This window comes from Ruegeria sp. P8 (assembly GCF_056534665.1).
In genome coordinates this window covers 1-57671 of record NZ_JBQERC010000018.1, presented here as the reverse complement: position 1 = coordinate 57671, position 57671 = coordinate 1, and the positions used below count along the sequence as shown (strand labels likewise).

The following is a 57671-nucleotide window of genomic DNA, read 5'->3' as shown; positions in this document are numbered from 1 at the left end:
GATGATCCGATTTCGCAAGCGTTTCAGCCGTCTCCGCGGCTTACCCGTCGGAACGCGCGTTTCAGCATATCCAACTCCGCGCGCAAAAGGTCCACTTCAGCCCTGAGATCATCGGCGGCGGGCTCTCCTGCTATTATGGAGAAACTCCCAATTTTATCGACACTGCCTGCGTCGACTATGACGAAGCTGTGCACGCCTTCGGACAGGGCTGTGACGGGTACTGGAACATACAGATTCCATCCGTTGTCTGTAGGTGAAAGCTCAACACCCTCCAGAGCTTTGCCCAGATATCGAACCTCCAAATCTGGCTGCCGTTCGGCCTCAACATGGCCGTGCCAAATACCGTTTTCGAACTGAATGAAAGTCAGGGATGGTTGTGTCATCTTTGATCGTCTCACAAGTCCGCGCGATGGAAGCGGCAAAACGTAAGGTCTCGCACACTCATACGGTTCATCTGCGGTTTCTCAAAAATAAGATCCAGCCAGATCTTTTCGATCCGACGGTCATTCAGAGGCAGGTGAGCCAGGTCGAAATCAACTGCGTTCACGGTGTCAGAAGGGTCTAGCTGCCGCAAAACCTGCTCCATGTTGGGCCCGTGCTGAACATTGAGACGTGCAAACACGCCAGACGGTTTCTCGCAGTCAATCAGGGTTTCCAACCGGATCAGATGCTCGCGTGTCAGGTCGCGGGCGACCTCACGCGGCAAATCGATTGATACCGACAGGAACGACCCCTCGAAGCCAAAGACCTCGACCTCCAGACTGAACGGGGCCAGATCACTTGCCCCCCGGTTGCGGATTTGCCGCACAGCGATTTCGGTCAATGGGCAGTCGTGAAATAAGCTGACCTGATCGTCCATTACCGTTTTACGGGGAACAGAGGCCATGCCGGATTGCAACAACGGCGCGCGCCACAGGTCGGGTCGCCAGCTCCAGTCGGTGCCGACAGGCCGGTGAAACTGAGTTGATCCCATTTTCGGGCGGAGCAAGCGCGCATCCGCCAGTTGGATAAGGCGATCCAGTTGCCCACGCAGACTGCGCGCCTGATCGCGTTTCACCCGCAACTCGGCCTGCGCTGAATCTGGCGCCTGCTGCACGGCCCGGCGCCAGCGGCCGAGCGTCCGGCGATGAATATAGCGATCCAGAATCCTGCGCATGGTCTCTTCGTCCGATAATGTCCTTCTTTAGTCAAAGAAATGAGTAGGAATAAACCCGCAATCACAAAAACACTACTTGAGCGCTACGTTTTCCGGTTGGTGGCTAAGCGTAAAAAAGATAGGTGCCGGATTAGGAGCCTGACCCCGTCAATTCTTGCAATACGTCGGGTCAATGCTTACCGTCTGTTTCCTAAAAATGGGTTACCCCTGAACAGCCAAACATCAGTTCAGCTATCGATAAGGCCAGGCTATGGAGCCCACATTATTTTCTTTTATTTGGAAGCATTCAAAAAAACAGCAACTTGTCCTGCTGCTGTTAACGGTCCTGTCTTTCCCGTTTCTGTATGCGTCGCTGGAGCTGCCTAAACAAATAATCAACGATGCCATCGGTGCGCCAGGCGATACGGTGACAATCTGGGGCATCACAGTGTCTCAGGTTCAGTACCTGATGATATTATGCTTTGCATTTCTGGCTACTGTAATTGCCAGCGGGTTGATGAAGATGCGCATCAATACGATGAAAGGCATCTTGTCCGAACGCATGCTGCGCCGTCTTCGCTATACCCTGATTCAACGCACGATGCGGTTCCCGAGATCCTATTTTGCTACCACCAGCCAAGGAGAGCTGGTCTCGATGATCACATCCGAGGCCGAGCCGATGGGCGGCCTTATGGGGGATGCGATCGCGCAACCGGTGTTTCAGTTTGGTCAGATGATGACAATCGTCACCTTTCTGTTCATGCAAAGCATCTGGTTCGGTCTGGCAAGCATCGCGCTGATCCCGCTTCAGGCCTGGTTAATTCCCAAGCTACAACGTCAGATCAACTTGCTGAACAAGGATCGTATTCAGGAGGTTCGGCGTCTGAGCTCGGAAATCGGGGAAAGTGCGGCGGGCATCAGTGACCTGCGCACGAATGGCGGTTGGCGGTATCGTCTGGCGCAGTTCAGTCACAGGCTGGGGACCTTGTTCGAGATCCGGTTCAAGATCTACAACAAGAAATTCTTTATGAAGTTCCTGAACAATTTGATCACTCAGATGACGCCATTCCTGTTTTATTCGGTGGGCGGATACCTGGCGATCACGGGCGAGGTGACAGTAGGTGCACTGGTTGCCGCGTTGGGCGCGTACAAAGACCTAAGCGGCCCCTGGAAAGACCTTCTGACCTACTACAACCAGGTACAGGACATGTCCCTGCGGTGGGAGGTGGTCACCGAAAGATTTGCCCCAGACAACATGATCCCCGAAGAGCTGTTCATCGGCGAGCCGGAAACCATCCCACATCTGACCGGTGATATCGAATTGCGCAATGTGACCGTTCGCGATGGCGACGGCAAAACCATTCTGGAAGACATTGATCTGACCATCCCACGGGGCGCGCGTGTGGCGATTCAATCCGCCCATGCGTCGGAACGTAGTGCGTTGGGCCAGTTGCTGACCCGCGAGGTTCTGCCTGTTCAGGGGGATGTGGTCATAGCTGGCCACAAGCTGGACGATTTGCACCAATCAGTTATCGCGGCCCGGATCGGGTATGCCTATTCACGCCCCTATCTGTTTGACGGAACTCTGGGCGATAACCTCATGATGCCGTTGCGCACCCACCCGCAACACGAGGCAGATGCCATAAGAACCCCGTCCCGTCGTCAGATCGAGTCTGTTCGGGCGGGTAACCCACCGGATTCGCTGGCAGATGAGTGGATCGATCCGGGGCTTGCCGGTCTGGACGATATCGATGGAATACGTGACTGGTGGTTCCAGCTGGTGGAAGCCATGGGGATTGACGAGTTCATGTTCCGGCGCACTCTGCGCTCCCAGTTTGATCCAGAAATACACCCTGTACTGGCACAGGAAATAGTCAGGCTGAGAGAAACCATCGCAGAACGGCTGAAAGAAAAAGGATTGGATCGGTATGTCTATAGGTTCGATCCAAACCAGTTTAACCCGGCCGTCCCGCTTGGGGGCAACCTGTTGTTCGCGGCACCGTCGCGAGACATATCTCCAGACATTCTGGCCGGAGACGCGCGGTTCGTGCAATTGCTCAGCGCCCATGATCTGGCAGATGACGCGATCAGCATATCGAATGCTGTCATGGATACTCTTGGCAAGACATTTGGGCGGGACGGGGCTGACCATCCTCTGTTTCTGCGGCTTGGCATGTCAAAGGACATGTATCATCGGCTGCTCGACATCCAGGACCGGCGCAAAGCCAAAGGGAATGCCGCGCTGAGCGATCAGGAGCGCGCCTTGCTACTGACAGTGCCTTTCCTTCTGACCGCGGAACAGATTGGCCCGGATTTCCCAGAGGAATACAAGGAAAAAATTCTTGCTATCCGCAAGACCCAAGCCGAACGGTTGCGTGGTGCAATGGACGGTTTGTTCATGTCTGTGGCGCCTGACATCTATGTGCCGCGCTTGACCGTGATGGAGAACGCGATCTATGGCCGGATATCGTTGATGGCGGGTGCCCATGCCGAAGATATCGAAGACATCGTTGCAGAGGCCATGAACGAAGCCGGTCTGCGCCGTCGGGCAGCGGCCATTATTTATGACCTTCCGTCCGGGCTGGGCGGCAACAACCTTCCAACCGTGTTTCAGGAGCGTGCCGCTTTTTCGCGCGCAGGCATCAAACGCCCCGACATCCTGATCCTGGACAAAGCACTAGCCAGCCACGACTCGGAAAGCCGGTTGCGCACGCGCCTGAAACTACGGGAACTGCTGCCCGATTCCATCATGATATTCATGGAGGATCATTTTGCACATCCCGAAGCCTATGACTTGTTTGTGGAAATCAAGGATGGACGGATCGACGGCGTCTCGCGAAGCAGACCAGCGCATGAGGACAGCACGTCGGACGATCTGAGCCGGAAACTCGAGATCCTGTCAGCAACGCAGTTGTTTTCCGGCCTGGATGGCAGAAACCAGCGGCTGCTGGCGTTTTCGGCGCAATGGTACGAGGCCAGCGCCGGGCAAGTCATTTTTTCCCGCGGTCAGGCGCCGGATGCGGCCTATTTGTGCATTTCAGGACAGGCCAAACTGGATTGGTCCAACGAGGATGGAACGAAACGTACAATCTCGATCATAGAACCCGGTCGGCTTATCGGAGACCTATCCATCATTACAGGGGAACCAAGGCAGCTGGATCTGGTCGCGACGGAAGATAGCAGCTTCTTGCGTATCGGCGCGGAAGAGCTGCGTGCCGTTGTTGAAAGTGACGCTTCGGTCGCTTTGCAGTTGCTGCAGACAGTTGCAGGGTATCTGACGACGCTCTCGAACAGAATCAGCGTGGCCCAGAACGCCGAAGACATGTTTCCACCCGTGACAGATGAAACGGTGCAGGAAGGTATTGGTAAGGATGCCTAGTGCGTATTCAGCTCATGCGCGTTTGATCGAAACAGCCCGCGCCAAACCCGAACTCTGGCGTCTATTGCTGGGGCTGGCATTGATCGCCGTGTTGGTCAGCGTTTTGAACCTGGTGTTTTTTACCGTGGTCGCGGGGTTGGGCTCAGCGAAGTGGGCTCAGGAACTTTTGCAAGGCAGCACACCTTTGGCGCTGCTTTTGTTGCTGGCCAGTTTCGGGTTTATCATTCTTGGCGTGGCAGTGGCCGCACGTCAGCTGCAGCACCGATCCTTAGGATCAATTTTCGGCCAGCGGGGTCTGGTTGCGGCCCAATTTCTGAAAGTGCTGAAAGCCCTGCTCATCTTGGGCGCTGTCGGTGTCTTGCTACCGCCCTACGGTTTGGGGGGATCTCTGTCAAAGAATCTGCCATTTTTAACATGGCTCTTGTTGCTTCCGGTCTCGGTATTGGTTGTCCTGATTCAGACCAGCGCCGAAGAAGTTCTGTTTCGAGGGTACATTCAGCAAGCCCTTGCCGCCAGGTTTCAATCGCCCGTCATTTGGATGGGGGTTCCGTCTGTTGTGTTTGCTGCTGGCCATTACACACCGGAACTGGCAGGAGAAAACGCAATTCTGTTTGTGCTGTGGGCCTTAATGTTTGGGATGCTTGCATCCGATCTCACAGCGCGATCAGGGACATTGGGGCCAGCTATCGCCTTGCATTTCTTCAATAACATCATCGCACTATTGTTCGTTTCCTTGCCGGACAACCTGAGCGGGCTGGCGCTTTTCTCGCTTCCGTTCGATGCATCTGACGCCGAACAGCTTCGTCCCTGGCTGGTGGTGGATTTGGCTGTGATGTTCGTATGCTGGCTGGCGGCGCGGCTTGCGATCAGGCGTTGATTGCATTTCTTCCCGTGGCGTCTTATTTGACGTCAACACCGCACAAGCCAAGGTTCCGACATGAACTGGATCACAAACTACGTCCGCCCCCGGATCAACTCGATCTTCTCTCGCCGCGAAGTGCCCGAAAACCTCTGGCAGAAATGTGACGAGTGCGGAACGATGCTGTTTCATCGTGAACTAGCGGAAAATCAGAACGTCTGTACCCAATGTGACCATCACATGGCGATTACCCCACGCGAGCGGTTTAATCACCTGTTCGACGGCGGAATTTTCACTGAGGTTGCAGTGCCAGCGCCAAAAGAAGATCCCTTGCATTTCCGCGACCAGAAGAAATACCCCGAGCGTATGCGAGCGGCGCAGAAAAAGACCGGCGAAAAAGAGGCGATGCTGGTTGCCAAAGGCGAAATCGGGCGCACACCTATCGTTGCGGCAGCGCAGGATTTCTCCTTCATGGGCGGATCAATGGGCATGTATGTGGGCAACGCAATCATCGCGGCCGCTCAAGAAGCGGTTAAGCTAAAGCGCCCACTGATCCTGTTCTCGGCAGCGGGTGGAGCGCGGATGCAGGAAGGTATACTCAGCCTGATGCAAATGCCGCGCACAACCGTGGCCGTCGAAATGCTGAAAGAAGCAAATCTGCCCTATATCGTTGTGCTGACCCATCCTACCACCGGTGGTGTGACGGCGTCATATGCGATGTTGGGTGATGTCCACATCTCGGAACCGAACGCGCTGATCTGCTTTGCCGGTCCCCGAGTTATCGAGCAGACGATTCGCGAAAAGCTGCCCGACGGCTTCCAGAGGGCCGAGTACCTGCTGGATCACGGGATGCTGGACCGTGTCACCAAACGTACCGAGATGCGTGACGAACTGATCACCATCACCCGGATGCTGATGAACCAACCGCCGGCGATCAAAGGTGACCTGCCAGCACCGACACCGGATGAAACGGCCAAGGTCGCGCAGGCCGAAGAGACCGGGAAAAAATGAACACCAAGACATCTGACGCCATCCTCGACCGGATGATGGCGCTACACCCCAAGATCATTGATTTGACCTTGGATCGCGTCTGGCGATTGCTGGCCGCCTTGGACAATCCGCAGCTCAAGCTGCCACCGGTTATCCATATTGCCGGGACCAATGGCAAAGGCTCGACCCAGGCCATGATCCGGGCGGGCTTGGAAGGGGCAGGGCGTTCCGTTCATGCCTACACCTCGCCCCATCTGGCGCGATTTCACGAACGTATCCGGTTGGCGGGCGAACTGATTTCAGAACCCGACCTGACTGCGGTTCTGGATGAGTGCTACGCGGCGAATGGCGGCGAAAACATCACGTATTTCGAGATCACAACCTGCGCTGCCTTGCTGGCCTTCTCTCGCTGCAAAGCAGATTACACTCTGCTTGAAGTCGGTCTCGGCGGACGGCTGGACGCAACAAATGTGATTGATGAACCGGCGGTGACAGTCATTACGCCTGTTTCAATCGATCATGAACAGTATCTGGGCGACACTTTGGGAAAGATTGCCGCCGAAAAGGCGGGAATTATCAAACCCGGTGTGCCATGCATCGTCGGCCCGCAGGAAGACGAGGCACTGGAGGTGATCGAGTACACAGCCGCCCGGTTGGGCGCACCGCTGCTTATACATGGCCAGCATTGGCACGTTCATGAAGAAAACGGGTGCTTGATCTATCAGGACGAAACCGGGTTGCGTGATCTGCCGCTCCCCAACCTGCTGGGTGCACATCAGTTCCAAAATGCCGGTGCCGCTTTGGCGGTTCTGCGTCATCTTTCAATGGGTGACACTGCCTACGAGGCTGCCGTGTCCAATGCCGATTGGCCCGCGCGTATGCAACGTCTCAAAACCGGTCCGCTGACCGAGCAAGCCCCCCAGGTCGAACTGTGGCTGGATGGAGGGCATAACGCGGCCGCAGGTATCGCGCTGGCCGATGTGCTGGCGAAAATGCCGCAACGTCCCACGCACTTAATCTGCGGTATGCTCAACACGAAAGACGTGACTGGGTATCTCGCGCCACTGTCCAGACAGGTTGCAAGTCTGACTGCCGTCTCCATACCGGGCGAGGCGGCCACGCTCAGCGCCGACGAAACCGCCGCCGCCGCCGCCAAAGTTGGCTTGCCCTCTTCGGTCGCTGCAAGCGTTTCGGATGCGTTGAAGGCAATCACGGATCAAGACCCACAGGCGCGTGTCCTTATCTGCGGCTCCCTTTATCTTGCCGGAAACGTCCTGCGCGAAAACGGTTAAGCTTCATCTTTTCGCAAATACTCCGGGGGAGGCGCGCGCAGCGCGACGGGGGCAGAGCCCCCTACTTCCCCCAGTTCTGGTCCTGCATTTCCCGCAGGCGCGACGCTGTACGCTCAAACTCAAAGGTGCCTTCACCTTCGACATACAACATCTCGGGCTCTGCCGCAGCCGAGCAGATCAACCGAACTTTTGCCTCGTAGAGCGCATCAATCAGGATGACAAAGCGCTTGGCTTCGTTGAAGTTATTTCTCGACAGACGGGGGATATCCTCAAGCACCAGCACTTTAATTGCTTCTGCGATAGCCAGATAGTCTGCCGGTCCCAGCATCCGGCCGCACAGGTCATAGAACGAAGCCCGTGCAACACCATTGCGAAATGCGGGCAGTTCGACAGCGCGGCCTTTGACCTGCAATATCAACGGATCGGCAGGACCGCCTGCAAGATCTTTCCAGACATCCCGTATTTTCTGCCGTGCTTCGGGCCCGATGGGTGTAAAATAGACCGGAGCACCCTCTAGTCTGTTCTGACGGTAATCCGTGGGCGATACCAGTTCCCATACCTGCAACTGGTCTTTGATATGGGCAATAAAAGGCAGGAACAATTGCCGGTTCAACCCATCCTTATACAGCGCGTCCGGATGCCTGTTCGACGTGGTCACGACAACAACGCCACCTTCATGCAGCAGGTCAAACAAACGGCCGACGATCATCGCATCCGTAATGTCAGTGATCTGCATCTCGTCGAAGGCCAGCAGGCGGACGGATTTCACCACCTCCTTTGCCACGGGTGCCAGAGCATCTTCGACGTTCTCTTTCCGGGCCTTGTGCATTCCGGCATGGATTTCCTGCATGAAGGCATGAAAGTGAACGCGCCGTGCGGGGACTTCACCCAGCGTGTCGACGAACATGTCCATCAGCATCGATTTACCACGTCCGACGCCACCCCACAGGTATAGGCCTTTAGGCGGAGGCGGAGCCTTGCGGAAAAACCCTCGTTTAACCGGCTCGGCCAGTGCCGCACGGATGCGCTCAAACTGGGGCAACACGGCTTCTTGAGCGTCGTCACGCGTCAGAGTTCCATCCTCGACGCGGGCTTCGTAGTGCGAAATCAGATCCGTCATGACCCAGAGCCTTACCCATGACCCAGCCCGTTGAAAAGAAGCCTTTTCCCTGACGTATCAAATTTGCTTATCCGTGACCTCAAATCTGTTGAATTGACGCAACCCGTAAATCCAGTACGGTCCGTCGGACCAAGCTACCCGAGGTCTCTATGCCGCAATCCACCCGCATGTTGAACCCGATCCTGATCGTTGGATGCATCATCATCACGGTCAGCTTTGCCGTGCGCGCGTCTTTCGGCGTGTTTCAGATTCCGATCGCCAGTGAATTTGGCTGGCTGCGCACGGATTTCTCATTGGCGATTGCAATCCAGAATCTGGCTTGGGGCATCGGTCAACCGATCTTTGCAGCTATCGCTGAGAAAGTAGGGGACCGAAAGGCCATTATCCTTGGCGCTTTGACCTACGCTGCCGGTATGGTGCTTTCAGCCTGGTCCGTCACACCTCTTGAACACCAAGTCTATGCGTGGCTGGTGGGGTTTGGCATTGCCGGAACCGGGTTCGGCGTGGTTTTGGCTGTGGTCGGTCGCGCGTCCTCTGATGAAAACCGGTCCATGTCGCTGGCCATCGTTACCGCCGCGGGCAGCTTTGGGCAGGTTCTGGGCGCGCCGACGGCTGAGTGGTTGCTGTCATTCCTGCCCTGGCAACAAGTCTTCGTCGTGTTTGCCGCTGCGATTCTTGCGCTTGTATTGACCTTGCCTTTCATGCGGGCGCCTCAACCAGCTTCAAAGGCAGAGTTGCAAGAAAGCATGGGAGAAATTCTGGGGAAGGCGTTCCGAGATCCTTCTTACGCTTTAATATTTATTGGGTTTTTTAGCTGCGGTTACCAACTTGGATTTATCACGGCCCACTTCCCCGCATTCGTGACCGAGATGTGCGGACCGATCCAAGCCGGCAGCGTGCTGCATTCCATCGGCATCACATCCACGTCCGCACTTGGCGCGGTATCGATTTCACTGATTGGTTTGGCCAATATCGCCGGGACTCTTTTGGCAGGTTGGGCGGGTAATCATTTTCCCAAGAAATATCTGCTGGCCTCGGTTTATGCCGGTCGAACGCTTGCTGCGGCGTTGTTCATCATTTTCCCGATAACGCCGCTGTCCGTCATTACATTCTCGCTGGTGATGGGGTCGCTTTGGTTGGCCACCGTTCCGCTCACGTCGGGTCTTGTCGCGCACCTCTATGGTTTGCGTTACATGGGAACACTCTATGGCATAATCTTCTTCAGCCATCAGGTTGGCAGCTTCCTGGGCGTCTGGCTGGGGGGGCGTATGTATGACCAGTATGGTGACTATGCCCTGGTCTGGTGGATCGGTGTGGCAATAGGGGCCTTCAGCGCCATCGTTCATCTACCTATCCGAGAGAACCGTCTGGCAGTCCCCGCCTGACGTGACGTTTCGCGCTCGACCTACGTGCGCGTGCCAGCGGTAACGCCGTGTGGGGTGTTAATCTAGCCGACTCGATCCGGAAACAATCCTGCAAGGCCTTCGGCCGAGGCGGCACAGACGCCGCGTTCGGTGATAAGCCCCGTCACCAGCCGGTTGGGTGTGACATCAAAGGCAGGATTGCCACCTTTCGTCCCGTTCGGGGTGACGCGAACATCGGCAATATCCCCCTGTCCATCCACGCCCATGACATGGGTCACTTCTTTTTTATCGCGTTCTTCGATTGGGATTTCCGACACTCCATCCCGAACCGTCCAGTCAATCGTGGGCGAGGGCAGGGCGACATAAAACGGAACCCCGTTGTCCCGCGCCGCCAAGGCCTTCAGGTAGGTGCCGATTTTATTGCAGACGTCGCCTTGTGCCGTGGTCCGGTCTGTACCGGTGATGACGGCGTCAACCAAACCATGTTGCATCAGGTGACCGCCTGCATTGTCCACGATGTAACGATGGGGAATGCCGTGTTCGCCAAGTTCCCAGGATGTCAGCGCCCCCTGATTTCGTGGTCGGGTCTCATCCACCCAGACATGAAGCGGAATGCCCGCGTCATGCGCGTGATACATCGGGCTTGTCGCCGTTCCCCAATCCACCGTTGCCAGCCAACCGGCATTGCAATGCGTCAATAGCCGGACCGGTTCACCTGCGGGCTTGATGGCTGCAATTTCTTTGATCAGTTGCAGCCCATGGCGACCTATCGAGGCATTGATCTCAACATCTTCGTCAGCAACCTCCTGTGCCATTGCCCAGGCCCGTTCGGCACGGTCACTTGGGGCAAGTGGCATCAGCGCGCCGCGGCATCTGTCCAAGGCCCATCGCAGGTTGATTGCCGTTGGCCGGGTCGCGTGCAATACGTCATATGCGGCATCGAACGAAGCGTCAGAGCTGTCACGGGACATCTGTTCCGCAATTCCAAACGCGGCTGTTGCACCAATCAGTGGCGCACCCCTGACCCACATGTCGCGGATCGCTGTCGCAAATTCATCCAGCGTTTTCAGGGTAACCACCCGAAAGTCATGGGGCAGCCATCGCTGGTCGATAATCCGAACCCCACCTGCCGATTTGTCCCACCAAATCGACCGGTAATGAGCACCCTGTACTTTCATAATTCGGTCTCCGTTTGCGAATAGCCTGATCAGAAGTCTTTCGCAGCCTGCGTTCTTTCTGCGGGCTTGTAAACGGGCGTTTCTGGTTGCAGGCTCGCATTTTAGCTTGCCGATGATTGCACTTATCCTCGGGTCGCCGCGCGAAGTTCCCGCTCTAAGGCGTCCAGAAACCTTGAACGATCGGCTTTGTTGAATGGTCGGCCGCCGCCTCCGGCCCCAAGCGGATTGGCGGCCCGAAGGTCAGCCATCAGATCACGCATTGCCAATTGCTGGCCTATGTTGGCTGCCGTAAAGGCCTCGCCGTTCGGGCGCAAAACTCGGGCACCCGCTTCGACGCATTTCGCAGCTAGAGGGATATCGGAGGTAACAACTACATCCCCTGCGCCGCAGCGTTCTGCTATCCATTTGTCGGCTTCGTCAGCGCCTTCCGAGACCACGACGACCTGAGCCAACGGGTTTGCTGACGGTCGAAGACCGCCATTCGACACCAGTGCCATAGGCACCTTGTGTCGCGTTGCAACCCGTTCGGCCTCGGCCTTTACAGGGCAGGCATCGCCATCGACATAGAGCGTTGTCACGCCTTTTTGGCCTCTTTTTTCTCTGGTTCAGCAGGTTTTTTCCGCACCTTGAATTCGTCCGGGATCGGCATCCGGTTGAAAGCATCCAGCCCGGCGATCTTGTAAGCCTCGGCCAGAGTTGGATAGTTGAACGTGTTCTGAACGAAGTAATCGACAGTGCCCTTTAGATTCAGCACCGCCTGAGCGATGTGGATCAGTTCGGTCGCACCTTCGCCCACAATCTGCACGCCCAAGACACGGCGGGTTTTAAGCGAAAACAGCATCTTCAGCATGCCGTGTTCCAGCCCCATGATATGCCCGCGCGAGGTTTCGCGGAATCGGGCCACACCGACCTCATACGGAATGCCACGTTCCTGAAGTTCTTCCTCGGACATGCCGCAGGTGGAAATTTCGGGAACCGAGTAGATGCCATATGGGTACCATGGGCTTTCCGGCAGTGTAGGTGTCTCGAGCGCATGGCAGGCAGCCACACGCCCTTGCTGTAATGAAGTCGAGGCCAGCGAAGGGTGACCGATCACATCCCCGGTCGCGTAGATATGCGGAACCGCGGTCTGATATGTCTTGCGGTCTACCTTGATCCGATTGCGGTGATCGGTTTCCAGTCCAACTGAGTCCAGATTGAGTTTCGATGTTGCGCCCATGCGCCCGGCTGCAAACAGCAGCATTTCGGCCCGCACGTGACGCCCGTTTTCTAGGGTCACTTCGACGTGCTCGCCCGCATCTTCAATCTTTTCGACAGCCGATCCCAACCTCAGATCAACACCGTTTTCGCGGATTTGATGGGTGAAATCATGGATCAAGCGGCTATCGATGAAGTCCAGAAACGTATCCCGCGGCTCGATCAGCGTCACCCGAACGTCCAGCGCCGAGAACATCGTGGCGTATTCGACCCCAATGACCCCGGCACCGATAACAACCAGTGAACGCGGGATTTCCGCCATTTCCAGAAACTCGTCGCCATCGACCACGGTCTTGCCGTTAAACGGAACATAATCGGGGCGGTAGGTCTTGGTTCCTGTCGCAATCAAAAACTTGGCGGCCGTTACACGTGTGGTCTCTCCGGCATCGGTGGCGACTTCCACTTCATGTGGCCCGACGAACTTGGCTAAACCGTCCAGAGTATCGACGTGGTTCCGGTTGAACTGATGTTCCAACACATCGACCTCGTGATCGAGGGTCATGTGCAGGCGGGCTTTCAGATCTTCGGCGCGGATCTGGTCCTTGACCCGATAGGAACGGCCATAAAAACTGCGCTCGCGCCAGCCCGACAGGTTCAGAACCGTTTCGCGCAATGTCTTGGATGGGATAGTTCCGGTGTGAACGGACACCCCACCAAAACGGTCTTTTCGGTCAATCACCAGAACCCGTCGCTTGAGCTTGCCAGCCTGAATGGCCGCAGAACGCCCCGAAGGCCCGGACCCGATGATGACCAGATCATAGTCGTATTTGCTCATATCTCAGTCTCCGTACAGCGCTTCGGCGTGGAAAACGATGTGATCTTCCATGAAGGTAGATACGAAGAAATACGAATGGTCATACCCCGGCTGGAGGCGGAAGGTTGCTTGCTGGCGACGCTCAGCGATGGCTTGGGCAAGCGCTTCTGGGCGCAGCAGGTCCATGAACTGATCATTGGTGCCCGTATCGATCAGGATGGGGCCGTCGAAACCGGTTTCTTTCATCAACAGGGAAGCATCGTGTTTGGCCCAAAGGGATTCATCATCCCCCAGATACGCGCCCAGCTGTTTGCGCCCCCAGTCAGCGCCCGTCGGGTTCGCGATGGGTGCGAAGGCCGAAACCGAGCGGTACCGTCCTGGAAGGTTCATGGCCAACGTCAATGCACCATGCCCGCCCATGGAATGACCCGTGATGGCCTGACGTTCGCTATCGATGGCAAAGCTTTCGAACAGCAGGGTAGGCAATTCGTCGGCAATGTAGTCCCACATCCGGAAATGCGGTGCCCAGGGCTCCTGCGTGGCGTTCACGTAGAACCCAGCGCCCTGACCCAAATCGTAGTCGTCATGATCCGCAACACTTTTACCGCGTGGCGAAGTGTCGGGAAATACCACTGCAATGCCTTGTTCCGCAGCCCAAGCTTGTGCGCCGGCTTTTGTCATCGCGTTTTCATGGGTGCAGGTCAGACCAGACAGATACCACAAGATCGGAACCGGGCCATCTTTCGCCTCGGCCGGAAGAAAAAGGCCAAACGTCATGTCGCATTGGCATGTCGACGAAGCATGGCGATACACGCCTTGCACTCCGCCGAAACAGGCATTTTCCGAAAGGGTTTCCATTAGGCATCGTCCTTATTCTAGAGTCGCAACATGGCTAACGATCCACGGACCCGGCGTAAAGTCCGAGTGCCTTTGGAGTGAGTATTTTTGAAAGGGTGAAGGTCAGGGGGTACCTAGAGCCGCAATAACAAGTGGTATGGTGACAATGCTGACGAGCGTCGACAGTAAAATAGCAGCCGAGGCGCGCTGTGGGGCAATGCCGTAATGCGCGGCCAGCATATAGACATTTCCTGCTACGGGCAGAGCTGCTGCTGCAATTGCAACGCTTGCCGGGAATGTTTCGATCGGGATCAGCCAGATCAGGGCGATTGCTACGAAAAGCGGGTGGAGCACTAGTTTGCAGAAACTCAACCAGGCAGCGATTTGAATTCTTTCCGCGGATTTGCTTGCCAAGGAAGCGCCGATGGCAAAAAGTGCTCCGGGGGTTGCGGCACCACCCAGAATGTCAAGAAAGCTGTTCAACGGATCGGGAACCGGGATTTGCAGGGATGACCAGACGAGCCCGGCAGAGATCGAGACAATCATCGGGTTCTTGAGCAGACCCATTCCAATCAGTTTGAATGTGGCTGGGGTCAGCCTGCCGTCGCGCCCACCGTTGATCAGGATCACGATCAGAGACGAGAATACCACCAGATCTACGGTCAGGACCAGCATGACCGGGCCAATAGCAGCTTCGGTGAACAGCAGCGCGAGCATTGGCAGGCCAAGAAAGCCAACGTTCCCAATAGCAGCGCATTGTGCCTCAACCGCCGAAGTAGGCACGTCAAGGCCGCGTATCCACGCTATGCAAGTTGCTATGCCATAAACAGCAGCGGTGCCTATGAGATAACCGAAGATCAGTCTTGCGTTGAAAATCTCGGCAAAGGGCAGGGTCGCTGCAAATCGAAACAACATTGCCGACAGCGCGAAGAAGAAGACGAACTTGGTTAGATATGCGGTTGCTTCGGCTGTAAAGAACCGTGTGCGCCCAGCCCAAAAGCCAAGGCCGATGATTGCAAAAAAGGGAAGTGTACGCAAAAAGATATCGGCCATGGGCCAAGTCCTAGCACGGTTTGAAGCCGTCGCAAGAGCCCTGGGCCACAATTAGAACATTGGCAGATATCAGCGGAATACGAGAATCCTTGTACCTGAACCGAACGGTTTATAAACTGTATCAGGTATCGCTTGAGGAGATGACATGAACCAGACCGCCACCATCCTGCGCACAGGCCGAAAGTTCGATCAGGTTTTGCGCGGGGCCCGAGAGGTTTTCATGGCGGATGGATTTGAGGGCGCAAGCGTGGATGATATTGCCCGCGTGGCCGGGGTGTCAAAAGCAACCTTGTACAGCTATTTCCCGGACAAGCGTCTTTTGTTCATGGAAGTTGCGCAAACAGAATGCTGCCTGATGGCTGAACGGGTCGTGGCGATGATCGACGAGACCAAACCCGCCCGCGAAGTGCTGATGATCGCGGCGACGCAGCTGACGGCGTTTCTGGTTTCAGATTTCGCGCAGCAAGTATTCCGGATTTGTGTTGCCGAACGGGACCGGTTTCCGGAACTTGGCCGCGCATTTTACGAGGCGGGGCCACAAAACGGCCAACGTCAAATGGCGGAATATCTTGAAAAAGCCGTGGCCAAAGGTGAGTTGGTGGTTGAAGATGTTCATATCGCGGCCGAGCAGTTTTCCGAGCTTTGCAAGGTAAGGATCTGGACCCGCGCGGCCTTTGGAATTCAGAATTCGTTCAGCAAAGAAGAAATCGCCGAAGTAGCGACACAAGCCGTTGATATGTTTCTTGCCCGTTATGGGGTCTGATCCGATTAAGAAATGGCCCATGTCCGGATCAGGGACACAGACCATTGCTCACACACCAGAACACTCGATGCAGTTCAGCTTACAGCGATAAGTCTTTTCAAACTCTTTATTTGTCAAACCGTCGGTGCGGCTTGGGACTCAACGTAGGCTGGAAAGAAAAGCAGATCAGCGTCTGAGTTTGTTGCCCAGTTTGGTGCGCTTTAGCTCGCTAGCAACAGGCCAAGCCAGAAAGAAAACCAGCACAGAGCAAGGCTGATCAGAATATTGCCTGCTGCCAAATACAATGTGCGTTCGCGGTGAAGTTCAAGCGATTGGTAGGCAAAGCTGGAGAAAGTCGTAAAACCGCCGCAAAACCCGAAAACAAGGCGTTTTTGGTCCTCGGGTATGTCTACAGGACCGCCCAGATACCCAACCCAGATTCCCAGCAGCAAGCTACCCAACACATTTACGAGCAAGGTTGCTAGTGGCAAGTCGTGCCGAATCTTCAGCGCCAGCCAATGGCGCATCACGGCCCCCAGACCTCCGCCCAACGCGAACATGGAATGAAGATACACTTCGCTCATGACGGCGTCTTTTCGGAATGAAAATGCCGTCCAAGTCTTTCACCAAACAGCGCGGCAGCAAGGCCAAATGAAACTTCAAGCCCGATTGCCAGGGACGTTACCCATAGGCCGCCGTCGGCTATTCGTTCAAGATCTGCAACAAAAGACGAAAAGGTCGACAATCCACCGCAAAACCCGACGGCGCCAAGATGCAGAACATGCGCGTGCACCTTATGGCGCACGGAATATAGCCAGCCCAGAACAAAACAGGCGACTACGTTGATGCCAAAAGTCGAGGTGAGAAAGCTTAGGCCTGGGATCTCTAGTGCAAACGCCTCACGCAACAACGACCCAAGCGCACCGCCTGCGAAGACGGACAGAAACATCACGCTTTTTCGGTCACGCCAGAGGTGGGATTGTGTGTTTGCCAAGGATCGGCCCTTTGTCGTCCGTTAAGCGTGATTTATCCGCCGGTTGCACCGGGTTCAACAGTTGGGAGGTTCGTAACATGATTTCACGTTTGCGTCCCTCAGCAGACATTTTTCCGCGGGCACTTGAAATAAAATTTCAATCTGTTTCACGTTGAGTTCTGACAGCATGGCTCATCAGCCCGATAATAACACAAGGAGTATGGAACATGATTGTACGCAGAATTTTCTTTTTTCTGAGCTGTGTCTGTCTGCCGGTGGTTCTGATCCTTGGGTTCTTCTGGTCTCATGCGCTTTGGCTTCTGATCATTTTGGTGCCGTACGCGATCATCGGTCTTTATGATGTTCTGACGACCAAGCATAACGTCCTGAACAATTACCCGGTTCTTGGGCATTTCCGGTACATGCTGGAATTTGTAAGCCCGGAAATTCGCCAATATTTTGTGGAAACCAACGAAAGTGGACGGCCTTTCAACAGGATTGTCCGAGGGTTGGTTTACTCTCGGGCCAAGGGGCAGGTGGACACACAGGCGTTCGGCACGCAATACGACATTACGGAAACCGGGTATCATCGTGCCAACCACTCACTAGCCCCCAAACATGTGGACAAGAGTGAAGAACGTGTAATGCTGGGCGGTCCACAATGTACGCAACCATACAGCGCCTCACGCCTCAACGTGTCTGCCATGAGCTTTGGCGCGCTCAGCGCCAACGCCATCCGCGCGCTGAACGGAGGAGCCAAGGATGGGGGGTTCGCGCATAACACCGGAGAGGGTGGGTTGTCACCGCATCATCTGGCCGAAGGTGGTGACATCATCTGGCAGATCGGGACGGGTTATTTCGGGTGCCGGACCCCTGCTGGTGGATTTGACAAGGACAAGTTTGCCGAAAAGGCAGGCAAGGACGTGGTCAAGGCCATTGAGATCAAGTTATCACAAGGCGCAAAACCTGCCCATGGCGGTGTTCTGCCTGCCGCCAAAGTCGATGCCGAGATTGCCGAGATACGGGGTGTGCCTGAACATCAGGATGTGATTTCTCCGCCTACCCACAGCGCATTCGATGGGCCCACAGGTTTGATGCATTTTGTCCAGCACTTGCGAGAGATGTCCGGCGGCAAACCTGTCGGTTTCAAGCTGTGCATCGGCAAGCCGTCTGAGTTTATGGCGATCTGCAAAGCAATGCTTGAAACGGGTATTCTGCCGGATTTCATCACGATTGACGGGGCAGAAGGGGGCACGGGCGCAGCCCCGGTCGAATTTACCAACCGGTTGGGTATGCCCCTGAACGAAGCCTTGATCTTAGTCAGCAACTGTTTGCGCGGTGTCGGGGTGCGTGACAAGATCCGGATCATCTGTTCCGGCAAAGTGGCGACCGGATATGACATGGTCGAGAAATTGGCGCTTGGCGCCGACATGTGCAACTCGGCGCGCGCGATGATGTTTGCGGTTGGTTGCATCCAGGCATTGCATTGCAACACAAACCGTTGTCCCTCAGGGGTGGCTACACAAGATCCCATCCGTGGGCGGGCTGTGAACGTGCCGCAGAAACGTCGGCGTGTTCATCGCTATCACGATGCCACACTGGAAAGTTTCCGCGAGCTTTTGGGTGCCATGGGCAAGGAAAAAGCATCCGAGTTACATCCCCGTGATATCCTGCGCCGAACTGCGGACGAGCACGAGCGCACCTATGCTGAGCTGTATACTTATCTTGAGGATGGTGCCTTTCTAAAGGACGACATTCCCGAAGAGTTTGCGGATGATTGGAAACGAGCTTCGGCCGCCCATTTCTGATATACGCATTCGGTAGGGAAATGCTTGGCCATGCGAAAGCGTACGCGTAGTTGCTCGCTCATTCCACCTTCTTACACAGCTTCCGCTACCTGGGAATAGATCGCGGATTGTTTGCTGCATGGGTATTGATCTTGCGAATACTCCATTCAACAGAATCTCGCATCGCGCGCCCCAAAGCCAGATCAAATGCGCTGATCAGGTCGGGTGTCTGATCGCTGGTCGCCACAACGTTTTCCTGAAACGAGCTGGATGCAATGATTTTGTCTTCGTACTCATCGATCACCTTGATATTCATGCGCACTTCAATACGAACTTTGGTTCCGTTCTCGGTGTCCGCGATCACAACCCCCTGAAACTCTCGAAGGTCGGGTACAATTATGTAATCGGCCCGCAGGCCTACGGTTGAGCGTCCAACGGCTGCAACTTTGCCCGAGTTCTCAAAGCTTTCGATCAAAAGGGTCTGAACGATCAAAGGTGCGCGATCCACCCAACGGGCGCGGGGCAGGTATTGCACCTGCAACGGAGTAGGTTGAATGGCAATCTGGTCCGTGTTCACTGCGGCGGTTGCCGACGGTTCCTGAACGACGATCTGCTTTTCAATCCTGGGCAGTGCCGAGGAAAACGTGCTTTTAGGTGTAAGCAGATACAAATCATTTGGTTTTGCCGCTTGTTGCAACGTGCCCAAACCAGCGCAGCCGCCAAACAAGACAACCATCAGCATTGCAAGTGCAGGCTTGATCATTGACGAAACTCCGATGCTTGGGTGCCCAGAAGGAAACGTGCCGGATCGCGTTCAACTTTGTCTACGAGGCGATCCAGACTGATAACAAGACGCTGGGATTCTTCGATGAAACGAACAAACTGAGGCAACCCGACCCGCAGGAAGTCTGACACTTGTCGGCGGTTGCTCTGAACAATGCCGTCGATGGTTCCCAGCAATTCGGACGCGGAATTTGACGCGCTCAGGACGTCGTCCGAGATCTGGTCGATCTTTTCCGTTATGCCCGCGACGGTTTCAGTCACCTGATTGGCCGCCTTCCGGACATCTTCCGCAACAGGTGCCACGTCTTCCTCCATGACCCGATTTGCAGAGTCAAAAGCGGATTCTGCCGAAGCCAGCGCCCCCTTGGCGGACTCCATCGTCGTAGAAATCGAACCAAGCGTCGAATTGGCGTTCATCACGGTTTCGTTCACAATTCCAAGGGTAACGCTGCCTTCATCAGACAAAACGGTCAATCGTTCAGCCAGTTGCGAGCCTCGCTCGATGAAAGGCTTCACGTCCTGCTGCAAAATGCGGTCCGCCGTCTGAAGGGTTGTTTTTGCTTCGTCCAGCGCCGTCTTGGCGGACCCGGATGCCGTTTTGACGGCTTCCAATGTTTCCGTGCCGGTCTTGAGCGTTGTTTGCGCAGTTTCGATCAGCGGGTCCAGCCGCTTTGAAAACGCGCCAATATCCTGCGCAGCGCTGCCGATGTCATTTGCGACGGATTCAAAACTTGTCAGTGTCTTGTCCAGTTTACCCGTAGCCGAAGCAAGATTGTCCAGAATACCGCTCACAGCTTCCCGGTTTTTATCATCGACGACTTTGTTTAGGTTTTCCAAAAGCGTTACGGCTTCATCCAGAACTTTTGGCGCGCCTTCGAACAGGGATTGAATTGTGCTGCGTTTGCTCTTGATAACACTCTTTTGTGGCAACCGTTCAGTGTTAGCCGATCCGCCGGTCAGTTCAACATAGCCAACACCGGTCACGCCAAGTGACTGAAGCTGCGCGATTGTCTCATTGGTTATCGGAATGTCTGCGTCCACTTCGATCCGCACCCGAACCTTTGACGGGTCATTTTCGTCCAGTTGCAAGGAAACGACTTGCCCGACCGGCAGGCCGTTGAAGTTCACGCCGCCGGCTGCCGACAGACCTGCGACATTGTCAAATAGTACATCGTAATAAGCGTATTGGCGCGTGATCTCAAACTTGGCGAGCCACAGGAAAAAGCCGAATGCGCCCAGCAACCCCGCAAGGGTAAACGCGCCGATCAGAATATAGTTCGCCCGGGTTTCCATTGCTTTTACCTGCTTTGCCCCTTCTGCTGCGCCGCGCGGGCGCGGGGGCCCGTGAAGTATTCCTGTACCCAAGGATGGTCGACCTTGGTCATGTCCTCAATCGGACCTTCAACCAACACGCGCTTTTCTGCAAGCACCGCAACGCGGTCGCAGATCGCGTAAAGACTGTCCAGATCATGGGTGACCATAAAAACTGTCAACCCAAGTGCCTGCTGTAACTCGCCGATCAGTTCATCATATGCCGCTGCGCCGATAGGGTCCAATCCTGCGGTCGGTTCGTCCAGAAAAACGATCTCGGGGTCAAGGGCCAGCGCCCGGGCCAGCGCGGCGCGTTTGCGCATACCGCCCGATAATTCCGAGGGAAACTTACCGCAACTCAGCTGTGGCAGGCCCACAAGGCTGATCTTCAATGCACCCAGAGACTCCATCAGTTTTTCGCTGAGACCTGTGTGTTCCCGCAACGGAGCCATCACATTTTGGAGCACGGTCAGCGACGAAAACAGTGCCCCGTCCTGAAAGGCAACGCCCCAGTGGCGTTCGATTCTGCGACGATCATCTTCCGGACCATTCAGAACATCGACGCCCAGAACTTCGATTTCTCCGGCGGCGGGTTTGTTCAGCCCTACGATAGTTCTGAGTAACACGGATTTACCGGTGCCCGACCCGCCGACGATTCCCAGAACCTCTCCCCGCCAGACGTCAAGATTCAGGCCTTCATGAACCACTTGCGTACCGAACTGAGTTCGGAGCCCGCGCACACGAATGACCGCCTCGCGGTCTGTGGTCGCGGCCAACGATGCCTGTTGTGTGTCATCGTTCATGTCATATTCCGATCTCTGAGAAGAAGATCGAAAACAAAGCGTCGATTGCGATCACCATGAAAATGGATTGAACAACTGATGCTGTCGTACGTTGACCGACACTTTGGGCGGACCCTTTGACCTGCATTGCCTGCCAGCAGGCAACTACGCCGATGACGAGCGCAAAGAACGGTGCCTTGATCAGGCCGACCGCCAGTTGCCAGACGTCGGTGTTTTCCTTCAAACGAGTAAGAAACATGCCGGGGCTTACACCCAGGTCGATCCAGCTCATCAAGGCACCGCCAAACAGGCCTGCCATATCGGCGACAAACCCCAATATGGGCAGCATGATCAACAAGGCCAATACGCGGGGAATGACCAGAACTTCGATCGGGTCCAGACCCAGTGTTCGCATTGCGTCGATTTCTTCCTGCACTTTCATCGAACCAATAGATGCGGTGAATGCAGAACCCGAGCGCCCGGCAACGATAATGGCCGTCAGCAATATGCCCAATTCGCGCAGAACCGAGATCGAGATCAGCTCGACCACGAATATCTCAGCTCCAAATTGCTTCAGTTGGGTTGCGCCCTGAAAAGCGAGTACGACACCGATCAGAAATCCCATAAGGGCCACGATTGGCAGTGCCTTGAACCCGGTTTCTTCCATGTGCGTGACCAGCGCTGCCTTGCGAAGTCGCCATGGCATGACAATGGTACGAAACAGCCGATGCAGTGTCAGACCCAGAAATTCGAGGATCGAAAGTGTGTCCCGCCAGGCGCCTACAACGACGTGGCCCATTTGGGCGATCAAATCTAGTAGACTTCGCGGTTTATCAAGCTCACCGGGTTCGTCGGGGATGCTGCGGGTTACAGTATCTATCAGAGTGGCATGTGCTGGTTTCACCCCTTGAAACTCAAGTGTTGCACCTTGCGACTTGAAGCGTCTACCGAGATCCGCGATCAGCCAGGCACCGCCTGTATCCAAGGCTTCGACCTCGGACAAATCCAGAACGACCCTTTCTCCTGTTGCGCGGACAGAGGCAAAACCCTGTTCAACGGTTTGCAGTGATTGCGTGAGCAGCTCTCCGGATATGCGTACACGAGTACCGCTGGAATCGTGTTCTGAGATTATCGAAGGTTGCGTCATGAGGTCATGTGAATTGAAACATTCAATGACCGCAATGGCTTTGTGCCATTGGACTTCTTTTTGCCGCGCTGGATGGCCTTGACGTCACGCCGACCGTCGCATTGGAGCTATGCTGAACAGGTGCATGCCAGAGGTTGTCGCACAACAACTTTGTCGGGATAACACGCCTCTGCCTGACCGACAAATTGGTTGCGCTGTGGCGGGAAGCAATACACATTCCGCGTTGGTTATTACGGCGCGGAATCGGAGAAGTCGGTATGCATCAGACCAAGAACGTCTTGTTTGTCATCATCGACCAACTCAGGGCGGATTGCCTGTCCGGGGCCTTGGCAGATCATGTGAACCTTCCAAATTTACGGGCTTTTATGGATGAGGCCGTGACCTTTACCCGCCATTTTTCGGTCACCAATCCCTGTGGTCCCTCGCGCGCATCGATTCTGACCGGTCAATATGCGATGAATCATCGGTCGGTAAGAAACGGAACGCCGTTACGGCACGATACCCCAAACATCGCCACGGAGATGCGCAAAGCTGGTTACTTGCCAATGTTGTTTGGGTACACAGATACCTCCGCCGACCCGCGCGTCCATGATCCCAATGACCCTGACCTCAAGTCTTACGAACAGTCGATGACCGGGTTTGTTGAAGTTGTCGAAATGCGCCTTGAAGAATCATATCCTTGGCAAGCGCATCTGATGAAAAAGGGGTACCAGTTCGAAAAGTACTGGGATGTCTACAAGCCCGTTTCGCCCGACGGTGGACACCCGCGGCTGAATGATCCCGCGCTGTATCGGGCGGAAGACAGCGATACAGCTTTTCTGACAGATGCCTTTCTTGATGGGATCGCGCCGCATCGTGGAAAGGGTTGGTTCGCCCATTTGACCTATATCCGCCCGCATCCGCCCTTGGTCGCACCGGCCCCGTACAATGACATGTATGACCCGGCGGATGTCCCTCTGCCGCACTGCTTGCCAAGCGCAGCAGCAGAAAAAGCAGTGCACCCGTTCTTTGGACCAAAGCTGGATACCTTTAGCGCGAAAAAATTCGTTCACGGTTTCGATGACGTTGAACCTACGGACGAAAACATTCGCACCTTGCGTGCTATATATCTGGGTCTGGCGACCGAGGTTGATCACCACATCGGTCGTGTTGTCCAGTACCTGAAGGACAGCGGGCAATACAACGATACATTGCTGGTTATCACCGCCGATCATGGTGAAATGCTGGGGGATCGACACAGCTGGGGCAAAATGACGGTCTATGATGCAGCGTATCACACACCTCTGATGATCCGTTTACCCGGGAACGAAGCTGTAGCTGGAAGCAAGATCACCGTTCCAACCGAGTCCGTGGATGTCACTCCGACCATACTGGACTGGATTGGACAGGCTGCTCCGAACGCTATGGATGGTCGGTCCTTGCTGCCATTGTTGCGCGGTAATATCCCAGACGATTGGCGCGACTATTCTTTCAGTGAACTTGATTTTTCAGAACCTGAAAACCCGACGCTGTGGCAGCAAGACTTGGGGACCGGTAACAGCGACTCGTGTTTGGGAATATTGCGGGATGAACGGTTCACACTGGTCGAGTTCGCTGCCGACCTGCCCCCGATCCTGTTCGACCACCAAAGTAAGGGCGAATTCGAGAACGTCGCGGAGAATCCAGATTTTGCAACGGACCTCGCACGGTTAAGCCGACAGATGTTGCGCCACCGGATGAAAAATATGGACCACACATTGTCCTTGCATTCGATCACATCTGAGGGTGCAAAATCCCGCCCCAGATACACATCTTAGAACGCGATTTTTGTCAACGTTCATCTATTCTGACTATACCGGGCACTCGGTCACGGGCAGGTGTGTCGACGTATTTCTCTTTGCGCATTCGCGGATTGGCAAAAGCACTTGAACGAAGGCAGAGTCCGAAACGCCTCCCCTCAATTCCACTACCCGTGCATGACTTCTGATGCTAGGCATGAGCCGTGGAGAAAACGAAGTTGGACATAACGGAAAAGCGTATCAAGGCGATGACGACCGCTGGGCTGAACCTGATTGGTCAGGCGCTTTCCATTTATGACAACAAGTTGCAACTGGTGCTCAGCAATCGCCGCTTCCAGGAAATGTTCGGTTTGCCGGATGAGCTGGTTCAAAGGGGCGCTCTGTTTCGCGACACGATCCACTTTCTTGCCAGCCGCGGTGAGTATGGCGACGATGAAAGTGTCGAGGAAATGGTCAATCTGCGTGTCCAGCAAGCCTTGGCGTTTGAGCCCCACTACATGGAGCGTGTGCGCCCAAATGGGCAGGTTGTTTCAATTGAAGGCGCGCCGCTGCCCCAAGGCGGGTGGGTCGCGGTCTACACGGATATCACCGGCACGCGGCGGGCGGAAAACCTGTTGCGGGCGCGGTCAGAGGAACTGTCGGAACAGTTGCTGAGCCACGCGGAAGAACTGTCCGCAACCAACCGCAAACTTGCGGCCACGATCGCGGCGCTGGAAGAGGCCAAGCGGGAACTGACCGAAATCGAAGCGCGTACTCGTATGGTGACCGAGATGATGCCGGCTCATATCGCACATTTGGACAGCGACGGCCGTTACGATTACTCGAACCGCCGCCTGAGCGCCGTCATGCCCGGGCGTCCGTCCGATATTCTGGGGCTTCACATTTCTGAAGCGCTGGGTGCTGCCGCCTTTGAACGGGTTCAGGCCCATTTGCTTAAGGCCTATAGCGGAGAGCCGTCGGTTTTCGAGTTCACAGAAGATCAGGATTCCCGCCGTATTCGGGTTTCGTTTACGCCAGATGGGGCAGGGGGTGTGTACGTGATGTCGGTGGACATCACCGAAGAGACACAGGCACGCGTTGCATTACAACAAACCCGCCGCCGGGCGATGGCAGCCCAGATGACCAGCGGGCTTGCCCATGACTTCTCCAATCTGCTCACTATCATCCTTGGGATGCAGTCCCGCCTCGACAAGATGGATTTGCCGGATGGCGCGCAGGAACTTGTGGCCGCAACTCAACAAACGGCGCGGCGGGGCGGGCAGCTGTTGAACCGGATCGCCGACATGACTGGAAACCGAACGCCGCAACCGCAGGCCACTGACATCGGGGGATTGTTGGAAGACCTGAGGATTCTGGCGACGCCCTCGCTGCCTCGCGGTGTGGGCCTGTCCGTCGTAAACACCTTGCCAAAACAGACATTGATGCTTGATCCCGGTATGGTTCAGGATGCGCTTTTGAATTTGGTTCTGAATGCCAGGGATGCCTGCGGGAGCACGGGCCAGATCACAATCAGTGCACATGCCATTGGTGAGATCTGGATCGAAGTCACGGTTTCCGACACTGGGCCGGGGTTTTCACCCGAGGCGCTTGAAAAGGCGCTGAACCCGTTTTTCACAACAAAAGGGAGCGACGGTTCGGGTCTGGGGCTGCCGATGGTTTATGATACGGTCAAGCTTGCTGGTGGCGATCTGAATCTAAGAAATACGCCATCTGGGGCCTCAGTTGTCATGCGTTTGCCTTTTCGGCCCGCTCCTCCGGCGCAGGACGGATTGGTACTGTTGGTTGAAGACAGCGAAGACCTGCGCGGGCAGTTTCGGGACATGCTGGTGGATTTGGGCTTTACTGTCATTGAAGCAAATTCAGTTGATGAAGCACTGGCCTTGATATCAAGTGTGAAGGACATTTCGCTGGTCTTGTCCGATATCCGTTTGGAAGGACACGGTACTGGCTTGGATATCCTTGAACAGTTGAAACCGGGGTTGCCGCTTATCCTTATGACATCTCTGCCAAATTCAGATCCGCTGCATCAACGGGCCCTTGCTTTGGCACCTGTTTTGCGTAAACCGTTCTCACAGGCCCAATTGTCCGCTCTCATCCAAGCCGAGGCCGCCTGATGTCGCAACCAATGGTGACCATTCTCGACGACGAACCCGAAATTCGGCGTATTCTGACGGATGCGCTGGAGGATGCCGGTTTCAGAACGCAGAGTTTTTCCCGTGCCCGAGAGTTTGAAGCATCCCTTAATCGAGTAACCCCTGATGTCTGCCTTGTGGACCTGTCCTTACCAGATACCGACGGGCTGGCGCTTGTTCATCGCTTGGCGCTGGAACAGGGTGCAGCAGTGATCATTATTTCCGGCCGGGCGCAGGTTCAGGACCGTGTGACAGGGCTGGAGCTTGGCGCAGATGACTATATTACCAAGCCGTTTGACCCCACCGAGGTCGTAGCCCGGGTACGGGCTAGGTTGCGCGCGCCGCGCGGTCGGACATCACAATCGGACAGGGCGGAATTCAACGGCTGGATTGCGCATTTTGATCGGTATGTTCTGGAAGACGGGTCAGGGGCTGAAACACCTTTCAGCCATGCAGAAGGCGAGGTTTTGCGTCTGTTTCTGGAAAGCCCCAAGCGGCTGATCAGCAGGGGGCAGATGCAGGAGTCCTTGGGCGGTGCGGCCGGCGACAGTTTTGATCGTGCTATGGATGTCAGAATCTCCAGGTTGCGTACGAAACTTGGAGAAGACCCAAAGAATCCGCGCCTGATCAAAACGATTTACGGTGCCGGGTATATTTTTTTAGGGGATGTCGACTGGAAATAGCGACGCTCTGTTGGCCAGAGTGTGAACCTGAATTTCTTTCGATCCCCTCTGCGTCCGGCAGTGTAGATAGAAAACACAGTAAGCGTCGCAAGAACGAATATTTTGGTCTTTGCGCTCACTCACGCAAAGCTTGATCTTTTATCTTCACGACAGGTTCCAGCAGATACTCCAATACGGATTTTCGACCTGACAAAATGTCAACCTCTGCGATCATGCCGGGTATGATTTCCACTGCGACACCATTTCCATCGAGCATGGTGTTGCTCGTGCGAATTTCCACAACGAACACCTCTTCGTCGTTCCGCTCTGATCGTGTGACGGTATCGGCGCCAATCCGTACGATTTCACCATCCAGCGCCCCGTATCGCGCAAAATCATAAGCCGTGATCTTTACCTTTACGGGCTGTCCAGCACGCAAGAATGCAATATCTTCGGGCTTTACGTAAGCTTCGACCAATAGTGTGTCGTCCAGGGGAACAATCTCGACAAGATCTTCGCCACTCCGCGCCAAACCCCCAATGGTGGTTCGGTGGATGCGGTTGACGATACCGCGAACCGGAGAGCGAACCTGCGCTCGTGCAGCGCGGTCGCGTAGGGCAGGCAAGGCGGGTTGCAAGGTCGCCAGTTCCGCAGTTGCAATGGCCAATTCAGTAAGCGCCGCGCTTCGAAATCGGCTGTGAGCAGCTTGAATCCGATCATCTATTTCATCCAAACCGGTTTGCAACCTGCTGGTCACGGCTTCGGCACGGACTTTGCGGCCGCGCCACTCAGCCTCGCTGCGCCGCAACGCCAGCAATGTCGTTGCCGGTTCCATTTGCCGCTCAACAAGCGGAGCTACGATCGCACGCTCCTCACCAAGCACTTTTAAGGTTTCGTCTGCTGTTACCTGATCCACGAGACCTTCTTCGTGTTCTCGCTGCTTTTGCTCACGTTGTCGTTCCAATATGGCGATTTCTGCCGCCAGCTCTGCTTGCCGACCCTGATACAGTGCAGTTTCCGAACGCACGACACTGGGCGCACCTTCGATCAACTGCGCATCGAAATTCAATTGTGTTCCATCTATTTCTGCCTGCAGACGTTGTGCACGGGCTTGCAGCCCGAAAGCGCGCTGTTGTTCCTGGCTAAGTTGGCTGTCGATTTGTGTGGCGTCCAATTCCATCAACAATGCCCCTTTGTCGACCAACTGGCCTTCGCGCACATGAAGCGACCGCAGCACGCCAGGCTCGGCGGCGTCGATCACCTGTGTGTCTCCCGAAGGCACGATCCGCCCATCGACCCGCGTTACGTCATCCAACTCGGTCAAATGCGCCCACAACCCGGCCGAGACAATACACGACAGGATCAACAGCAAGAGCAATGAACCACGAACGGGGGACCGCCCCTGCATTTCGCGCGCCAACTTCGCCAGATCAGGATGCTGCGACATTCAGGTGCCTCCCTTTCTGACGCATGTGCTGCGTCAGCAGGCTCTTGGGTCCATCAGCTGCGATTTTTCCGTTTTCCAGAACGATAACCCTGTCCACAAGCTCCAGCAGACTGGCTCTGTGCGTTACAATGACCAAGGTTGACCCGGAGGTTGACGCACTCAGGCGTTGAACCAGTTGGGCTTCGGTTTTGACGTCCATCGCACTGGTTGGCTCATCAAAAAGCAAAACCGGAGGTCGCCCGACAAGTGCCCGTGCCAGGGCGATTGCCTGCCGTTGCCCACCGGAAAGCCCCTCACCGCGTTCAGCGAGTTGAAGGTCATAGCCCGAAGGATGGCTGTTCACGAATTCTTCGACACCGGCAATACGGCCGGCTTCGACGATGTCGCAATCTCTGGGCCGGACTGCGCCACTTGCGATATTGTCCCTGACAGACCCCGAAAAAAGCCAGACATCCTGCAGAACGGATCCGATATTGCGTCGCAAGTCACCCGGGTCGATCTGACGTATGTCTAATCCATCAATCATGACCGAGCCCACTCGCGGCGTGTAAAGCCCCAATAGCAGGCGCGCAATCGTGCTTTTCCCGCATCCGATTTGACCGAGAATTGCGACTTTCTCGCCAGGCTTGATTGTGAATGAGACACCATGCAGGGTATCTTCGCTTTGGTCAGAATACGAGAAATGCACGTTATTGAAGGCAATTGCCCCTTTGAAATCAGATCGGGTCAGCCATGTGCGCCCCTCCGGGCGTTCGCTTTCTGCATGCATTAGCGCGTTGAGGTTGCGATAGGCGCACCTGGCCTGATTTATGCGGGTCAAAGTCTGCGCCAGTTGACCCAGAGGGGCCAGAGCCCGGCCGGTCAACATTACCGAAGCCACCAGCGCACCCATGCTGGCTTGCCCGTTTGTGATCAGAAAAACACCAAGAAATACGACAAGCACTTGTGCGGCCTGTTGGGTGAATCCGGTCAGGTTCAGGGCAAATTGCGTGACGGTTCGGCTTCGTGCACCATGCGCTGACTGCTGTTCGATGGCCTGTTCCCATCGTGCACGCATTTTTCTGCCTGCTGCCGTTGTTTTAATGGTTTCAAGTCCCGAGACAGCCTCAACCAGAACTGATTGCTTGGACTGTCCATCGGACAAGCTTCGTTCCGCCAGCCTTGATAAAACTGGCTGCACCGCCAAACCTGTCAGGAGCACCACCGGTACGGCCAGTGCAGGGATCAAAGCCAGTTGTCCCCCAACCAGATAGATGACCAGGATGAACAACCCGATGAAAGGCAGGTCAACAACGGCCACCAGCGTCGCGGATGTAAAGAATTCTCGCAGAGTTTCAAACTCGCGAATGGTGCTGGTCATGGCACCGGTAGACCCAGTGCGCGATTTCATCTGGATGTTCAGCAACTGGTCGAAAATGCGCCGGCCCATCAACAAGTCGGCTTTCTGCCCAGCCTTGTCGATAAATCCCGCCCGCAGCAACTTGAGGGCAAAGTCAAAACACAGTGCCAACGCCACACCCAGGGTCAAAGCGATCAGAGACTCTGTTGCTTCGTTGGGCAATACCCGGTCATAGACCACCATGATGAAAACGGACGTAGACAAACCAAGGAGATTTGCCAGCGCCGCAGCGAGTGCGACTTGAGCGTATGACCACCGGCTGGCGGACAGGGCGTTCCAGAACCAGTGACCGCCATGTGAACCGGGCCCGTCCAATGTTTCGCCGTCGTGATGGCGACGGAACAGGATTGCGTAACCGGTATGACAGGCTGCCAGCCTGTCTTCGGAAACTTCACCGATACCTTCGCCAAGCTCTGGGTCGAAGACCAAAAAGGCGCCAGCTTGCGTTCGTCCGTGAAAAACAACGGCTTTACCCTCTGCCAACAGCAACAGGGTGGGTGTCAGATTGTCATCCAATTCGGAAAGGCGCTTTGCCCCATACCCCGCCTGCATGCCCGCCTTTTGCGCGAGGGCGAGAATGTCCCGTATTGTCAAATCCCCATCTGCGCCAGTTTGCGCCGCGTGCAGCGCCGCGAGACTCAATGGCCGTTCAAGTGCCGACGAGATATTCAACAGGCAGGCTTCAAACGGCGTCAGCAGCGAGGCATTGGGGGCAGGGTCGGATGCGTTCATTGTGTACTGCCCCAGTCGCCCAATGAAACCCCAAGCAGGTCGAGTATGTCGCCGGTTAGGCTTAGGGCTGCATAATTGGTCAGAAAGTAGCTCTGTTCCGCAAGGATCAAACGTTCCTGAGCATTAACGTAGTCCCGCTGCGCATCCAGAATTTCAATGAGGCTACGGCGGCCGATCGAAAATTGTTCACGGGAAGCCGCGATATTTTCAGCGTTAGCCTCCACGGCAATCCGGGCTTCGCGTAACCGATCGGCACCCGCTTTTTGATCTGAACGGATAAAACCCAGCTCTCGCGTTATTTCGCGGATCAGTTGCTCGCGCGCAAACTCAGTCTCTTTGACTAGCGATTCCGCAGCTGCTATTGCGGCGCGACGTTGGCCGGTGCTGTCCAGCTCGTAATTGAAGGAAAGATCCACTCCAAAATTCGTGTCACGATTGTTATCCTGGTTTGCGAATGCGGCGACCCTGACATCAGGGCTGCGACGCGCTTGCGCTGCGGACAATTCTGCCTTGGCAGCCAGAAGGCTTGCATCGGACCGCCGAACCTGAGGGCTGTTCATTATGATCTGCATGTCACTTCTTTCCAGCCCAGGTGCCGGAACTGGTGCAGGAAGAGCGCCGGGCTCATCCCCGAATATCTCGCGGAATCGCGCTTCGGCCCGGTCTGTGCGCGCATGCGCATCAGCCAGCTTTGTGCGCGCATCGGACATGCGCGACCGGGCTGCCAGGACGTCGGCACTTGAACCGACGCCGTTTTTTGTTCGGTCGGTTATCTGGCGAACAAGCTCTTCATGGGTCAAAACATTCTGTGCTGCGATGCTTTGAATCTTTCGTTGATCGAGGACAAGTACATAGGTCTCGATAGCTGCGAGCGCAGTGGATGAGGCCGTTTGAATCTGATCGCCTCTGCTTTCCAAGACACGTGCCCGCGCAGCGGTCAGATCCCCTGAAGCCGCCCCGCCGTCATAGACCAATTGTGAGACCCTCAGATACGGCGAGACGTCCGCGATATCTGATGCAATCCTCTCAGACCGTGCGTTTAATCCCAGCGAAATCTCCGGGAGAAAAGCGCCTTCAGCCGCGTCTTGTTTGGCCTTCGCGATTCCCATTCTGGATTTGACTTGCGCCAGGTTTGGGCTGTTCTCAACCGCCTTTTTCACCCGCTGCCCGAAGGCACTGTGACTGAGTGATTTTGATGGTTTAGTTGCCCCGGCGCCGGCTGTTTGGGCTGCAAAGGACATCGTAACTGGCGTCAAATCAGGTGGACGCGTGCAGGCAGAAATGGAAATCAGAAGCAGACTGAACGCAATAAAATAATAAGAATACTTACTAAATGGCATACTGACCCTCCTGCCACCGATGGTCCAACAAGCTTTCCTTTCGTTGGGCGGCTGCCAGCGCCTCCATAAATTCTGAAGCATCCGACCTAACACCGGTCGACGACTTTTTCGCCAATTCTTCGGCTCGCATTTGAGCTGGCAAAAGCCACGCGCAATGGGTCAAGGAAACTTGGTGGGCATGTATGAGGCGCAGGCCTCCGTTCATGGCGAGTAATGACAGATGCGCTGAAGGAACTTGCCGCAAAGCAGCCAGGTCGACGCCGAAGTAACCGCCGAGGCATTCGTCCATTTGTACGCAGGCGAGTGGAGAAAAAAGCCCCATACCACCTATCGTGCGGCACAACTGATATGTGTTCTCCAGTGACGCTGTAAGCTTGCGAAAGAACGCCTGAACGTTTTGCAGTTCAGGCCCCAGCGCTCCGGTTCGGTCAAAGAATGGCTCATCGTCGGGGTTGTCGGTAACCAGGTCCAAGCTTTCGTTGACAAGCAAACCAAACTCCCCCTCTCCGGTTTTGTCCTGAAGCTCAGGTGATCGGAACTGAAATGGCACACACCGTAGTGCCGAGGGAACGTAGCTTGCGCGCCATTCCCCTTTCGCTGACACGAATGGCGTCGGTTTGTCTGGTGTCATCGATAAGATTGCCACGGGGTAAAATCCCCGTTCGGATTTCCGGAACGCGATCGGAAAAGTGGCTGCTGCCTGTAGGACCTCTGCCTCTGCCACCGGGCAGTCGACCATGTCGCGCGCGAATTCGAACGACGTGTAACGTTTCCAGAACCGATGACCATGTCGTAATCGTGTGACCGGGGTTAAGCCAATCTGCGCCATAACTGCCTCGTGTTTCTGATGAACGCCAATTTTTTCCTGAGTTGGTTCAAGCCGTCGCACCGGTTGGGTCGGTGTGTATGATGTTGTCCGCAGTCAAGCCGCTGAGGTCGGCCAGGCCATGGAAAGTGGCGAGGGTTTCGACGTTGGCATCGCCAGGTGTCACGAAATCAGCTTTGATCAGAACACTGTCTGTTCCGTCCGTTGCCATCACATAGAGCTCATCACCTGCAAACGCTCCGGCGAGGCTCTCGACAGCCGTTTCGAGTGTCGCGGCAGTGAGGTCTGCAAGAACGGTATCGAGGCCCACAAATCCGGTGTCTGTGCCCAATGTGCCGCCGACAGAAAGCAGCTCGAAACCGGTGCCATCACCGCGAAGTGAAGCGACATTCAGTCCGCTGAACATCAGAGCGTCGGTCACATCTGCTGCGGGCCCAATTGTGAAACCGGTTATGCTGTCTGCGCCATTGTTGTTCGGGTCGGCTTCAAAGACAACGACGTCCCGCCCGGCTTCGGTGATGTCAATGCTGTCATCGCCACCACCGCCACGAATGATTGTATCCGTGTTTGCCGCGGTTAGGATGTCATTGCCATTGGTACCAAACTGAACTGCGACAGGGCCACCTTCTGGTGTTTTGATCGTTAACTCAATGGGTTGAGCAGCGTCCTGTACTGTCATCGTGAAGGTGACAAGAGGCTGAGACAAATCGGAAAAAACAGTCGCCGCTCCAGCGAAGTTGATGATGTCACCTGTGCCTGGGTTTGCCAGGAACAAATCGAACGCGCTGTGTTCCGTGTCTGATCCGATGTCGAAAGTGGCGACAGATGAGTCAAACTCAAGCTCCGCTGTAAAAGCCAAGCCACCAGAGATGTCACGATTAGCATCAGCATAAATGGCAAATGTAACGGTTGATCCACTGCGCCCGACCTCTGAGACCACGTAGGCAGCTGGCTCATGAGCAACCGCCTGATCCGATACAGGTAAGGGATCTGGTCCCCCTGCAACGGTTGCCTGGGCTGATATAGTCAGGGCATCCCCAGCTTCTATGGCGGCGAAATCTGACGACGCAACAGCCAGTGTCCAGGATCCGTCCGCGGTTACTGTCGCGCTGCCGATGGAACTGCCGTTCAGCAAAACATCTACAATCTGGCCGTTTGAAAGCCCGGCAGAGGAACCGCTGACAGTAATGCCTGACGCCTTGGCATCAGCAAGGGCCACCGCGTTGTTCACGCCGACATCGTCCAGCATCAGAACTGGCCGAAAGTCCGTTGTTACCGAACTGCTTGCCGCTACTGCGCTGTTGCCAGCGATATCGTCTACTGTTGCGGTGATGGTGTAGTTTGTTCCATCGGAAAGCGCACCCAGGTCGCTGGCTGGCACAGTTATCGCCCAGGTTCCACCCGATGCAACACCTGTATAGGTTTGCCCGCCAAACGTGATAGAGACTATTTGACCATCTTCCGAGGTCGTCGTGCCTGAAATTGTCAGGTCTGTAGCTTGTTCCATTACATCCAATACGGAGCCAACCGGCAAACTGTCGATCGTGATTGCTGGCGCTGTAAAATCGGTTGTGAAACTCGTCGAGATTTGGTTGCCATTCCCAGCAGTGTCTGAAACAGAAGCCGTGACATTATAGGTACTTGCGTCCTGGAGGCCTGAAAGTTCGGCAACTGTTGCGGTATAGGTCCAGACACCACCGGTTACCGTTGCTGTACCGCTTACATCTACAGTTCCGTCTGCGCGCGCGATCTCCACGGTAATGACCGTTCCATCCTGAGCGTCAGAGGTTCCCGAGACAATCAGGTCGGTACCTTGCTCAGCAGCGTTCATGACAGTGCCGTCAGAAATACTGGTTATTCCCAGGGTAGGGGGTGTGAAATCGGTCGTGAAACTGTTGCTGGCCTGTGACGCCGGATTTCCTGCGGCGTCGGAGACATCCGCCGTTACCGCCACGGTGGCAGCATCAGAGAGGGCCGCAAGGTCGGCAGCGGGGACAACTGTGCTCCAAGACCCTCCGGTGGCTGTAGCAGTGTAAATTTGACCGTTCAAAGTGACGGTCACGACTTGGCCATCTTCGGCCGACGTTGCGCCCGATATTGTCAGGTCCACCGCTTGTTCGGCAGCATTCATGAATGCGCCGGTCGAGAACGTGTCGATGCTGAGGGTCGGCCCTGTGACGTCTTTCGAAAGTGTCACATCAGCCTGAGGGGCTGTCAGCCCGTTTGCGTCGCTGACATCTGCGGTGATCTGAAAGCTGCCTCCGTCGGACAAAGATGCCAGATCACCGGCTGGGACAGTTACAGTCCATGTTCCGCCCGTCACTGTCGAGGTATATGTTTGACCATCCAGTGTGACGGTGACTTGCTGGCCATCTTCGACATTGGCGGTTGTGCCGCTTATAGCCATGCTTGCCGCGGCTTCAGCGGCGTTGAGAACTGCGCCGACGGAAAGCGGAGATATCGAAATTGAGGGGCCAGTCAGGTCTACTGGTACAGTAACAAGAATCGGCACGGCCGGGTTGCCTGCGATATCCTCGACCGTCACAACAATTGCAGCAGGTGTTCCGGTGGACAGACCGCTGAGGTCAGAATTGGGGATCGTGACAGTCCAGTTTCCGCCTGTCGCAGTGCCGGTGTACACCTGCCCGTCGAACGTGACGATGATGGTTTGCCCGTCCTCAGCCGTGGTGGAACCCGTTAAGGTTAAGTCACCAACCACATCAATCAGGTCAATTGATCCACCCGCAACAGGATCCAGAGAAACACTTGGCGCGGTGAAATCCGTATCAAAGCTTCCGCTGGCCTGTGCGGCCGGGTTTCCAGCCGCGTCAGTCACGTCTGCCGTTACATTTACGATTGCGCCGTCAGGCAAGGCGCTAAGGTCAGCCGCCGGGACGGTTACGCTCCACTGTCCACTGGAAACCGTACCGGAATAGCTTTGCCCGTTCAGTGAAACCGTTACGATTTGCCCGTCTTCAGCATCAGTTACACCGGTGACCGTCAGATCGGAGGCCTGTTCTGCCAGGTTGAGTACCGGCCCGTCAGAAAACCCGGTGATCGACAGGCTTGGCGGGACAGTATCGATGTCAAACTGAACGGATTGTGTCGACAGCTCGGCCCCCGACCCATCCAGGTTCCTGATGGTCACCGTCGACACACCCTGTGGAAGCCCGCTGGCTTCGGCTGCTGTCAGAGAGATGCTCCAGCTGCCATCGGGGTTGGGTGTCACGGTTTTCACCAGTGACCCTATTGTGACTTCGATGGTCGCAGTCCCTTCGGGAGCGATGGCGTTGGTGCTGACGTTGTTCAGTGCTGTGGATTGCAGCTCGGCGAGGTTGAGGCTTGTGTAAGTCGGGGTGGGTTCGGATACGACGGGGCTGTCTTCACCGCCACCGCCACCACCTCCTGCGGCCGCAGCCGCCCCTGCCAGACCCAATCCGCCCAACGCCGCGCCAGCGCCACTGATGCCGCCTGCGGACGCGCCCGCGGAAACACCGGCTTCAACCGCGCTGAATTGGGCAATCTCCTGAACCGCATTCTCAGCGATCATGATGGCACCGCTGTCCAGGATCTGGACATTTTCAGCGGCCACTATCATTGTGCGGCCATCGGCCATTTTTAGAAGAACATCGCCATTCTTCAACAGCTTGACAGAGCGAACGCCTGGAATGGTTTCCGCGAATTGAAAAGCATATAATTCTTCAATTGTGGCTTGTGACAACGCGGGCAAGGCCATCAAAGTTGAAATCAGCCCACCGGCCGCTCCACGCCCTGCCCAGCGGCCAAGTTTTCCTTCGATCCACTGGCGAATGTGTTGCTTGCGGTCCGTTTCCGAAGGTTCAGCCGCCGGACGGTTGTTGAACTCTGGTGCTTTGGTCATCTTACCCTCACATGTGGTTTCCGCGATCACCGAAAAGGAGGACAGGTCGCGCTGATAACGGCTGGCTCATCTGTCTTTCCCACTGGTTACTGTTGCGATCGAAAGCAAAAAATTGAGTTAATCTGAAACCGAACTTCTCGTTTTCACCACAATTCCGCTTTTGTTTCGGTCCGTGCATCAGGTCATCTTTTGGTCAAGGCCAGGGGTGGCGCAGGAGGTGTTGGCTGTGATGCTTCAATTCGAAGGTGTGGTGGCAACGGGGAGCGCGGCGCTCGATTCAGGTATCGGCGATACGGCTTTAAAAACGTTTAACGGCACCACGTATCTTTATACCGTCACCGGACCGGGTGGCGGCGTCGCTGTCTGGCGGCTGGTCGAAGGCGCGTTACCGCAACTGGTCGACACGGAATATTACAGCGGAACAATCACGTTTCAGGTTGGTCGCAGTGGCGCACCGATAACGCTGGCGGGAACCGAACAACTTGTACTGGATGTGAATATGGCGGTCGGGTTGGTCGGATATGACGTAAACCCAGATGGCACCCTGGACACCCTTACGGAAACCGGATCTCTGACAGGAGGCGGAGATATCTCGGCCATTGTTCAAGTGTCGATTGGCCCGATGGATGTTCTTGCAATGGCTCATGAAGAAACGGGTCAAATCGGGACATACCTTGTCAATCAGGACGGAACGCTGAGCCTTGCTGGCCTTGTTTCTGGCACTGGTGACGCGATGCAGACGCTGCGCGCAGGGACTGACCATTTCCTGATCTCAAGTGATGCGGCCAGCAATACAGTCTCAACTTATCGGATCGACAGCCTTTCCGGTCAGTTGACCGAAATTGACAACGGTTCGGCCCTCGGGACGCTCGGAATCTCGACTCCGACAGCCGTCGAAACGATCGATGCCTACGGCAAACCCTGGGTGATCGTGGCGGGTGCCGGCAGCAATTCGCTCAGTGTGCTGCAATTGAACGCTGACGGCAGCCTGAGCGCCACAGATCATATTCTGGATTCGCTCACGACCCGCTTTGAATCCGTACAGGACCTTGAGATCGTGGACATCAACGGGCGCGTATTCGTCGTGGCGGGTGGCGGCGACGATGGGCTTACATTGTTCACGCTGACACCGGAAGGCCAGTTGGTCTATCTGGATAGTTTCGCTGACACGTTGATTAGTGGATTACAGAACGTCGAATCGCTGAGCCTTGCCCATGTTGGTGACGAGTTGCAGGTTCTGGCTACGTCGCAACAAGGCGCCGGAGTGACTGTCATTACGGTTCCTGTCGATAATCTGGGGATCGTGGACAAAGGGTTTGGAGCAGTGTCGGGGACTGCCGCAGACGACATGCTGAGCGGTAGTATTCTGGATACCGCCCTGATGGGTGGCGATGGCGACGACATACTGATAGCAGGAACGGGTGCTACGACCATGTCAGGTGGGGCAGGGGCCGACATTTTCGTGATGCAGTCGGGCAGCAGTATGACGACGATCACGGATTTTCAGCCGGGTGTGGACCGTCTGGACTTGTTTGACTACCTGCTGTTGCGGTCCCCTCAGCAACTGACCTTTACCAGCACTACACAAGGGGCCCGGATAGAGTATCGGGGCGAGGTCGTGCAGGTTCAGTCCGCTTCGGGTGGAACGCTGACCAGCGCTGATATTTTCGGGGCCGGGTTCGATGGCCCCGATCACATTCCGGTTGATTTCGGTAATTTCGGCGGTTTGACGCCGGACAGTTCGGATGGCGTGCTTGGGCCAATCACAGTGGACAGCCAATCTGCTAATCCCGGATTGTCGGATGCAGAGATCAAGTTCACACCGGTCGGCGGTGGCACGGTATCTGTCACGGCTGACGATCAGGGGCAATTTGACTTAGACCTTCCGGATGGCACGTTCCCCGGAAGACTGGACATCGTCAAACATTATTCAACGGCGAGCAAAGAGATCGACGCGATGGATGCTTTACAAGTGTTACGCATTTCGGTTGGCCTCGATCCGACATGGGGGCCTGCCGATGCGGAAAACCTGATCGCGGCGGATATCAATCAAGATGGAACCATCAATGCCGTGGATGCACTGGCGATTTTGCAGGTGGCTGTTGGGCAAACCACTGCGCATGAACCTCAATGGGTCTTCTTGGATTCAGATGCGGACTTGTCGGGAGTTACAAAAAGCAACGTTGATTATCAGACTGGAATGGATGTTGTTGCCATAGACGGGGTGATAACCGCCGATATGACGTCCATTTTGCTCGGCAACCTCGAGGCGACATGAATTGAATTGAACGGTGCTGCAACTCAGTCATTGCAAGGCTTCCGCTTGGACCGCAATGTTGGCCTTAGATACACAAACACAAAAGGACAGGCCATGAATCGTCTTTCGGAACGCAGAGATTTTGCCATCGCGGTCTGTGAAGAAGCTGGGGTGATAGCCGAGAAATACTTCTTGGACAGGAGTAATCTGGTCATCGATCAAAAAGGTGCTCAGGACTGGGTGAGCGAGGCGGACAAAAACGTCGAAACGTTCATTCGCCAAAGGATCGTGGATGCTTGGCCGCAGGATGGGATATTTGGCGAAGAACACGGCGCTGCCACAGGCAAGAGCGGTTTTGACTGGGTGATTGATCCAATTGATGGAACTACGAATTTCGTCAATGGCATACCCGTATGGACGATTGTTCTGGCCGGTGTCACCGAAGGGCGCACTGCGGTGGGTGTGATCCGGGATCCGAATATGGATGAAACCTTTGTGGCAACACGCGGAGAGGGCGCGACACTGAACGGTTCACCGATACACGTGGCCTCTGGGGTTGCTCTTCGGGATGGGACGGTTTCTGTGGGGTATTCGAACCGGATCGAAACTCGCCACGTCGTGCCGGTGGTCGCAGAACTGATCGAGCGCGGATCCATGTTTCACAGAAACGCCAGCGGTGCATTGTCATTGGCTTATGTCGCAGCCGGGCGACTTCTGGGTTATGTGGAAGAACACATGAACGCCTGGGATTGTCTGGCTGGGCAATTGTTGGTTGCAGAAGCGGGCGGTGTTGTCGAAGATCAAGACGCCGACGCGATGATCCGCGACGGTGGGCGCGTGATCGCCGGCACACCAGATGTATTTGAAAGTTTGTTGGAAATCGCAGAGAACGCTTGGGGGGCTTAACGCCTAGGCCATTGGCAACCAAGTGGAATTAGGTTGCAAAGTTGTCAGGCTTGCCTGCCAATAATGGCCTTGTGAAGGTTGATCGTACTGGCGGTCAATCGGATTTCCGGAAAGTTCACACCACAACAATGTCCCGACCGCGCCATGTGTAACGATGGCGAGGTCTCCGGTGCCATGGGCACGAGTGATTCCCAAGACTGCCCGGTGAATGCGCCTCTGCGCGTCGGCCGCAGTTTCCCAACCGCGAAAGCTAATATCCGGCTGGGCAAAGAATGCGTCCGCGGCCGCCTCGAACTTTTCCCGTGGAAGGAAACCAGTGGTACTCCGATCATTCTCGCCAAGTTCCGGGTGGATATTTAGAGGCAACCCCAAGGGCGCGGCCAGAATCTCACCAGTGTCACGAGCCTTTCGTTCGCTGCTGGCCCAGATATGGCTGACATTGGCCATAACTTCACTGGCGGCAAAGGATGCGGCGCGCCGGCGACCTGTCGTGCTCAGACCCCATTCCGTAATGGGGGTATCCGGATCAATAACGACCTCGGGGTGAGTGATGATCAGTAAATTCGGCATCTAGTCAGGCAGAAGTACCGGCCCTTTGCCCGCAAACCCCATCCTGATTTCGGTACCCGGTGCAAGCGGTGCATCAACATCATCGTGGACCGCAAAAACCTGGCCAAATGCGCCGGTCAGTGTGTATTCCATCCGCACACCAACATAGGTTGCCTTGGCCACTGTAGCGGCGATGCCGTCATCAGAACCAATCACAAGGCGCGAGGGTCGTACAGCGATGGTCGCGGGCCCATTGGTCAAACCCCGACGCGGCAGAGTGTGACGGTAACCTTCGATCTCGATTGTTGCAGCATCACCGTCGGTTGCAACGATCTGACAGTTGAGCAGGTTTGCCTCGCCTATGAAATCGGCAACAAACCGGTCATTCGGGGCATCATAAAGCTCGCGAGGTGTACCCATCTGAGCGATCGCGGCGTTCCGCATCACAACAATCTCGTCCGAGACGGCCAGGGCCTCTTCCTGATCGTGGGTGACATAGACAACCGTCAATCCAAGGTCTTGTTGGATGGCCCGGATATCCTCGCGCACCTGGCGTCGCAGCTTGGCATCAAGGTTGGATAGCGGCTCGTCAAACAGCAGAACCTGTGGTTCTAGAACCAGCGCACGCGCGACGGCGACACGTTGTTGCTGACCACCCGAGAGTTCGGAGGGAAGGCGACTGTCGAACCCCTTGAGCCCTACCAATTGCAAGCCATGCAAGGCGCGGCTGTGAGCCTCATCCTTGGCAAAGCCCGAGAATGTGAGGCCGTACATCACGTTCTCCAGCACGCTCATGTGGGGAAACAGCGCGTATGATTGAAACACCATTGATACGTCGCGGTCTGTTGCAGGCAGTTTGGTGACGTCACGGTCGCCAATCATAATCTTGCCAGAGCTTGCCATCTCTAAACCGGCAATCATGCGCAACGTCGTTGTTTTCCCACAGCCTGACGGACCAAGCAGCGTGACCAGTTTTCCCGCTTCGACATGAAGGTTAATGTTATCAACAGCCACAACGTTTTTGCCGAACACTTTCGACACTTTCTCAAATAATACCGGGGCGGCCTTGGAACCGATTTTGTTGTCGGTCATGAGGGTGTCTCCGTTGTGTTCTGTGTGCGCCGACCGATCTGGACCCGACCGACGAGAATTTGCAATAAACCGACCGCTGCCAGCATCACGAAGATCAGCGTCGTCGAATACGCAATGGCGAGACCATAGTCGTTATTCTCGACCCGCCCGATGATATAGCTGGTTGCCATGTCGTATTCGGCACTGACCAGAAAAATCACAGCCGAGATCGCCGTCATCGCGCGGACAAAACTGTAAACAAGCGCGGCAAGTATCGCGGGACGTAGCAGCGGCAGAATGACACGACGAAATGTCTGCCACGAGTTTGCACCAAGGGTCAGCGAGGATTCATCGAGACTGCGGTCAAGTTGCGACATGCTGGCGATGCCCGCACGGACCCCAACCGGCATGTTGCGGAATATGAAGCTGATAACAAGGATAACGCCTGTGCCGGTTATCTCGATGGGCGGAACGTTGAAGGCAAGAATATAGCTGACACCAATCACCGTACCGGGGATTGCAAAGGACAGCATGGTCCCAAACTCGAAAGCGTTCTTTCCCGCAAAGCTTTGCCGGGTCAACAGGTAAGCCGTGACCAACCCAACCGCTGCCGTCAGAGGTGCAGCAATTGCCGCAATGGTTATGGTAGTCCAGAAGCTGTCCCACGCGGCGCCGGTCCAACGAATGCCCTCTTCTTCAAATCGAACAGAGAATGCCGTGACGTAGTGTTTTAGGGTCAGGGAGTTATTGACCCCCCAAAGCTCAACCACACTGCCGTAGATGATCATTGCATAGACAATGATCGTGAACACCGCCCAGCCAAGAGCGATTACCAGCACGGGAACAGAAAGACCCGTAGGCATCAAAGGGTGCACGCCTGCGTCGCCTTTGCCTGTTACGGTGGTATAGCTTTTCTTGCCCAGCCAAACACGCTGTGCGTAAAAGGCCGAAAGAGTAAAAAACAGCAATACCATGGCCAGAACGGCGGCCCGCCCTTGGTCATATTGCGCCCCGACGATGGCAAAGAAAATCTCGGTCGATAGAACGTCGAAATTCCCACCCAGAACAAGCGGGTTTCCGAAGTCGGCCATACTTTCGATGAAGCCCAAAAGAAATGCATTGGCAAGACCGGGGCGCATCAGGGGCAGGGACACTGTCCTGAACGTTTGCCATCTGCTGGCGCGGAGAGTCTGGGCCGCTTCCTCCATAGATGGCGAGACGCCTTCCACCACACCGATAAGAACGAGGAATGCAATGGGTGTGAACGCAAGGGCCTGTGCGATGAATATGCCTGGCATTCCGTACAGCCAGCGCGTTGGCTGCGTGCCGAACAGTTCGGCGACGAACCGTGTGACTGAGCCTGACAGGCCAAAAAGCAGGATCAGCGCGAGGCCAATCACAAATGGCGGGGTGATGATCGGAAGAACAGTCAAAGCCCGCAGCACGCGTTTGTAGCGAAAGCCCGAGCGGGTCACGACCAGTGCAAAGCACAAACCCAGGGCAGTCGTGACGAAGCCAACCAGGATGGCAAGAAACAGCGAGTTCCATGCCGCGCCGCATCTGGCACCATAAAAACACCCCAACCCCCAAAGCCGGGCATCAAAGAACTTTGAAAAGAAGACAGCAATGGAATATGCGCCATCTTCAGTGACGAAGGCAGCGAACAGCATCTTGGCGATCGGAAAAAAGACAAAGACGGTGACGATGGTAATCACACCGCCAATCGCACTGACAACAAAGACGTCACCGTTGATGGCACCTCTTGCCGCAATGCCTTGGGTCAACAGGAACAGAAAGCTTGAAGCGCAAATCATTGCGCCATAGCCCATACCGAATTGGCGATCACCAAGTTCGCCAAAATAGGCTTCCAACCAATTGAAATTGAAACCCCTGATGCCAATCCCGAATCCCTGTGCGATCAACCAGCCGAAGCCGAGCGCACCGGAAAGGATCAGAACCCGGGCATAGAGCGGGTCAGACTTGGCTCGCTTCAGCACCAGATGGGGTAAGGTCAGAGCGATCAACAGTGGGGCAAGCCAAAGCTTCTCACCCTGTGCGATCAGGAATGCAGCGGGGGCATAATCTTCGTCAAACGGGTAGCCGTCAAAAAGCCATTCGAATGACCACAGGCCGCCGTCGACCATATACCACGGCAGCAGGCAAAACCCGACCCACCCGGCGATGACCCAAAAGATCAGAACCGGACGGGTCTTTTTTGTAATATGGTTGGCCATTTACTGCGGCAGAACCGAAACCTCTTCGTCCCATTTCTGCAACAGACGCTTCCGTTCGTCTGAGGAACCATACTTTTTGAAGTCATAGTCGATCAGCTTGATCTGACTCATGTCAGGCGCGCTTTCCGACGTTTCTGCGCTCTTGTTCGATGGCACCTGAAACGCGCTGACCTGAAGAGCAAGGTTCTGCGCCTCGGGCGACAGCGCCCAGTCATAGAATTTCTTCGCCTCTTCCTCGTTGCGGGCGCCTTCAATAATGGACATCGAGCCAATTTCGTATCCGGTACCCTCGCATGGCGCGACTACCTTGATCGGGAAACCCGATACAGCCTGCTTTACCGCATCATGCATGAAGACGATGCCAATCGTGTTCTCGCCTCGACCGGCTGCTTTGATTGGTGCAGATCCGGATTTTGTATACTGGTTGATATTCGAATGCAGGCCTTTCATGAACTCAAAACCTTCATCCTCGCCAAAGATCTGCACCATCGAGGCCAGCGTTGTGTAGGCCGTACCAGACGAGTTCGGGTTGGCCATCTGAACGTGACCCTTGTATTCAGGCTTTAGCAGGTCTTTCCAACAGGCGGGTTCGGGTAGGTTATTGGCCGCCAGCAGGTCTGCGTTATAGCCATACCCAAGTGCGCCGGAATAAATGCCGATCGTTCTGTTTCCGGCACTTTCGGCTTGGGAAATTGCCCAATCATGAAGCTGGTCGCGCATTGGCGACATGTATTCCATTGTCAGGTCCTCTTCGGCGGCCTGCAAATGCGGATCACCCGTGCCGCCCCACCAAACGTCTCCTTTCGGGTTCGAGCTTTCGGCACGAATCTGGGCAAAGGTTTCGCCTGACGACTTACGCGTCATGTTGACGTCGATGCCCGTTGCATCTTCGAAACTGCGCGCCATGAGTTGGCACCAGTCTTCCTGCGCCGAGCAATAGAGTGTCAGCTTGTCTGCCTGGGCTGCCGACACAGATGCGGCTATTGCAATCAGCGACCCGACGGCCGTGGATGTAAGTTTTTTCATTTTCATTCCTCCCTTTGGTTATCGTGCACCAGTGTCTTTTGTTTTGTCAGGCGCTTTCTCATCCAGCTTTTCGTAGCTTGTTAATGACAGACTGGGCGTTCTGATTGCCCGTCAGATTTCTCAGAAAACTTGACAGATCTCTTTCTTCCACCAGCTTTGCCGCTTTCCCCGGTGAAAACCAGTGACGCGTCCGTTCGTCCCGTTCTTTCCAACGCCGCTTCAGTTTTTCAACGACCATGGGATAGAGGGTAACGCGGCAGCGAACGCTATTCGCGCCCTCAAAGCGCTTGTCGTAGAAAAATTGGCCAATCGGCTGTTTCGAGATTGCCCCGACTGCACCTGCTTCTTCCAGGGCTTCAATTTCGGCGGCATGCCAAGGTTTCTTTCCTTCCATCAACCAACCTTTTGGGATGACCCACCGCCCTGTATCGCGCGAAGTCACCATCAAAACACGCAGCTTTCCATCCCTGTCCCAGCGCATCGGAAGTGCTGCAATCTGGTCTGTTATGTTGCCGTCGCTCATGCTGTCCTCAATGACACGGTATCAATAGCGCGCCCAGAATAACCTTCAGTCGTTAACGGTGGTTCTTGGGTTTTCACTTTGAAACGGTTCAATTCACACATTCTTGCCTTGCGCTTTGGACTCTTCCGAATTGTCACAACCTACTGAGGGTTATGCAACAAAAATTATTGCATTATGCCCGAAATCCCACAAAAGTGGGGTTTGAAACCTGATTGGGTTGTTGGATGTCCAAAACGAAGATACGTGCCAAAACGATTGAGAAGGGACGGGGTAGGGTAAAAAAATCCGACCGGCGCCAGCAAATACTGCTGGAGTTGAAGCTTCGCCCGCACGTTCGCATCAATGAATTGGCCCAGCGTTTCAACGTCTCCAACGAGACGGTGCGCAGGGATTTTGACGCCCTGTCGAATGACGGCCTGATCGCACGCGCGCACGGAGGGGCATCTGCCCCGGCACAAGGGCATTATCCAGGTCTGGACGAGCGAGCCAACGCGCGGATTGAGGAGCGCGAACGCATAGGTATCAGCGCGGCGGGACTGGTTCGTGATGGTGAAACGGTCATGATCGATTCCGGTTCGACCACAATCGAAATGGCCCGTGCATTGGCCTATCTCGGCACTCCTTGCACAGTGATTACGAATTCAATCCCGGTGGCAATGACCCTCGGCCATGGGGCTGCCGAGGTTCTGCTTTGTCCAGGAGAATATCTGGCAACCGAATCTGCGACGATTGGAACCGAAACGCTGGAATTCCTGTCTCGGTTCAATGTCGACAGATGCATGATCGGCTCGTCAGGTTTTTCGGTCGAAGGCCCTTCAGAAACCGTGCGCGGCTTTGCGGCTGTCAAAAGAATGATGCTGACGCGCGCAGCAAATCGACATCTTTTAATCGATTCAGGGAAATTTGGTCGTAAAGGCCTGTCTCAGGTCGGAGACCTGACCAAACTGGATTCCATAGTTTCCGACACGAAACCAACAGGAGAGTTGCTTAACGCGATCAACGGTGCCGAGGTTGATGTTCTCGTCGCCCCGTAAACACTGAAATGAATGACGAACAGCGGACTGCAAAATGACCGCGCATGACTGGGAGGAAAACATGAAGATAGACATCAGATTATTGGTTGGGGCATCGGCAATTGCGCTCATGTCGCTTTCCGGGACAGCTTCGGCGCAAGATTGCCCGAGGGGTGATCTGGACGAGCGGTTTTGCGACGTCGATGGGGATTTGATTGCGGATATCCCCACAGATTCTTCCCAGCTAATTGATCCTGACACCCTGATTTTTGCCTATACACCGGTCGAAGACCCAGCCGTATACAAAACCGCGTGGTCTGACTTTCTAGAGCATCTGAAGGCTGAGACAGGCAAGGACGTGGTCTTTTTTCCGGTCCAAAACAACGCCGCCCAGATCGAGGCGATGCGGTCGGGACGCCTGCATATTGCGGGCTTCAACACCGGGTCCAACCCACTGGCAGTAAACTGTGCCGGGTTCCGACCGTTTACGATTATGGCCTCAAAAGACGGTAACTTCGGTTATGAAATGGAGATCATCACCTACCCAGGCTCGGGCATCGAAAAGGTTGAGGATATCAAAGGTAAGCAACTTGCCTTCACGTCACCCACGTCCAACTCGGGCTTCAAAGCACCGTCGGCGATCCTGAAAAGTGACTTTGATCTTCTGCCCGATCGCGACTTCGAACCCGTCTATTCGGGAAAGCACGACAACTCGATCCTTGGTGTGGCGAACAAGGACTATCCAGCGGCATCGATTGCAAATTCGGTAAAGGCACGGATGATTTTGCGGGATGTGATCAAGGAGGAAGATGTTGTTACGATTTACAAATCGCAGACCTTTCCAACCACCGGATTTGGCACTGTCTACAACCTGACGCCCGAATTGCAGGAGAAAATCCGCAATGCTTTCTTCAACTTCGAGTGGGAAGGGACGACGCTTGAAGCAGAGTTTTCCAAGTCGAACGAGGGCCAATTTCTGGAGATGACTTACCAGGAATTCTGGGACGTCATTCGGAAAATTGACGCGGCAAACGGCGTCTCCTACGCCTGCCAATAAGCCTTGCTTAATCAGGCGGGCCTGAAAAGGCCCGCTATCCACCCTAATCGGGGGCATTTTATGCTGCGTCTTCAAAAGCTGACGAAAACCTACAAGACCGGAGATCAGGCACTGAAGGCCATCGATCTTGAGGTGCCCAAAGGGCAGGTGCTTGCACTGATCGGGCCCTCGGGTGCGGGAAAATCGACGATGATCCGCTGCATCAACCGTTTGGTTGAGCCTACAAGCGGCGGTGTTCTTCTGGATGACATGAACCTGACCAAACTCGGGTCGGGTGCGTTGCGGAAAGCACGCCGCGAAATGGGTATGATCTTTCAGGAATATGCTCTGGTTGAACGCCTCACCGTGATGGAAAACGTATTGTCCGGTCGGTTGGGGTATGTCGGATTCTGGCGCAGTTTTCTACGGCGGTATCCGCAGTCGGATGTGGACGAGGCTTTCCGCCTGCTGGACCGGGTGGGGCTGTTGCATATGGCTGACAAACGCGCGGACGAGTTGTCGGGTGGTCAACGCCAAAGGGTCGGTATCTGCCGCGCCCTGATCCAGGACCCAAAGTTGTTGCTGGTCGATGAACCGACCGCGTCGCTGGATCCGAAGACCAGTCGTCAGATCATGCGGTTGATCACCGAACTGTGTCAGGAGCGCGGGCTGGCGGCTATCATCAACATCCATGACGTGGCACTAGCCCAGATGTTCGTTCCGCGTGTCGTGGGCCTCCGCTTTGGCGAAATCGTGTTTGATGGCCTTCCAACAGGGCTTACCCCGGAAAAGCTGACCGAGATTTACGGTGAGGAAGACTGGGAAGCGACCATCGAAAAAGTGGATGAGGACGAAGATGTCGAGGCTGCAGAATGAGCCATCGAGAACTTGACGACATGCTGGGAAAAGGTTGGCGCAAACCGGCCTTTATCAAAAACACGTTGCTGCGCAGGGCATTGATACTTGGGTTCTTCGCCTACCTGATTGCGGCTTTCATGACCATCGATGTTGATTGGGGCAGGGTCTATGAGGGACTGGACAGGGGATGGGCGTTCGTCCTTGCCTTTACCAGCCCGGATTTCATTTCACGGTGGTCAGATATCTGGGCCGGCCTTCTGGAAAGCATTGTGATGACCGTGGCCGCGTCGGTTGTTGGTATCCTGATTTCGATCCCGATTGGATTGGGGGCTGCACGTAATATCGCCCCGTTGCCAATCTACATAGTCTGTCGCGGCATTGTCGCGCTAAGCCGGGCATTGCAGGAAATTATCGTTGCCATTTTGCTTGTGGCCATCTTTGGCTTTGGCCCGCTGGCAGGATTTTTGACGCTGTCTTTCGCAACCATTGGGTTTCTTTCCAAGCTTTTGGCCGAAGATATCGAGGCGATGGACAAAGTTCAGGCTGAGGCGATCCAGGCCTCTGGTGCACGATGGCTGCAATGGATCAACTACGGGGTTCAGCCTCAGATCATGCCTAGGCTTGTGGGTCTGTCCATGTACCGGATCGATATCAATTTCCGGGAAAGCGCTATTCTCGGGTTGGTGGGGGCAGGCGGCATTGGCGCGACACTGAACACCGCGTTTGATCGATATGAATACGACACTGCCGCCGCCATTCTGATCCTTATCATCGGGATCGTCATGGCCCTCGAATACCTTTCCGGAATAATCCGAGCGAGGGTTCAGTAATGCCGGTTCTTGAACGCGACGATACACAAATCTGGCGCAGGCGGACGACGGGCCAAAGCCTGGTTCGCTGGTTTGGATGGCTTCTGGGAGTAGCGGTTTTTGTCTACTGTTGGCAGCTCATTTCGGAATCGACAACCTGGTTTTTCGTCTGGGACGCACCCCGTATCGCCAACGATATCTGGACCCGCGCAACACCTCCGAAATGGGATTATATTACCCAGCTGGGTCGCCCGATCTGGGATACACTGAACATCGCTACACTGGGGACGATCATCGCTCTGTGCATGGCCGTGCCGGTTGCCTTTTTGGCGGCCCGCAATACTACCCCGTCGGCGTTGTTCATCCGCCCCATTGCCTTGTTGGTCATTGTCTCGACCCGCTCAATCAACTCGCTGATCTGGGCGCTGCTATTGATCGCTATCATCGGACCGGGTGTGTTCGCCGGTGTCATAGCAATCGCCATTCGTTCAATCGGGTTCTGCGCCAAACTTCTTTATGAAGCGATTGAAGAGATTGATCACGGTCAGGTCGAGGCGATCACAGCCACCGGTGCTTCGCGGTGGCAAGTCATGGCATATGGGATCGTTCCGCAAATCCTGCCAGCCTTTGCCGGAATTGCGGTCTTTCGTTGGGATATCAATATTCGCGAGTCTACAGTGCTTGGTCTGGTTGGTGCCGGTGGCATCGGGTTGCAGCTCTCGGCCTCGCTTAATGTTCTGGCGTGGCCGCAAGTCAGCCTCATCCTGATTGTAATTCTTTTTGCGGTCATGATCAGCGAATGGGTTTCGGCAAAAGTACGAGGAGCGATCATTTGACCGGATTCTCAGCGCAGGAGGCTTTTAAGGCATACGAAGCCGTCCGGCACCGCCTTCCAGATATTGAACCGAACGACGTGAGCTATCGTCGTATCGAGACCCTTTCCGAAATTATTGATGAGTTTGACGTATTTCTTCTGGATGCGTTCGGGGTTCTCAATATCGGAGAAACAGCAATCCCCGAAACGCCTGAACGGATCAAGTCACTGACGGATGCGGGCAAACGTGTCCTGGTGGTTTCGAATGCCGCAGGGTTTCCTCATGCCACGCTGTTGGAGAAATACACCAGGCTGGGATATGACTTCGCGCCGCAGGATGTGATTACCAGTCGGGCTACGTTGCTGTCCGGGCTGAATGGCCGACGTGGGCTGCACTGGGGTTTGATGGCGACACCCAGCGCCGGTCTTCGCGACTTGGAACGTTTGAAATTAACCTATCTGGAAGATGACCCGCAGCCCTACGAAACCGTTGATGGTTTTCTGATGATCGGGTCAGCCGCCTGGACTGAAGCCCGACAAGCGATGTTGGAGGCGGCATTGTTAAGCCGACCCCGTCCAGTATTGGTGGGCAACCCGGACATCGTTGCCCCACGCGAGTACGGCTTTTCCAAAGAGCCCGGTCTTTTCGCGCACCGTTTGGCCGACCGAACGGGTGTAGCCCCGCAGTTTTATGGAAAGCCTTTCGGCAATATCTATGATCTTGCCTTTCAGCGACTTGGGCCCGTCGACAAATCCCGCGTTCTGATGGTGGGTGATAGTCTGCATACTGACATTCTGGGCGCGCGTCATGCCGGAGTGGCTTCGGCACTTGTCTCGGATATTGGATTCTTCGCCGGGCATGATGTTGAGGAAGCTATCAAACAAGCAGCGATCGTGCCGGATTTTGTCGTGACCCGACCCTGAGATTTCGAACTAAGGCGTATTTTAAGAAGAGTGTACGGGCAGGTTGACTTGCAGAAGATGCGTGTAATGATGATTATGTTGCTTTTGTGGAGGTGTATCCAGTAGGCGAATTTTCTAACGGCAAATACCCATAGTTTCAGAACCTCGAAACCGGTTATTCCGCATCCTGACAATCTGGAACTCAATGCTAAGGGTCACTTTCGAGAACTCAAGCCATCTCAGGCTGGAAACACCGCTGTTTTCTTGACTGTTCCATAGACAAAACTGGTGTCGATCGAAGCTATTCCGCCGATCGGGTGAATTCGGTTTCGAATAAAGTCCTCGTATGCGTCGAGGTTTGATACCAATACCCGCAACTGGTAATCCATTGCGCCGGTAAGCACGTGGCATTCTAGAACTTCATCGATCATCCGAACGCGTTTTTCGAATTTCTGCACATCTGTTTCATTGTGCCGCTCAAGCCGGATGCGGACAAAGACGGTAATCGCCATCCCGTATGCGGCAGCGTCCACATCGGCGCTGTATCCTTTGATGACACCGCTGGCCTCAAGGTTTTTGACCCGCCGCAGACACGGTGAAGGAGACAGGTTGACCTCATCAGCAAGATCCTGGTTCGTCATACGCCCGTCCCGCTGCAATGCTCGAATGATCTGCCTGTCTTTGGCGTCCATTTTCTCTCCTGTTTTAGCATAATATGCCAATATTCACCATTAACGTGGCATTATTTGCAACCCATTGCTCAAAGTAAAGGCGCAAAGTGGTAACAACTCAGATCAGGAGCTCACCGTGACCCACACAACCGGATTTGCCACTCGCGCCATTCATCATGCCTACAACCCATTTGAAAACGATGGTGCGCTGACCCCGCCCCTCCACTTAACCTCAACCTTCTCCTTCGAAACCGCAGAGGCCGGCGGTGAAATGTTTGCTGGTGAGCGCGCAGGTCATATTTATAGTCGGATATCGAACCCTACTTGTGACCTTCTTGAAAAGCGTATTGCCGTGCTGGAAGGTGCCGAGGCCGGGCTTGCACTGTCCAGCGGGATGGGTGCAATTACCGCCGTACTTTGGACCCTGCTGTCGCCAGGTGACGAAGTCATTGTCGACAAGACGCTCTACGGCTGCACATTCGCTTTCATGCGCCACGGTCTGGCAAAATGGGGTGTCACTATTACCCATGTCGACATGACGGACCCTGCGAACCTGAAAGCCGCTGTTTCCGAAAAAACCCGCGTCGTCTATTTTGAAACCCCAGCCAATCCAAACATGCGCTTGGTGGATATCGCTGCCAGTTCAGAGATTGCACATTCTGTCGGTGCAAAGGTTGTGGTCGACAATACATATGCCAGCCCATATCTGACCCGCCCGATCGAGCACGGGGCGGACATCGTCCTGCACTCCGCAACCAAATATCTGGGCGGGCATGGCGATGTGGTCGCGGGTCTTGTGGTCGGAACCGTCGAGCAGATTTCTGAGATCCGGCTTGTCGGCATGAAGGACATGACAGGCGCAGTGATGGCACCTTTTAACGCAATGCTGATCCTGCGTGGGTTGAAGACACTGAACCTGCGATTGGATCGTCACTGTGCGTCCGCCAAGGTGGTTGCCGATTACCTTCAGGCACACCCTGCCGTCAGTGAGGTTTATTTCCCGGGGCTTGAGAGTTTTGCCCAGCACGATGTCGCACAACGCCAGATGTTGCAGCCGGGGGCCATGATCGCCTTTGAAATCAAGTCTGGCCTGTCCGGTGGCATCGAGTTCATGAACCGCCTGAACATGATCCAACGCGCCGTGTCCTTGGGGGATGCAGAAACCCTGATCCAGCACCCGGCATCCATGACTCATTCGACTTATACTGCGGAAGAACGGGCAGAACATGGGATCAGCGACGGTCTGATCCGTCTTTCCGTCGGGCTGGAAGACGTTGATGACATCCTTGCGGATTTGGAGCAAGCTCTGCCCTACCCTGCCCGCAGTGCCGCATGAACCCGGAGACCACCATGCCGAATGATCCCAAGCTGTTGAAAATCGTCGAACAGCGTTTGCTGTGGTTGTCGCATTGGATGATCCACCATGCCAACCATATCCGTCCCAAGGTGGATGGGATCAAGGTTGGTGGTCATCAAGCGTCGTCCGCGTCGATGGTTTCGATCATGACGGCGCTCTACTTCTCGGCTTTGCGCCCCGAAGATCGGGTTGCGGTCAAGCCTCATGCGTCACCGGTTTTCCACGCGATGCAGTACCTTATGGGCAACCAGACCCGCGAGAAGATGGAGAACTTTCGCGGGTTTGGCGGCGTGCAAAGCTATCCCAGCCGGACAAAGGATATCGATGATGTCGACTTTTCGACAGGTTCGGTAGGTTTGGGTGTCGCGATCACCTCGTTTGCTTCGATCATTCAGGACTACGTCAAGGCCAAAAACTGGGGGGCAGATACCCCGATGGGGCGCATGGTGGCGCTTGTGGGCGACGCTGAACTGGATGAAGGCAACGTATACGAAGCGTTGCAGGAAGGCTGGAAAAACGGCCTGCGCAACACGTGGTGGATTATCGACTACAATCGGCAGTCGCTTGACGGCATCGTTCGTGAAGGTTTGTTCGAACGGATCGAAAAAATCTTTGATGCCTTTGGATGGGATGTTGTTCGCGTGAAGCATGGTGTCCTGCAGCGCGCGGCCTTCAAGGAACCTGGCGGTGATCGGCTGCGAGACTGGATTGATGCCTGCTCGAACCAGGAATACTCGGCCCTGACGTTCATGGGTGGCGAGGTTTGGCGAAAGCGCCTTATGGACGATCTTGGGGATCAGGGGGATGTGACGGCGCTGATCGAACGGCGCACAGATGCCGAACTCGCTGCATTGATGGAAAACCTCGGCGGCAACTGCGTCGAGACCATGGCCCAAACCTTTGATGCAATCGAACATGACCGCCCTACCTGTTTCCTTGCCTACACTGTCAAGGGATGGGGCACGCCAATTGCGGGCCACAAGGACAACCACGGCGGACTGATGAACAACAGCCAGTTCGTCGCGTGGCAAGAACATATGGGCGTGCCTGCCGGCAAGGAATGGGAACCTCTCTCGGCAGTGCCGGACCCAGAGGCGCTGAAAGATTTTCTGTCGAAAGTTCCCTTCTTTGCAAAAGGTCCGCGACGCAATTTCGATGACAAGCTGGATGTTCCATCTATTGACATCGACACAAGCCGCGAAATCTCGACCCAAATGGCTTTCGGCAAGATTTTGGATGACTTGTCGAAGGGCGACAGCCAATTGGCCGAGCGTATCCTGACGACGTCCCCTGATGTCACAGGCACAACAAACCTTGGCCCTTGGGTAAACCGGCGCAAACTGTTTGCCCGATCCGAGCAAGCCGACGCTTTCATTGAACACCGTATCCCTTCGACGGCAAAATGGGAATTTACTCCCGAAGGGCAACATATCGAACTTGGTATCGCCGAGATGAACCTCATGTTGCTTTTGGGCGCTGCGGGCCTTTCGCATTCCCTGTTCGGCAAGCGGCTAATCCCGATCGGTACTGTGTATGACCCCTTTGTCAGCCGTGGCCTCGATGCGCTCAATTACGCTTGTTATCAGGATGCGCGCTTTATGCTGGTCGGCACGCCTTCGGGCATAACTCTGGCCCCGGAAGGCGGCGCGCATCAATCCATTGGCACACCGTTGATCGGGATGAGTCAGGACGGTCTGGCAGCCTTTGAGCCAGCCTTTGCCGATGAACTGGCAGTGATCATGGAATGGGCCTTTGATTACCTTCAGCGTGACGGCGAAGGACAACCGGACGAACGCACCTGGCTGCGGGACGAAACAGGCGGTTCGGTCTATCTGCGCCTGACGACAAACCCGATTGAACAACCTGGAAAGCGTGTGGACGATGAGTTCCGTCAAGGTGCCATAGATGGTGCATACTGGCTGCGGAAGCCGGGCCCGAATTGCGAGGTCGTAATCGCTTATCAGGGGGCCGTTGCACCCGAAGCGATCAAAGCCGCTGGCGTGATGGGCGAAGGACGCAAAGACATCGGAGTGCTGGCGGTGACTTCGGCAGACCGGCTAAACGCCGGGTGGACGGCAGCGCAACGGGCGCGATCGCGCGGCAATCAGGAGGCTCGGTCCCACATCGAAACTTTGATGACCGGTCTGCCGCGCCACTGCAAGCTGGTTACCGTGATTGACGGACACCCCGCGACATTGTCTTGGCTGGGTGCCGTACAGGGACATCAGACCATCCCATTGGGGGTCGAACATTTTGGTCAGACAGGGACAATCGGCGACCTCTATCGGCACCATTGCATTGACGCGTACGCTATCCTGGAGAAGGTGAATGGTCTGACCCATGGTAAGGCTTTGCTTCGCACATGAGCGGCGGTGTTGGACGTCACAGCTAGGGCCTTACCCTCAGGGTAATTGGGCCCTTTGTGCAGGCGCGCGCTTGGGTTCGAAGTCCCGAACGAAAGGCACCTTGTTCGAACCAAACTTTTGGGATCTGAGAAGAATTACGACTCGGGACTAAGGAGAAGATCCGCACGCCTTTGCTTCTGTCACTACAGGTGCTCAAAACTGTCGTAGGTATGGACCGCCAGGAAAATCAATTTTGCGTGTATTAAGTCGGCCTATGCACGCTATCCGACCGGTTTTTTGGAAATATTCTTATTCATGTATGCGCTTAATAAAAATGGGTCTGTCCCTCTAGAAGGTAACTCTTGAATCGCCGTTAATATTGTAGTTTGCAGGAGACACTCCAGTACGCGTTTGCCCCAAAAAGAACACTTTGTTCGAGCAGTTTCAGCGCAATCAATAACACCTAATTTCTAAGACAGAAAAATGGCCACCGTTAAAACAATCCCCAGACCGTCTGTAAGTTCTCCGCTCAGCTCTATCCAGGGAACCTATGCATATGGTGACGGGAATCCGTCGACCGCGACGGTGATCTCCTACAGTTTCGGGCACTTCTCTGATACGCAGGCTTGGTCATCAGAGTATAAGGCGGAGTTCCGTGCGGCGCTGGCCGCAATAGAAGCCGTTGCAAACATTACTTTTGTCGAAGTCACCTCTGGTTTCGCTGACTTGGTTGAGGTTCTCGCGCCTTCTTCATTCTTTGAAAACCCGCGAACTCTCGGATTTCATTATTCGCCATCGAGCGGGACATCCTATGGCGCGTTCAACACATCATACTGGACTGCTTCTTTCAACGGAAACGGTGATCCGGGCGGGTATTTCTTTACTACTTTGGTCCATGAATTAGGTCACGCCCTTGGGTTGGGGCATCCTCATGACACCGGATTGGGTACAACCGTGTTGAGCGGTGTAACGTCGCCATTCGACTCGTTTGGGGCGGCGGGCCTCAATCAGGGTGTCTACACTGTGATGTCGTATAACGATGGATGGACTTCACAAAACGGGGGGCTACACTTTAACGCAACGTACGGTGGTTCAACGGGGCTTGGGGCTTTGGATATTGCCGCGTTGCAGGCCATGTATGGGGCGAATACTTCATATAATTCCGGGGGCAATACCTACACACTTCCCTCTGCAAACGTCGCAGGAACTGGGTATCAGGCCATTTGGGATACTGGCGGGATTGACACAATACAACATGTTGGCAGTTCGAACGCTCACATAGATCTCCGGGCCGCCACATTGGACTATTCCGTCACCGGAGGTGGGCTGATTTCGCATGCGGCTGGAATAAAAGGTGGTTTCACAATCGCGCATGGCGTTGTGATTGAAAACGCGTCTGGCGGATCGGGTGCTGATACTATTGTCGGCAATACCGCTCAGAACGTCTTGCGCGGGAACGACGGAAACGACACCATTCACTCGCTGTCCAACGGAAGCAATAACAACACCATCTATGGCGGCCAAGGCAACGATATCATTTTTGTGGCCCAAGGTACCGGCGCTGACCAGGTCTTTGGGGACCAGGGCAATGATCTGGCTGTTGTGCAGAGCAACGCAGGCACGTTTACAGGTGGAACCGGCACAGACACTGTCAGATTTGTCAGCGCGATAAGTAACTATTTATTCTTTGAAAACGGCGTTTTGTACGAGTTTTTGGACGTCGTCACGCGCACAACTTTCACCATTGCAGACGACGTAGAGTTGGTCCAGTTTCTTGACGGGTTACAGCAGTATACCCGGTCGAATATCAAGTCTGCAATGCAGCTTTCAGATATTGATACACAGGGAACGACGTTACAACATGCCAGCCAAGGGCTTTATGTGCTGGATGGTGGAAGTTCGAACATTGCTTTGATTTATGGTGGCCAGTCTATTGGGCAGAACTCGCTAGCGGGCTGGCAGGCGCTTCAGGCCGAAGCTTCGGGCGGTGGCTACAAGGTGCTGTGGCAAAATGCGAACGGGTCATATGCTGAATGGACCACGGATGCCTCGGGGCAATATGTTAGCGGGACCGGCATCGCCAATGTCGTGGATGTCGAGGCCTTTTATGGTGTTGATCTGAACAATGACGGCCAGACCGGCCACGCCACAACCAATATCGAGACCAGCGGGTCGACCACACTCGCGTCTTCAACCCGCGGTGAGTACCTGATCAACGGTACCATCAACCTGACGTATAATGGCAATACAATTGGGCCAGACAGCCTGCCGGGCTGGCAGGCGCTTCAGGCCGAAGCTTCGGGCGGTGGCTACAAGGTGCTGTGGCAAAATGCGAACGGGTCATATGCTGAATGGACCAC

45 protein-coding genes and 3 pseudogenes are annotated in these 57671 nt (G+C 55.1%); 21 read left to right on the top strand and 27 right to left on the bottom strand.

Annotated features, from left to right (window positions below; all coding sequences use genetic code 11):
• Positions 1 to 23: 23 nt before the first annotated feature.
• Positions 24 to 383 carry a hypothetical protein gene (locus tag ACR0BZ_RS16990; RefSeq protein ID WP_480920815.1) on the bottom strand — a complete coding sequence of 120 codons (360 nt, stop codon included), beginning with the start codon at positions 381 to 383 and terminating at the stop codon, positions 24 to 26.
• Positions 384 to 394: 11 nt separating this feature from the next.
• Positions 395 to 1156: a DUF6478 family protein gene (locus ACR0BZ_RS16985; protein ID WP_480920814.1), complete on the bottom strand. Its 762-nt coding sequence runs from the start codon at positions 1154 to 1156 to the stop codon at positions 395 to 397.
• Between the two features lie 250 nt (positions 1157 to 1406).
• Here ACR0BZ_RS16985 and ACR0BZ_RS16980 point away from each other — a divergent pair, with 250 nt between their 5' ends.
• The 4 genes from ACR0BZ_RS16980 to ACR0BZ_RS16965 are packed head-to-tail and all read left to right on the top strand — an operon-like array spanning position 1407 to position 7655.
• Entirely contained in the window at positions 1407 to 4514 is a 3108-nt protein-coding gene (locus ACR0BZ_RS16980; RefSeq protein ID WP_480920813.1) for an ABC transporter transmembrane domain-containing protein, read from the top strand.
• Positions 4507 to 5391, top strand: coding sequence for a CPBP family intramembrane glutamic endopeptidase (locus ACR0BZ_RS16975; RefSeq protein WP_480483698.1), 885 nt, complete (start codon positions 4507 to 4509; stop codon positions 5389 to 5391). The genes ACR0BZ_RS16980 and ACR0BZ_RS16975 overlap by 8 nt, the downstream gene beginning before the upstream one ends.
• 60 nt (positions 5392 to 5451) lie before the next feature.
• Positions 5452 to 6384 (top strand): acetyl-CoA carboxylase, carboxyltransferase subunit beta, encoded by a 933-nt coding sequence (gene accD / locus ACR0BZ_RS16970; protein ID WP_209597255.1) that lies wholly within the window; start codon positions 5452 to 5454, stop codon positions 6382 to 6384.
• The gene (locus tag ACR0BZ_RS16965) at positions 6381 to 7655 is read left to right on the top strand and encodes a bifunctional folylpolyglutamate synthase/dihydrofolate synthase (protein WP_480920812.1); all 1275 of its coding nucleotides are present in this window, start codon (positions 6381 to 6383) and stop codon (positions 7653 to 7655) included. Before accD ends, ACR0BZ_RS16965 begins: the two co-directional genes overlap by 4 nt.
• A 61-nt stretch (positions 7656 to 7716) precedes the next feature.
• Here the strand turns inward: ACR0BZ_RS16965 and zapE are convergent, their stop codons facing one another.
• On the bottom strand, positions 7717 to 8775 hold the full coding sequence (gene zapE / locus ACR0BZ_RS16960) for a cell division protein ZapE (RefSeq protein ID WP_480920811.1): 1059 nt from the start codon (positions 8773 to 8775) through the stop codon (positions 7717 to 7719).
• Positions 8776 to 8924: 149 nt separating this feature from the next.
• On the opposite strand from zapE, the gene ACR0BZ_RS16955 reads away from it, so the two are divergent.
• Positions 8925 to 10160, top strand: coding sequence for an MFS transporter (locus tag ACR0BZ_RS16955; protein ID WP_480506973.1), 1236 nt, complete (start codon positions 8925 to 8927; stop codon positions 10158 to 10160).
• A 62-nt stretch (positions 10161 to 10222) separates the two neighbouring features.
• Here the strand turns inward: ACR0BZ_RS16955 and mtnA are convergent, their stop codons facing one another.
• The 5 genes from mtnA to ACR0BZ_RS16930 all read right to left on the bottom strand — a co-directional run bounded on the left by mtnA (position 10223) and on the right by ACR0BZ_RS16930 (position 15218).
• The gene (gene mtnA / locus ACR0BZ_RS16950; protein ID WP_480920810.1) at positions 10223 to 11317 is read right to left on the bottom strand and encodes an S-methyl-5-thioribose-1-phosphate isomerase; all 1095 of its coding nucleotides are present in this window, start codon (positions 11315 to 11317) and stop codon (positions 10223 to 10225) included.
• A gap of 122 nt (positions 11318 to 11439) precedes the next feature.
• Positions 11440 to 11895: a YaiI/YqxD family protein gene (locus ACR0BZ_RS16945; RefSeq protein ID WP_480506972.1), complete on the bottom strand. Its 456-nt coding sequence runs from the start codon at positions 11893 to 11895 to the stop codon at positions 11440 to 11442.
• Positions 11892 to 13349, bottom strand: coding sequence for a Si-specific NAD(P)(+) transhydrogenase (sthA, locus tag ACR0BZ_RS16940; protein WP_209507114.1), 1458 nt, complete (start codon positions 13347 to 13349; stop codon positions 11892 to 11894). The genes ACR0BZ_RS16945 and sthA overlap by 4 nt, the downstream gene beginning before the upstream one ends.
• A gap of 3 nt (positions 13350 to 13352) precedes the next feature.
• Positions 13353 to 14186, bottom strand: coding sequence for an S-formylglutathione hydrolase (gene fghA, locus ACR0BZ_RS16935; protein ID WP_480483705.1), 834 nt, complete (start codon positions 14184 to 14186; stop codon positions 13353 to 13355).
• 102 nt (positions 14187 to 14288) lie between these two features.
• Positions 14289 to 15218: an AEC family transporter gene (locus ACR0BZ_RS16930; protein WP_480920809.1), complete on the bottom strand. Its 930-nt coding sequence runs from the start codon at positions 15216 to 15218 to the stop codon at positions 14289 to 14291.
• A gap of 145 nt (positions 15219 to 15363) precedes the next feature.
• Between ACR0BZ_RS16930 and ACR0BZ_RS16925 the strand changes: the two genes are divergently transcribed.
• On the top strand, positions 15364 to 15981 hold the full coding sequence (locus ACR0BZ_RS16925; protein WP_480920808.1) for a TetR/AcrR family transcriptional regulator: 618 nt from the start codon (positions 15364 to 15366) through the stop codon (positions 15979 to 15981).
• A 200-nt stretch (positions 15982 to 16181) separates the two neighbouring features.
• On the opposite strand, the gene crcB is transcribed toward ACR0BZ_RS16925, so the two are convergent.
• Together crcB and ACR0BZ_RS16915 are read right to left on the bottom strand one after the other, a co-directional pair.
• On the bottom strand, positions 16182 to 16544 hold the full coding sequence (gene crcB / locus ACR0BZ_RS16920) for a fluoride efflux transporter CrcB (RefSeq protein ID WP_480920807.1): 363 nt from the start codon (positions 16542 to 16544) through the stop codon (positions 16182 to 16184).
• Positions 16541 to 16909: a fluoride efflux transporter FluC gene (locus ACR0BZ_RS16915; RefSeq protein WP_480588669.1), complete on the bottom strand. Its 369-nt coding sequence runs from the start codon at positions 16907 to 16909 to the stop codon at positions 16541 to 16543. The genes crcB and ACR0BZ_RS16915 overlap by 4 nt, the downstream gene beginning before the upstream one ends.
• A 251-nt stretch (positions 16910 to 17160) precedes the next feature.
• Here ACR0BZ_RS16915 and ACR0BZ_RS16910 point away from each other — a divergent pair, with 251 nt between their 5' ends.
• Entirely contained in the window at positions 17161 to 18741 is a 1581-nt protein-coding gene (locus ACR0BZ_RS16910; RefSeq protein WP_480920806.1) for an FMN-binding glutamate synthase family protein, read from the top strand.
• A gap of 85 nt (positions 18742 to 18826) precedes the next feature.
• Here the strand turns inward: ACR0BZ_RS16910 and ACR0BZ_RS16905 are convergent, their stop codons facing one another.
• The 4 genes from ACR0BZ_RS16905 to ACR0BZ_RS16890 are packed head-to-tail and all read right to left on the bottom strand — an operon-like array spanning position 18827 to position 22743.
• A complete protein-coding gene (locus ACR0BZ_RS16905; RefSeq protein WP_245220638.1) occupies positions 18827 to 19483 on the bottom strand; it encodes an ABC-type transport auxiliary lipoprotein family protein in 657 nt (218 codons plus the stop codon).
• Complete coding sequence (locus tag ACR0BZ_RS16900) at positions 19480 to 20796, bottom strand: MlaD family protein (RefSeq protein ID WP_480920805.1); 1317 nt, start codon at positions 20794 to 20796, stop codon at positions 19480 to 19482. Before ACR0BZ_RS16900 ends, ACR0BZ_RS16905 begins: the two co-directional genes overlap by 4 nt.
• Before the next feature lie 5 nt (positions 20797 to 20801).
• On the bottom strand, positions 20802 to 21617 hold the full coding sequence (locus ACR0BZ_RS16895; RefSeq protein ID WP_480920804.1) for an ABC transporter ATP-binding protein: 816 nt from the start codon (positions 21615 to 21617) through the stop codon (positions 20802 to 20804).
• Position 21618: 1 nt separating this feature from the next.
• On the bottom strand, positions 21619 to 22743 hold the full coding sequence (locus ACR0BZ_RS16890) for an ABC transporter permease (protein ID WP_480920803.1): 1125 nt from the start codon (positions 22741 to 22743) through the stop codon (positions 21619 to 21621).
• Between the two features lie 257 nt (positions 22744 to 23000).
• Between ACR0BZ_RS16890 and ACR0BZ_RS16885 the strand changes: the two genes are divergently transcribed.
• The 3 genes from ACR0BZ_RS16885 (at position 23001) to ACR0BZ_RS16875 (ending at position 27336) form a co-directional block, all read left to right on the top strand.
• A complete protein-coding gene (locus ACR0BZ_RS16885) occupies positions 23001 to 24539 on the top strand; it encodes an alkaline phosphatase family protein (protein WP_480920802.1) in 1539 nt (512 codons plus the stop codon).
• Positions 24540 to 24769: 230 nt separating this feature from the next.
• Positions 24770 to 26635 (top strand): PAS-domain containing protein, encoded by a 1866-nt coding sequence (locus ACR0BZ_RS16880; protein ID WP_480920801.1) that lies wholly within the window; start codon positions 24770 to 24772, stop codon positions 26633 to 26635.
• Entirely contained in the window at positions 26635 to 27336 is a 702-nt protein-coding gene (locus ACR0BZ_RS16875; protein ID WP_480483716.1) for a response regulator transcription factor, read from the top strand. Before ACR0BZ_RS16880 ends, ACR0BZ_RS16875 begins: the two co-directional genes overlap by 1 nt.
• A gap of 115 nt (positions 27337 to 27451) precedes the next feature.
• On the opposite strand, the gene ACR0BZ_RS16870 is transcribed toward ACR0BZ_RS16875, so the two are convergent.
• The 7 genes and pseudogenes from ACR0BZ_RS16870 to ACR0BZ_RS16840 all read right to left on the bottom strand — a co-directional run.
• A complete protein-coding gene (locus ACR0BZ_RS16870; RefSeq protein WP_480870508.1) occupies positions 27452 to 28762 on the bottom strand; it encodes an HlyD family type I secretion periplasmic adaptor subunit in 1311 nt (436 codons plus the stop codon).
• Complete coding sequence (locus ACR0BZ_RS16865) at positions 28746 to 30893, bottom strand: type I secretion system permease/ATPase (protein WP_480920800.1); 2148 nt, start codon at positions 30891 to 30893, stop codon at positions 28746 to 28748. Before ACR0BZ_RS16865 ends, ACR0BZ_RS16870 begins: the two co-directional genes overlap by 17 nt.
• Positions 30890 to 32314 (bottom strand): TolC family protein, encoded by a 1425-nt coding sequence (locus ACR0BZ_RS16860; RefSeq protein WP_480920799.1) that lies wholly within the window; start codon positions 32312 to 32314, stop codon positions 30890 to 30892. The genes ACR0BZ_RS16865 and ACR0BZ_RS16860 overlap by 4 nt, the downstream gene beginning before the upstream one ends.
• Complete coding sequence (locus tag ACR0BZ_RS16855; RefSeq protein WP_480920798.1) at positions 32223 to 33062, bottom strand: SapC family protein; 840 nt, start codon at positions 33060 to 33062, stop codon at positions 32223 to 32225. The genes ACR0BZ_RS16860 and ACR0BZ_RS16855 overlap by 92 nt, the downstream gene beginning before the upstream one ends.
• 46 nt (positions 33063 to 33108) lie before the next feature.
• A pseudogene (locus ACR0BZ_RS16850) lies at positions 33109 to 34326 on the bottom strand (adhesin); the annotation flags it as partial.
• Positions 34327 to 34335: 9 nt separating this feature from the next.
• Positions 34336 to 34647 (bottom strand): annotated as a pseudogene (locus ACR0BZ_RS16845) (Ig-like domain-containing protein); the annotation flags it as partial.
• Positions 34642 to 36609 (bottom strand): annotated as a pseudogene (locus tag ACR0BZ_RS16840) (Ig-like domain-containing protein); the annotation flags it as partial. The pseudogenes ACR0BZ_RS16845 and ACR0BZ_RS16840, both read right to left, overlap by 6 nt.
• Positions 36610 to 37168: 559 nt before the next feature.
• Here ACR0BZ_RS16840 and ACR0BZ_RS16835 point away from each other — a divergent pair.
• Together ACR0BZ_RS16835 and ACR0BZ_RS16830 are read left to right on the top strand one after the other, a co-directional pair.
• The gene (locus tag ACR0BZ_RS16835) at positions 37169 to 39217 is read left to right on the top strand and encodes a dockerin type I domain-containing protein (protein WP_480920797.1); all 2049 of its coding nucleotides are present in this window, start codon (positions 37169 to 37171) and stop codon (positions 39215 to 39217) included.
• A 93-nt stretch (positions 39218 to 39310) separates the two neighbouring features.
• Complete coding sequence (locus ACR0BZ_RS16830; RefSeq protein ID WP_480920796.1) at positions 39311 to 40102, top strand: inositol monophosphatase family protein; 792 nt, start codon at positions 39311 to 39313, stop codon at positions 40100 to 40102.
• 3 nt (positions 40103 to 40105) lie between these two features.
• Here ACR0BZ_RS16830 and ACR0BZ_RS16825 read toward each other — a convergent pair whose 3' ends face one another.
• From ACR0BZ_RS16825 to ACR0BZ_RS16805, 5 genes are read right to left on the bottom strand one after another with little or no spacing between them, the layout of a single operon-like run.
• Positions 40106 to 40672, bottom strand: a complete 567-nt coding sequence (locus tag ACR0BZ_RS16825; RefSeq protein WP_480920795.1) for a histidine phosphatase family protein — start codon at positions 40670 to 40672, stop codon at positions 40106 to 40108.
• Positions 40673 to 41743 (bottom strand): ABC transporter ATP-binding protein, encoded by a 1071-nt coding sequence (locus ACR0BZ_RS16820; RefSeq protein ID WP_480920794.1) that lies wholly within the window; start codon positions 41741 to 41743, stop codon positions 40673 to 40675.
• Positions 41740 to 43956, bottom strand: a complete 2217-nt coding sequence (locus ACR0BZ_RS16815) for an ABC transporter permease (RefSeq protein ID WP_480920793.1) — start codon at positions 43954 to 43956, stop codon at positions 41740 to 41742. Before ACR0BZ_RS16815 ends, ACR0BZ_RS16820 begins: the two co-directional genes overlap by 4 nt.
• Entirely contained in the window at positions 43957 to 44982 is a 1026-nt protein-coding gene (locus ACR0BZ_RS16810; protein ID WP_480539136.1) for an ABC transporter substrate-binding protein, read from the bottom strand.
• A 58-nt stretch (positions 44983 to 45040) separates the two neighbouring features.
• The gene (locus ACR0BZ_RS16805) at positions 45041 to 45505 is read right to left on the bottom strand and encodes an NUDIX hydrolase (protein ID WP_480494134.1); all 465 of its coding nucleotides are present in this window, start codon (positions 45503 to 45505) and stop codon (positions 45041 to 45043) included.
• Between the two features lie 224 nt (positions 45506 to 45729).
• On the opposite strand from ACR0BZ_RS16805, the gene ACR0BZ_RS16800 reads away from it, so the two are divergent.
• From ACR0BZ_RS16800 to ACR0BZ_RS16775, 6 genes are all read left to right on the top strand, one after another.
• Positions 45730 to 46539 (top strand): DeoR/GlpR family DNA-binding transcription regulator, encoded by an 810-nt coding sequence (locus tag ACR0BZ_RS16800; RefSeq protein WP_480487502.1) that lies wholly within the window; start codon positions 45730 to 45732, stop codon positions 46537 to 46539.
• Positions 46540 to 46600: 61 nt separating this feature from the next.
• Positions 46601 to 47575, top strand: a complete 975-nt coding sequence (gene phnD, locus ACR0BZ_RS16795; protein ID WP_480483730.1) for a phosphate/phosphite/phosphonate ABC transporter substrate-binding protein — start codon at positions 46601 to 46603, stop codon at positions 47573 to 47575.
• A gap of 60 nt (positions 47576 to 47635) precedes the next feature.
• A complete protein-coding gene (gene phnC, locus ACR0BZ_RS16790) occupies positions 47636 to 48430 on the top strand; it encodes a phosphonate ABC transporter ATP-binding protein (protein WP_480605757.1) in 795 nt (264 codons plus the stop codon).
• Entirely contained in the window at positions 48427 to 49242 is an 816-nt protein-coding gene (phnE, locus tag ACR0BZ_RS16785) for a phosphonate ABC transporter, permease protein PhnE (RefSeq protein ID WP_480920792.1), read from the top strand. The genes phnC and phnE (ACR0BZ_RS16785) overlap by 4 nt, the downstream gene beginning before the upstream one ends.
• Positions 49242 to 50057, top strand: coding sequence for a phosphonate ABC transporter, permease protein PhnE (gene phnE / locus ACR0BZ_RS16780; protein WP_267366604.1), 816 nt, complete (start codon positions 49242 to 49244; stop codon positions 50055 to 50057). The genes phnE (ACR0BZ_RS16785) and phnE (ACR0BZ_RS16780) overlap by 1 nt, the downstream gene beginning before the upstream one ends.
• Positions 50021 to 50959 (top strand): HAD-IIA family hydrolase, encoded by a 939-nt coding sequence (locus tag ACR0BZ_RS16775; protein WP_480920791.1) that lies wholly within the window; start codon positions 50021 to 50023, stop codon positions 50957 to 50959. Before phnE (ACR0BZ_RS16780) ends, ACR0BZ_RS16775 begins: the two co-directional genes overlap by 37 nt.
• A gap of 218 nt (positions 50960 to 51177) precedes the next feature.
• Here ACR0BZ_RS16775 and ACR0BZ_RS16770 read toward each other — a convergent pair whose 3' ends face one another.
• The gene (locus ACR0BZ_RS16770; RefSeq protein ID WP_480487508.1) at positions 51178 to 51630 is read right to left on the bottom strand and encodes an Lrp/AsnC family transcriptional regulator; all 453 of its coding nucleotides are present in this window, start codon (positions 51628 to 51630) and stop codon (positions 51178 to 51180) included.
• A 115-nt stretch (positions 51631 to 51745) separates the two neighbouring features.
• Here ACR0BZ_RS16770 and ACR0BZ_RS16765 point away from each other — a divergent pair, with 115 nt between their 5' ends.
• The 3 genes from ACR0BZ_RS16765 to ACR0BZ_RS16755 all read left to right on the top strand — a co-directional run.
• On the top strand, positions 51746 to 52945 hold the full coding sequence (locus tag ACR0BZ_RS16765) for a methionine gamma-lyase (RefSeq protein ID WP_480920790.1): 1200 nt from the start codon (positions 51746 to 51748) through the stop codon (positions 52943 to 52945).
• Between the two features lie 14 nt (positions 52946 to 52959).
• Complete coding sequence (locus ACR0BZ_RS16760; RefSeq protein ID WP_480920827.1) at positions 52960 to 55332, top strand: 1-deoxy-D-xylulose-5-phosphate synthase N-terminal domain-containing protein; 2373 nt, start codon at positions 52960 to 52962, stop codon at positions 55330 to 55332.
• A 462-nt stretch (positions 55333 to 55794) separates the two neighbouring features.
• A partial coding sequence (locus ACR0BZ_RS16755) for a M10 family metallopeptidase C-terminal domain-containing protein (protein ID WP_480920789.1) occupies positions 55795 to 57671 on the top strand: 1877 nt, incomplete at its 3' end.

What these genes read in the sequence shown, in the direction of transcription:
- ACR0BZ_RS16810 (WP_480539136.1), bottom strand. Translation starts at nt 44,982, where the DNA reads ATGAAAAAACTTACATCCACGGCCGTCGGGTCGCTGATTGCAATAGCC.
- phnE (WP_267366604.1), top strand. Translation starts at nt 49,242, where the DNA reads ATGCCGGTTCTTGAACGCGACGATACACAAATCTGGCGCAGGCGGACG.
- ACR0BZ_RS16815 (WP_480920793.1), bottom strand. Translation starts at nt 43,956, where the DNA reads ATGGCCAACCATATTACAAAAAAGACCCGTCCGGTTCTGATCTTTTGG.
- ACR0BZ_RS16830 (WP_480920796.1), top strand. Translation starts at nt 39,311, where the DNA reads ATGAATCGTCTTTCGGAACGCAGAGATTTTGCCATCGCGGTCTGTGAA.
- fghA (WP_480483705.1), bottom strand. Translation starts at nt 14,186, where the DNA reads ATGGAAACCCTTTCGGAAAATGCCTGTTTCGGCGGAGTGCAAGGCGTG.
- ACR0BZ_RS16835 (WP_480920797.1), top strand. Translation starts at nt 37,169, where the DNA reads ATGCTTCAATTCGAAGGTGTGGTGGCAACGGGGAGCGCGGCGCTCGAT.
- ACR0BZ_RS16865 (WP_480920800.1), bottom strand. Translation starts at nt 30,893, where the DNA reads ATGAACGCATCCGACCCTGCCCCCAATGCCTCGCTGCTGACGCCGTTT.
- ACR0BZ_RS16860 (WP_480920799.1), bottom strand. Translation starts at nt 32,314, where the DNA reads ATGCTTCAGAATTTATGGAGGCGCTGGCAGCCGCCCAACGAAAGGAAA.
- ACR0BZ_RS16990 (WP_480920815.1), bottom strand. Translation starts at nt 383, where the DNA reads ATGACACAACCATCCCTGACTTTCATTCAGTTCGAAAACGGTATTTGG.
- ACR0BZ_RS16910 (WP_480920806.1), top strand. Translation starts at nt 17,161, where the DNA reads ATGATTGTACGCAGAATTTTCTTTTTTCTGAGCTGTGTCTGTCTGCCG.
- ACR0BZ_RS16880 (WP_480920801.1), top strand. Translation starts at nt 24,770, where the DNA reads ATGACGACCGCTGGGCTGAACCTGATTGGTCAGGCGCTTTCCATTTAT.
- ACR0BZ_RS16905 (WP_245220638.1), bottom strand. Translation starts at nt 19,483, where the DNA reads ATGATCAAGCCTGCACTTGCAATGCTGATGGTTGTCTTGTTTGGCGGC.
- ACR0BZ_RS16875 (WP_480483716.1), top strand. Translation starts at nt 26,635, where the DNA reads ATGTCGCAACCAATGGTGACCATTCTCGACGACGAACCCGAAATTCGG.
- ACR0BZ_RS16915 (WP_480588669.1), bottom strand. Translation starts at nt 16,909, where the DNA reads ATGTTTCTGTCCGTCTTCGCAGGCGGTGCGCTTGGGTCGTTGTTGCGT.
- ACR0BZ_RS16955 (WP_480506973.1), top strand. Translation starts at nt 8,925, where the DNA reads ATGCCGCAATCCACCCGCATGTTGAACCCGATCCTGATCGTTGGATGC.
- crcB (WP_480920807.1), bottom strand. Translation starts at nt 16,544, where the DNA reads ATGAGCGAAGTGTATCTTCATTCCATGTTCGCGTTGGGCGGAGGTCTG.
- sthA (WP_209507114.1), bottom strand. Translation starts at nt 13,349, where the DNA reads ATGAGCAAATACGACTATGATCTGGTCATCATCGGGTCCGGGCCTTCG.
- ACR0BZ_RS16885 (WP_480920802.1), top strand. Translation starts at nt 23,001, where the DNA reads ATGCATCAGACCAAGAACGTCTTGTTTGTCATCATCGACCAACTCAGG.
- ACR0BZ_RS16820 (WP_480920794.1), bottom strand. Translation starts at nt 41,743, where the DNA reads ATGACCGACAACAAAATCGGTTCCAAGGCCGCCCCGGTATTATTTGAG.
- accD (WP_209597255.1), top strand. Translation starts at nt 5,452, where the DNA reads ATGAACTGGATCACAAACTACGTCCGCCCCCGGATCAACTCGATCTTC.
- ACR0BZ_RS16870 (WP_480870508.1), bottom strand. Translation starts at nt 28,762, where the DNA reads ATGTCGCAGCATCCTGATCTGGCGAAGTTGGCGCGCGAAATGCAGGGG.
- ACR0BZ_RS16760 (WP_480920827.1), top strand. Translation starts at nt 52,960, where the DNA reads ATGCCGAATGATCCCAAGCTGTTGAAAATCGTCGAACAGCGTTTGCTG.
- ACR0BZ_RS16975 (WP_480483698.1), top strand. Translation starts at nt 4,507, where the DNA reads ATGCCTAGTGCGTATTCAGCTCATGCGCGTTTGATCGAAACAGCCCGC.
- mtnA (WP_480920810.1), bottom strand. Translation starts at nt 11,317, where the DNA reads ATGAAAGTACAGGGTGCTCATTACCGGTCGATTTGGTGGGACAAATCG.
- ACR0BZ_RS16900 (WP_480920805.1), bottom strand. Translation starts at nt 20,796, where the DNA reads ATGGAAACCCGGGCGAACTATATTCTGATCGGCGCGTTTACCCTTGCG.
- ACR0BZ_RS16825 (WP_480920795.1), bottom strand. Translation starts at nt 40,672, where the DNA reads ATGCCGAATTTACTGATCATCACTCACCCCGAGGTCGTTATTGATCCG.
- phnE (WP_480920792.1), top strand. Translation starts at nt 48,427, where the DNA reads ATGAGCCATCGAGAACTTGACGACATGCTGGGAAAAGGTTGGCGCAAA.
- ACR0BZ_RS16985 (WP_480920814.1), bottom strand. Translation starts at nt 1,156, where the DNA reads ATGCGCAGGATTCTGGATCGCTATATTCATCGCCGGACGCTCGGCCGC.
- zapE (WP_480920811.1), bottom strand. Translation starts at nt 8,775, where the DNA reads ATGACGGATCTGATTTCGCACTACGAAGCCCGCGTCGAGGATGGAACT.
- ACR0BZ_RS16775 (WP_480920791.1), top strand. Translation starts at nt 50,021, where the DNA reads ATGGGTTTCGGCAAAAGTACGAGGAGCGATCATTTGACCGGATTCTCA.
- ACR0BZ_RS16925 (WP_480920808.1), top strand. Translation starts at nt 15,364, where the DNA reads ATGAACCAGACCGCCACCATCCTGCGCACAGGCCGAAAGTTCGATCAG.
- ACR0BZ_RS16895 (WP_480920804.1), bottom strand. Translation starts at nt 21,617, where the DNA reads ATGAACGATGACACACAACAGGCATCGTTGGCCGCGACCACAGACCGC.
- ACR0BZ_RS16965 (WP_480920812.1), top strand. Translation starts at nt 6,381, where the DNA reads ATGAACACCAAGACATCTGACGCCATCCTCGACCGGATGATGGCGCTA.
- ACR0BZ_RS16800 (WP_480487502.1), top strand. Translation starts at nt 45,730, where the DNA reads ATGTCCAAAACGAAGATACGTGCCAAAACGATTGAGAAGGGACGGGGT.
- ACR0BZ_RS16930 (WP_480920809.1), bottom strand. Translation starts at nt 15,218, where the DNA reads ATGGCCGATATCTTTTTGCGTACACTTCCCTTTTTTGCAATCATCGGC.
- phnC (WP_480605757.1), top strand. Translation starts at nt 47,636, where the DNA reads ATGCTGCGTCTTCAAAAGCTGACGAAAACCTACAAGACCGGAGATCAG.
- ACR0BZ_RS16890 (WP_480920803.1), bottom strand. Translation starts at nt 22,743, where the DNA reads ATGACGCAACCTTCGATAATCTCAGAACACGATTCCAGCGGTACTCGT.
- ACR0BZ_RS16980 (WP_480920813.1), top strand. Translation starts at nt 1,407, where the DNA reads ATGGAGCCCACATTATTTTCTTTTATTTGGAAGCATTCAAAAAAACAG.
- ACR0BZ_RS16770 (WP_480487508.1), bottom strand. Translation starts at nt 51,630, where the DNA reads ATGGACGCCAAAGACAGGCAGATCATTCGAGCATTGCAGCGGGACGGG.
- phnD (WP_480483730.1), top strand. Translation starts at nt 46,601, where the DNA reads ATGAAGATAGACATCAGATTATTGGTTGGGGCATCGGCAATTGCGCTC.
- ACR0BZ_RS16805 (WP_480494134.1), bottom strand. Translation starts at nt 45,505, where the DNA reads ATGAGCGACGGCAACATAACAGACCAGATTGCAGCACTTCCGATGCGC.
- ACR0BZ_RS16855 (WP_480920798.1), bottom strand. Translation starts at nt 33,062, where the DNA reads ATGGCGCAGATTGGCTTAACCCCGGTCACACGATTACGACATGGTCAT.